Annotated in this window: 43 protein-coding genes and 1 pseudogene (1 of these 44 running past the window's edge); 21 read left to right on the top strand and 23 right to left on the bottom strand. The window is 66.9% G+C overall.

Annotated elements, in window-relative coordinates; translation table 11 throughout:
• Positions 1-1,093, top strand: partial view of a membrane protein insertase YidC gene (gene yidC / locus C6P61_RS03920; RefSeq protein WP_105728620.1) — the 3' portion only. Its footprint begins 587 nt before the window's first position; the window shows 1,093 of its 1,680 coding nt (coding positions 588-1,680); the start codon falls outside the window, past its left edge; it ends in the stop codon at positions 1,091-1,093.
• A 108-nt stretch (positions 1,094-1,201) separates the two neighbouring features.
• Positions 1,202-2,655: pseudogene (mnmE, locus tag C6P61_RS03915) on the top strand (tRNA uridine-5-carboxymethylaminomethyl(34) synthesis GTPase MnmE).
• Here mnmE and C6P61_RS03910 read toward each other — a convergent pair.
• From C6P61_RS03910 to C6P61_RS03900, 3 genes are all read right to left on the bottom strand, one after another.
• Entirely contained in the window at positions 2,600-3,838 is a 1,239-nt protein-coding gene (locus tag C6P61_RS03910) for a Stealth CR1 domain-containing protein (RefSeq protein WP_244908763.1), read from the bottom strand. The pseudogene mnmE and the gene C6P61_RS03910 sit on opposite strands and share 56 nt — an antisense overlap.
• Positions 3,839-3,886: 48 nt before the next feature.
• Positions 3,887-4,510, bottom strand: coding sequence for a heme-binding beta-barrel domain-containing protein (locus C6P61_RS03905; RefSeq protein WP_105728618.1), 624 nt, complete (start codon positions 4,508-4,510; stop codon positions 3,887-3,889).
• A 312-nt stretch (positions 4,511-4,822) separates the two neighbouring features.
• Positions 4,823-5,977, bottom strand: coding sequence for a GGDEF domain-containing protein (locus C6P61_RS03900; RefSeq protein WP_105728617.1), 1,155 nt, complete (start codon positions 5,975-5,977; stop codon positions 4,823-4,825).
• 249 nt (positions 5,978-6,226) lie between these two features.
• Between C6P61_RS03900 and C6P61_RS18270 the strand changes: the two genes are divergently transcribed.
• Positions 6,227-8,215, top strand: a complete 1,989-nt coding sequence (locus C6P61_RS18270; RefSeq protein ID WP_105728616.1) for a methyl-accepting chemotaxis protein — start codon at positions 6,227-6,229, stop codon at positions 8,213-8,215.
• Between the two features lie 9 nt (positions 8,216-8,224).
• On the opposite strand, the gene recX is transcribed toward C6P61_RS18270, so the two are convergent.
• Entirely contained in the window at positions 8,225-8,809 is a 585-nt protein-coding gene (gene recX / locus C6P61_RS03890; RefSeq protein ID WP_105728615.1) for a recombination regulator RecX, read from the bottom strand.
• Positions 8,806-9,894 (bottom strand): recombinase RecA, encoded by a 1,089-nt coding sequence (recA, locus tag C6P61_RS03885; RefSeq protein WP_105728614.1) that lies wholly within the window; start codon positions 9,892-9,894, stop codon positions 8,806-8,808. The genes recX and recA overlap by 4 nt, the downstream gene beginning before the upstream one ends.
• A gap of 140 nt (positions 9,895-10,034) precedes the next feature.
• Here recA and C6P61_RS03880 point away from each other — a divergent pair, with 140 nt between their 5' ends.
• From C6P61_RS03880 to C6P61_RS03870, 3 genes are all read left to right on the top strand, one after another.
• Positions 10,035-10,583 carry a MarR family winged helix-turn-helix transcriptional regulator gene (locus C6P61_RS03880; RefSeq protein ID WP_105728694.1) on the top strand — a complete coding sequence of 183 codons (549 nt, stop codon included), beginning with the start codon at positions 10,035-10,037 and terminating at the stop codon, positions 10,581-10,583.
• A 23-nt stretch (positions 10,584-10,606) separates the two neighbouring features.
• Entirely contained in the window at positions 10,607-11,281 is a 675-nt protein-coding gene (locus C6P61_RS03875) for a response regulator (RefSeq protein WP_105728613.1), read from the top strand.
• 91 nt (positions 11,282-11,372) lie between these two features.
• The gene (locus C6P61_RS03870; protein ID WP_105728693.1) at positions 11,373-12,752 is read left to right on the top strand and encodes a sensor histidine kinase; all 1,380 of its coding nucleotides are present in this window, start codon (positions 11,373-11,375) and stop codon (positions 12,750-12,752) included.
• A gap of 77 nt (positions 12,753-12,829) precedes the next feature.
• On the opposite strand, the gene C6P61_RS03865 is transcribed toward C6P61_RS03870, so the two are convergent.
• Positions 12,830-15,544, bottom strand: coding sequence for a DNA topoisomerase III (locus tag C6P61_RS03865; protein ID WP_105728612.1), 2,715 nt, complete (start codon positions 15,542-15,544; stop codon positions 12,830-12,832).
• Positions 15,545-15,634: 90 nt separating this feature from the next.
• On the opposite strand from C6P61_RS03865, the gene C6P61_RS03860 reads away from it, so the two are divergent.
• The 4 genes from C6P61_RS03860 to C6P61_RS18265 all read left to right on the top strand — a co-directional run bounded on the left by C6P61_RS03860 (position 15,635) and on the right by C6P61_RS18265 (position 19,406).
• A complete protein-coding gene (locus C6P61_RS03860) occupies positions 15,635-16,162 on the top strand; it encodes an SET domain-containing protein (protein ID WP_105728611.1) in 528 nt (175 codons plus the stop codon).
• Positions 16,159-16,995: a biotin--[acetyl-CoA-carboxylase] ligase gene (locus tag C6P61_RS03855; protein WP_105728610.1), complete on the top strand. Its 837-nt coding sequence runs from the start codon at positions 16,159-16,161 to the stop codon at positions 16,993-16,995. Before C6P61_RS03860 ends, C6P61_RS03855 begins: the two co-directional genes overlap by 4 nt.
• Positions 16,996-17,079: 84 nt before the next feature.
• Complete coding sequence (locus C6P61_RS03850; protein ID WP_105728609.1) at positions 17,080-17,556, top strand: FKBP-type peptidyl-prolyl cis-trans isomerase; 477 nt, start codon at positions 17,080-17,082, stop codon at positions 17,554-17,556.
• Between the two features lie 224 nt (positions 17,557-17,780).
• Entirely contained in the window at positions 17,781-19,406 is a 1,626-nt protein-coding gene (locus tag C6P61_RS18265; protein ID WP_146114963.1) for a methyl-accepting chemotaxis protein, read from the top strand.
• Here C6P61_RS18265 and C6P61_RS03840 read toward each other — a convergent pair.
• From C6P61_RS03840 to C6P61_RS03825, 4 genes are all read right to left on the bottom strand, one after another.
• Complete coding sequence (locus C6P61_RS03840; RefSeq protein WP_146114962.1) at positions 19,384-19,971, bottom strand: hypothetical protein; 588 nt, start codon at positions 19,969-19,971, stop codon at positions 19,384-19,386. The two genes, C6P61_RS18265 and C6P61_RS03840, sit on opposite strands and share 23 nt — an antisense overlap.
• Before the next feature lie 222 nt (positions 19,972-20,193).
• Positions 20,194-21,192, bottom strand: coding sequence for a type I glyceraldehyde-3-phosphate dehydrogenase (gene gap, locus C6P61_RS03835; RefSeq protein WP_105728607.1), 999 nt, complete (start codon positions 21,190-21,192; stop codon positions 20,194-20,196).
• A gap of 116 nt (positions 21,193-21,308) precedes the next feature.
• Complete coding sequence (gene tkt / locus C6P61_RS03830) at positions 21,309-23,384, bottom strand: transketolase (RefSeq protein ID WP_105728606.1); 2,076 nt, start codon at positions 23,382-23,384, stop codon at positions 21,309-21,311.
• Between the two features lie 67 nt (positions 23,385-23,451).
• On the bottom strand, positions 23,452-25,068 hold the full coding sequence (locus tag C6P61_RS03825; protein ID WP_105728605.1) for a M48 family metalloprotease: 1,617 nt from the start codon (positions 25,066-25,068) through the stop codon (positions 23,452-23,454).
• A gap of 54 nt (positions 25,069-25,122) precedes the next feature.
• Here C6P61_RS03825 and moaC point away from each other — a divergent pair, with 54 nt between their 5' ends.
• Complete coding sequence (gene moaC / locus C6P61_RS03820) at positions 25,123-25,605, top strand: cyclic pyranopterin monophosphate synthase MoaC (protein ID WP_105728604.1); 483 nt, start codon at positions 25,123-25,125, stop codon at positions 25,603-25,605.
• A 90-nt stretch (positions 25,606-25,695) separates the two neighbouring features.
• Here the strand turns inward: moaC and C6P61_RS03815 are convergent, their stop codons facing one another.
• Positions 25,696-26,046: a MarR family winged helix-turn-helix transcriptional regulator gene (locus C6P61_RS03815; RefSeq protein ID WP_105728603.1), complete on the bottom strand. Its 351-nt coding sequence runs from the start codon at positions 26,044-26,046 to the stop codon at positions 25,696-25,698.
• A gap of 276 nt (positions 26,047-26,322) precedes the next feature.
• Here C6P61_RS03815 and C6P61_RS03810 point away from each other — a divergent pair, with 276 nt between their 5' ends.
• The gene (locus C6P61_RS03810) at positions 26,323-26,793 is read left to right on the top strand and encodes a universal stress protein (RefSeq protein ID WP_105728602.1); all 471 of its coding nucleotides are present in this window, start codon (positions 26,323-26,325) and stop codon (positions 26,791-26,793) included.
• Positions 26,794-26,811: 18 nt separating this feature from the next.
• Here C6P61_RS03810 and C6P61_RS03805 read toward each other — a convergent pair whose 3' ends face one another.
• Entirely contained in the window at positions 26,812-27,432 is a 621-nt protein-coding gene (locus C6P61_RS03805; protein WP_105728601.1) for a MarC family protein, read from the bottom strand.
• Positions 27,433-27,509: 77 nt separating this feature from the next.
• Between C6P61_RS03805 and C6P61_RS03800 the strand changes: the two genes are divergently transcribed.
• Positions 27,510-28,199 carry a dienelactone hydrolase family protein gene (locus C6P61_RS03800; RefSeq protein WP_105728600.1) on the top strand — a complete coding sequence of 230 codons (690 nt, stop codon included), beginning with the start codon at positions 27,510-27,512 and terminating at the stop codon, positions 28,197-28,199.
• A 122-nt stretch (positions 28,200-28,321) separates the two neighbouring features.
• Here C6P61_RS03800 and C6P61_RS03795 read toward each other — a convergent pair whose 3' ends face one another.
• Together C6P61_RS03795 and C6P61_RS03790 are read right to left on the bottom strand one after the other, a co-directional pair.
• Positions 28,322-30,502, bottom strand: a complete 2,181-nt coding sequence (locus C6P61_RS03795) for a PhoX family protein (RefSeq protein ID WP_105728599.1) — start codon at positions 30,500-30,502, stop codon at positions 28,322-28,324.
• A gap of 1 nt (position 30,503) precedes the next feature.
• Positions 30,504-32,468 carry a PhoX family protein gene (locus C6P61_RS03790; RefSeq protein ID WP_105728598.1) on the bottom strand — a complete coding sequence of 655 codons (1,965 nt, stop codon included), beginning with the start codon at positions 32,466-32,468 and terminating at the stop codon, positions 30,504-30,506.
• A 203-nt stretch (positions 32,469-32,671) separates the two neighbouring features.
• On the opposite strand from C6P61_RS03790, the gene C6P61_RS03785 reads away from it, so the two are divergent.
• The 5 genes from C6P61_RS03785 to secF all read left to right on the top strand — a co-directional run bounded on the left by C6P61_RS03785 (position 32,672) and on the right by secF (position 40,063).
• Entirely contained in the window at positions 32,672-36,286 is a 3,615-nt protein-coding gene (locus tag C6P61_RS03785; RefSeq protein ID WP_105728691.1) for an indolepyruvate ferredoxin oxidoreductase family protein, read from the top strand.
• A gap of 73 nt (positions 36,287-36,359) precedes the next feature.
• The gene (locus tag C6P61_RS03780; RefSeq protein WP_105728597.1) at positions 36,360-36,740 is read left to right on the top strand and encodes a hypothetical protein; all 381 of its coding nucleotides are present in this window, start codon (positions 36,360-36,362) and stop codon (positions 36,738-36,740) included.
• 62 nt (positions 36,741-36,802) lie between these two features.
• Positions 36,803-37,123, top strand: a complete 321-nt coding sequence (gene yajC, locus C6P61_RS03775; RefSeq protein ID WP_105728596.1) for a preprotein translocase subunit YajC — start codon at positions 36,803-36,805, stop codon at positions 37,121-37,123.
• A 69-nt stretch (positions 37,124-37,192) separates the two neighbouring features.
• Positions 37,193-39,097 (top strand): protein translocase subunit SecD, encoded by a 1,905-nt coding sequence (secD, locus tag C6P61_RS03770; RefSeq protein WP_105728595.1) that lies wholly within the window; start codon positions 37,193-37,195, stop codon positions 39,095-39,097.
• A gap of 12 nt (positions 39,098-39,109) precedes the next feature.
• Positions 39,110-40,063, top strand: a complete 954-nt coding sequence (gene secF / locus C6P61_RS03765) for a protein translocase subunit SecF (RefSeq protein WP_105728594.1) — start codon at positions 39,110-39,112, stop codon at positions 40,061-40,063.
• Between the two features lie 60 nt (positions 40,064-40,123).
• Here the strand turns inward: secF and dprA are convergent, their stop codons facing one another.
• On the bottom strand, positions 40,124-41,275 hold the full coding sequence (gene dprA, locus C6P61_RS03760; protein ID WP_425319731.1) for a DNA-processing protein DprA: 1,152 nt from the start codon (positions 41,273-41,275) through the stop codon (positions 40,124-40,126).
• A gap of 11 nt (positions 41,276-41,286) precedes the next feature.
• A complete protein-coding gene (locus C6P61_RS03755; protein ID WP_105728689.1) occupies positions 41,287-42,519 on the bottom strand; it encodes a LysM peptidoglycan-binding domain-containing protein in 1,233 nt (410 codons plus the stop codon).
• 223 nt (positions 42,520-42,742) lie between these two features.
• On the opposite strand from C6P61_RS03755, the gene def reads away from it, so the two are divergent.
• On the top strand, positions 42,743-43,261 hold the full coding sequence (def, locus tag C6P61_RS03750; RefSeq protein ID WP_105728593.1) for a peptide deformylase: 519 nt from the start codon (positions 42,743-42,745) through the stop codon (positions 43,259-43,261).
• A gap of 10 nt (positions 43,262-43,271) precedes the next feature.
• The gene (gene fmt / locus C6P61_RS03745; RefSeq protein ID WP_105728688.1) at positions 43,272-44,246 is read left to right on the top strand and encodes a methionyl-tRNA formyltransferase; all 975 of its coding nucleotides are present in this window, start codon (positions 43,272-43,274) and stop codon (positions 44,244-44,246) included.
• 35 nt (positions 44,247-44,281) lie between these two features.
• On the opposite strand, the gene C6P61_RS03740 is transcribed toward fmt, so the two are convergent.
• The 6 genes from C6P61_RS03740 to C6P61_RS03715 form a co-directional block, all read right to left on the bottom strand.
• On the bottom strand, positions 44,282-46,141 hold the full coding sequence (locus tag C6P61_RS03740) for a response regulator (RefSeq protein WP_146114960.1): 1,860 nt from the start codon (positions 46,139-46,141) through the stop codon (positions 44,282-44,284).
• A complete protein-coding gene (locus C6P61_RS03735; protein ID WP_105728687.1) occupies positions 46,134-46,655 on the bottom strand; it encodes a putative pterin-binding protein in 522 nt (173 codons plus the stop codon). Before C6P61_RS03735 ends, C6P61_RS03740 begins: the two co-directional genes overlap by 8 nt.
• A 43-nt stretch (positions 46,656-46,698) precedes the next feature.
• Positions 46,699-48,744 (bottom strand): ATP-dependent helicase, encoded by a 2,046-nt coding sequence (locus C6P61_RS03730; RefSeq protein WP_105728591.1) that lies wholly within the window; start codon positions 48,742-48,744, stop codon positions 46,699-46,701.
• A gap of 117 nt (positions 48,745-48,861) precedes the next feature.
• Positions 48,862-51,054, bottom strand: coding sequence for a replication restart helicase PriA (priA, locus tag C6P61_RS03725; RefSeq protein ID WP_211296918.1), 2,193 nt, complete (start codon positions 51,052-51,054; stop codon positions 48,862-48,864).
• A gap of 280 nt (positions 51,055-51,334) precedes the next feature.
• Entirely contained in the window at positions 51,335-52,468 is a 1,134-nt protein-coding gene (gene hemE, locus C6P61_RS03720) for a uroporphyrinogen decarboxylase (protein ID WP_105728590.1), read from the bottom strand.
• A gap of 82 nt (positions 52,469-52,550) precedes the next feature.
• The gene (locus tag C6P61_RS03715) at positions 52,551-54,728 is read right to left on the bottom strand and encodes a protein-disulfide reductase DsbD family protein (protein ID WP_105728589.1); all 2,178 of its coding nucleotides are present in this window, start codon (positions 54,726-54,728) and stop codon (positions 52,551-52,553) included.
• Positions 54,729-54,833: 105 nt separating this feature from the next.
• Between C6P61_RS03715 and C6P61_RS03710 the strand changes: the two genes are divergently transcribed.
• Positions 54,834-55,685 carry a creatininase family protein gene (locus C6P61_RS03710; RefSeq protein ID WP_105728588.1) on the top strand — a complete coding sequence of 284 codons (852 nt, stop codon included), beginning with the start codon at positions 54,834-54,836 and terminating at the stop codon, positions 55,683-55,685.
• Positions 55,686-55,689: 4 nt separating this feature from the next.
• Here C6P61_RS03710 and C6P61_RS03705 read toward each other — a convergent pair whose 3' ends face one another.
• Positions 55,690-57,630 carry an ATP-binding cassette domain-containing protein gene (locus C6P61_RS03705; RefSeq protein WP_105728587.1) on the bottom strand — a complete coding sequence of 647 codons (1,941 nt, stop codon included), beginning with the start codon at positions 57,628-57,630 and terminating at the stop codon, positions 55,690-55,692.
• Between the last annotated feature and the right edge of the window lie 41 nt (positions 57,631-57,671).

The following is a 57,671-nucleotide window of genomic DNA, read 5'->3' as shown; positions in this document are numbered from 1 at the left end:
CGCGGCCCCGGTCTCGCCGCAGCTGTATCTGCAGCTGGTGCGTGACGGCCGCGAGGCTGGCAGCGACGTGCCGTTCGCCTCGACCTTCACCGGTCCGGCGGTCTACAGCGACGCGGCCAAGTTCCAGAAGATCGCCTTCGAGGACATCGACAAGAACAAGGCCGACTTCAGCAAGAGTGCCAATGACGGCTATGTCGCGATGGTGCAACACCATTTCGCCAGCGCCTGGCTGCTCGACGCCGGCGTCGCGCGCGAGAACTATGCCGAGAAGGTGCCGGGCGGCACCCTGTATCGTGCCGGCCAGAAGATCGAGCTCGGCGCGATTGCGCCCGGCCAGAGCAAGGCGGTCGAGGCACGCCTGTTCGTCGGTCCGCAGGAAGAGAAGGTGCTTGAGCAGCTGGCCCCGGGCCTGGAGCTGGTCAAGGACTATGGCTGGACGACCATCGTCGCCAAGCCGCTCTACTGGCTGCTCGAGAAGATCCATGCCTTCGTCGGCAACTGGGGCTGGGCAATCGTGCTGCTGGTGGTCGTGATCAAGGCCGCTTTCTACTGGCTCAACGCCAACGCCTACCGCAGCATGGCCAAGATGAAGGCGGTCAACCCGCGCATCCAGGAGATGCGCGAGCGTCTGAAGGACAAGCCGCAGCAGATGCAGCAGGAGATGATGCGCATCTACCGCGAGGAAAAGGTCAACCCGCTGGGCGGCTGCCTGCCGATCCTGATCCAGATCCCGGTCTTCATCGCGCTCTACACCGTGCTGCTGGCCAGCGTTGAGATGCGCGACGCGCCCTGGCTGGGCTGGATCACCGATCTGTCGTCCAAGGACCCGTTCTACATCCTGCCGGTGGTGCTGACGCTGACCACCATTGTCCAGACTGCGCTCAACCCGCTGCCGCCGGACCCGATGCAGGCCAAGATGATGTGGATCATGCCGCTGGTGTTCTCGGTCATGTTCTTCAGCTTCCCGGCCGGACTGGTGCTGTACTGGATCACCAACAACACGCTGACCATCCTGCAGCAGGCGCATATCAACAGCCGCATGGGTGTGCCGCTCAAGATCACGCTGCCGACCCAGCTGTTCAAGAAGGCCTGACAGGCCGATTCCCCGAGGGGCCGCGACAGCGGCCCTTTTTCATTGGCGGCGGGCGCTGTCCTGCCGTGCCGCCTTCTCCTCGTCCATTTTTTGTCCGAAACTCCTCACATGCTGTCGCGCCACCAGGACCCCATCGTCGCCATTGCCACCGCCCCAGGGCGCGGAGCCGTCGGCATCGTCCGCGTCTCTGGCCGCGGCCTGGACCGTCTGATACAGGCGCTTTGCGGCAAGCTGCTCAAACCGCGCGAGGCGACATACGGCCCGCTGCGCGATGCTGACGGCGGCGTGATCGACCACGGACTCGCGCTGCATTTCCCGGCGCCGCATTCCTATACCGGCGAGGACGTGCTCGAGCTGCAGGCGCATGGCGGGCCGGTGGTGCTGCAACTGCTGCTGGCGCGCTGCCTGGCCGCCGCGGCCGAGATCGACCCGGCGACGCAGCAGCCGCGCCTGGCCGGCCTGCGGCTGGCGCAACCCGGCGAGTTCACCGAGCGCGCCTTCCTGAACGACAAGATCGACCTGGCGCAGGCCGAGGCGATTGCCGACCTGATCGACGCCAGCACCGAGGCGGCTGCGCGCAGCGCCAGCCGTTCGCTTGCGGGCGAGTTCTCGCGCGAGGTCGGCCAGTTGCGCGAGGCCCTGGTCCATCTGCGCATGCTGGTCGAGGCCACGCTCGACTTCCCCGAGGAGGAGATCGATTTCCTGCAGAAGGCCGATGCGCAGGGCCAGCTCGACCGGCTGCAGGCGCGGCTGGGCCAGGTGATGCAGCGCACGCGCCAGGGCGCGCTGCTGCGCGAGGGCATCAAGGTGGTGATCGCGGGTCAGCCGAATGCGGGCAAGAGCTCGCTGCTCAACGCGCTGGCCGGCGCCGAGCTGGCGATCGTGACGCCGATCGCCGGCACCACGCGCGACGTGGTGCAGCAGACGATCCAGATCGAGGGCGTGCCGCTGCACGTGATCGACACCGCCGGCCTGCGCGAGGGCGAGGGCATCGACGAGGTCGAGCGCATCGGCATTGCGCGCGCCTGGGGCCAGATCGAGGGCGCCGACGCCGTGCTGCTGCTGCACGACCTGACCCGGATCGGCCAGCCCGAGTACGACGCGGCCGAGCGTGAGATCGCCGCCACGCTCGAATCCCGGCTGCCGGCGCGGGTGCCGGTGTCGATGTCTGGAACAAGGCCGATGCCGGCCTGGCGCTGGCCCCGCTGGCGGCAGCAGGCCTGGAACCCGTGGCCGGACACGCGCCGCATGAGCAGCTGCGCCTGTCGGCGAAAACCGGCGCCGGCCTCGACGCGCTCAGGAAGCGCCTGCTCGAACTCGCTGGCTGGCAGGGCGGCGGCGAGGGCCTCTACATTGCGCGTGAGCGCCATGTCCAGGCGCTGCGCCAGGTCGGCGAGCATCTGGAAGTGGCCAACCTGCTGCTGGCCCAGCAGGCGCAGGCGCTCGACCTGCTGGCCGAGGAACTGCGGCTGGCGCAGAACGCCCTGAACCAGATCACGGGTGCCTTCAGCTCGGACGATCTGCTGGGTGTGATCTTCTCGTCGTTCTGTATTGGCAAATAGCCTGCGCTTCGCTGCCCTGCAGCCTGTCGGGGCATTCCAGGGTCATTGCGCGCTCAAAGCCTGACGGATTGGGCAGGATGGACTGCAGCACCGTCAGCACGTTCTGCAAGCGCGGGTCGCTGGTCTGCGCATCGTCAGTGGTGTCGTTGATGCAGAAGAAATCCAGTGCGCCGAATTCGGCCAGCAGGGCCTGCAGCTGCTCGTGCTGGTCCGCTGCGCCGGTCGAGACATAGCGATGGCGATAAGGCCGCAGGCTGGCCAGCCCATGCGCCAAGGCCCAGCGCAGCACGAAGTCCGAAATGATGGTCGGCTTGTCCCAGCTGCGAAACACGGTCGACCTGACGCTGGCGAACAGCTCGGGGGCGGTGTGCTCCAGCTCCAGCAAGACTGATTTCAGCATCGGCCGCGGCGAATGGGCAAAGGTGCGAAAGGTGTTCCGGTACAGCGGATCTGGCTCGCGCCCCGCAGCCGTGCCGCTGCTGGCCCTGTCGGTCAGCCACTGGATCGACAGCCGGCAGGCATTTTCCAGCGAGGTGGCGTCCATGCGCATGGCTTCGTCACTGACCTCCGGCTCGTCGGACCAGGTGACATGAAAGCCATCCGGACTGAACCAGTCGTCCGGGCGCACCGGGGCGCCAAAGAACACGTCGTCGTTGAAGTAGAAATAGCGTTCCGACAGGCCGGGGATATGGTGAATCCAGGACTCGATATGCCCCGAGTCAAAGGTCGGCAACGACGCCGCGGGTATCAGGTCACGGTGGTCGACCAGGGTCAGGCGCTCCGAGGGGCGCAACCAGTCGGGCCGCTGGCCGTCGGTGACGAGGTAGACATGACCATGCTGCGGGAAGAACTTCTCGAGCGCACGCAGGCTGTAGCGCAGCTCATGGTTGTCACGAAACCGGCCCTCCACATTGCTGTAGCGCGCCATGGCGGCGCTGGAGTCACTGCCGAGCTGCTGCAGGGCTGCCTGGCGTTTGGCGCGCCAGGTCGCATCGTTCCCGTCAACCCATAAATAAACGATATCGATGGGCGAACCGTGCGGCATGTCTGTGTCAGATTTTTTAAAGCTGCCGAGTCTAGCAGCGCCTCTGTGCTGCCGCTGCGCAATGACCCCCGGGCGGCGAGGGCCTCTGCCGCGCAGCAAAAAAGCAATGGGGCCGGCATCAAAATGATGCGGCCCCATGCAGCGGTCGTGATCCCAGGCACAACACCCTGGTCTCACCGCCTTGGCTTATTGGGCGGGCTTGTCAGCAACTTTTCGCAAGACATTCGAGTCGGCATGGCTGAACTTATTGCCGTAGATGTTCAACGCCGTGATTTGTGAATAACTCAGGGTATTGTCCGGGTTGATGTTCATGCCAATCGAGAAGCCTTCGGTCTTGGCATTCTTGCGCATGAATTCGGTTTCGGCAAAAGCGGTCTTGGTGCTGGCGCTGAATTCATCCTTCTTGTTCAGCTCCCCTTCGGCAGAGACGCACACCCCACGCGGTACGCAGAAGGAGTAGATGACCTTGGCGTTCTTCTTGTCCCAAATCAGGTAGCCCAGCTGGTCATGGAACTGTTGCTGGTCTGACTTGCGGAAAACCTGCTGGCGAACGGTGAGGGCCTCCAGATCTTGCTCGCTGGCATTGGTGGCCGCCGGGCCGGCCAGGATTTCAATGCGCTCGAAGAACGGACTGACGGCAGCCGAGCCAGGCGCACGGGTTTTTTTCTGTGCCGGTGACACATCCACCCCTTGATCGCCTTCCCAGACACCAATGAAGCGGCTCAGGGGATTGACATCTTGCGCATGAGCTTGGGTGACCAAACCTGCGCCAGTCACGGTCAATACTATCAATAAGTTTTTGATTTTCATATTTCCCTTTTAATATAGCGATTTTATCGATTGCCAGGCAAGAATTTGCTTGCAATTTTTCGCCAATTGACATCGGGTTGAACAACAAGAAAGTTCAATCAATGACAGTCAGGCATCTATCAACTGTAAAGATGAACATTAAGCTCAGATTAAGCTGAGGCAATCTGAATTCCGTGGGCGCCTGCATGAGCCGGGCCGCACTGCGGTTGGATACGGCTTTGTCTTTCAGGTACAGGCATGGCTGCAAAAGAGCTAGCAAATCCCTATGTCTTCTCCATGAAAACATAGGGATTGCAAGCTTCCTATCGACGGCTAGGCCAGCTCGACCCGGTTGCGCCCCTTGGCCTTGGCCCGGTACATCGCCTCGTCCACCCGCTGCAGGGCGGCTTCCTGCGTTTCGCCCTTGGCGATCAGCGTCACGCCTATGCTCACGGTCAAGGCGATCGGGCCATGCGGGCCGGCGACCGGTTGTGATTCGATCAGCGCGCGCAGTCGTTCGGCGACGCATGCCGCCGCCTCGAGTCCGGTATTGGGCAGGAAGATGACGAATTCCTCCCCGCCGACGCGGCCGATCACATCCTCGTTGCGCAGATGTTCGGTGGTCAGCTGGACGAAGTGGCGCAAGGCCTGGTCTCCGCTGCCGTGACCCCAGGTATCGTTGATGCGCTTGAAATGGTCCAGGTCCAGCCCCAGCAGCGACAAGGGTGAGTTCATGCGCTGCATCAGGTTGACTGACTTGTCGAGCAGGGTCATGAACGAGCGGCGGTTGTAGATGCTGGTCAGCGGGTCGCGCTCGGCGAAATGCCGCAGCTCGGCCGTGATATGGGCATTGGCCAGCATCACGACCCCGAAGGCACGCATGACCAGCACGACGATGGATTCGATCAGCACGAACTGCGCGACGAAATCCAGCCGCTCCAGGTCGGTCGGGTGGGTCTGGATCAGCAGCAGGCTCAGGCTGGTCGCCAGCAGCGCCAGCCCATGGGTGCCGCAGGCCAGGGTGAACAGGTAGCGTTCCGGCTGCCTTCTGATCTCTGCCGACAGCATCGCCAGCGCGCTCAGCAGCATCAGCGTGCCGCCGGCTCCCAGGATCAGCGCCAGGCGCAGCCGGGGCTCGGGCTGCTGCCAGGTCAGGTAGCTCGCCAGACCCAGCACGATGAGCAGTGCCCAGCCGAAGCAGGTCCGCGTCCAGGGTCGTCGGCCGGTATAGATCTGGGTCGCTACCAGGTTCAGCCAGGCCGAGGTGAAGAGCAGGACTTGCGAGACGATGACCGCCGGCCCCTCGGGGACATGGGGCCTGAGCAGGAAGCTGACACAGAGCAGCAGGCCACAGAGGTAGGAATAGGCCCAGGCGCGCAAGCCGGGAATCTCCCGGTTCGCCTGCTGCACGGCAAACAGCACGACGGTCATGATCACGACCAGGATCACTGTCAGGAGCATCAGGATCTGGAAGGTCGGGCTGTTCATGTCTGGGTTTTCGTGTCGATGCCTGTCACTGTGCCACAGGGATGCCGGTCCATGGCCTGTGCCAGGGCTCGGCCGCCCGGTAGCGGCCCATGTTTAGCGAGGACGACCTGGGCGGACCGCCCAAGTCTTTGGCTTGAGAATGGGTAATTCACAGGTAAATCTTGATTTATATCAAATTAATTTAAGCAAATTAAACAATTAATGTCTTATCTTTAATAAAATTGAATGTTTTACGGAATATAACGCAATATGAGCAAAGGAAAGTGGAACTGGCATCAGCTCGGACTGGGTGCCAAGATAGCGGGTGGTAATTTCTTGCTGGTGACCACGGTCCTGGTGGTGTTGGTGACCCTGATCAGCGTGGTGGTGTCGCGCGAGATGGAACACCAGGCCGAGCAGGAACTGGCTGGCAGGACCAGGATGCTCGCGGAGTTCGTGGAGGCCAGTGACACCGACTTGCAGCGCCGCATTGCCGCGTTGGCGCAGGTGTTGGTCGATAATCTGCCGGGCAATCTGGAGCTCGATACCGCTACCGTCCAGATCAAGGAGATCGCGACGCCGGTCCTCAAGCTCGACGGCCGCCCGCTGAATCTGAATTTCCAGACCGTCGATCACTTCACGGCCATGACGGGCAGCGTGGCCACGATCTTCGCCAAGACGGGCGACGATTTCGTGCGCATCAGCACCTCGCTGAAGAATGAACAGGGCGAGCGGGTCGTCGGCACCTTGCTCGATCGGAATCACCCGGCTTACACACAGGTGCGGGCCGGCAAGCGTTATGTGGGCCAGGCGACCCTGTTCGGTCGCCGCTACATCACCCAGTACGACCCGATTCAGAATCAAAATGGGCAGGTGATCGGCCTGACCTTTGTCGGCCTCGATTTCTCGGAAATCTTCAGCAGCCTCAAGCAGGCGATCAAGCAACTCAAGGCCGGCAGTTCGGGCTACTACTATGTGCTCGACGCGCAGCCGGGCCCGAACTACGGCACCCTGCTGGTGCATCCGGCGCAAGAAGGGAAAAATGTGCTGGAGGCCAAGGACTCCAGCGGTCGCCCGTTCATCAAGCAGATGCTGGAGCAGAAGAACGGCCTCGTGCGCTACCCCTGGATCAATGCGACGCTGGGCGAGACTCGGGTGCGTGAAAAAGTGGCGGCCTATGCGTTCTACCCGAACTGGAACTGGGTGATCGCCGGTGGCACCTATGTCGAGGAATACACGACCAAGACCCAGCGCTTGTTGGGTTATGTGGTCTGGCTGGGCCTGGCGGCGGTGCTGGCGCTGTCGGGGATTGGTTTCGTGTTGATGCGCCGCATGGTGGTTCGGCCGCTGGCGCAGGTCAGCGCGGTGGCCGATACCCTGGCCAAGGGCGATTTGACGGCCCGACTGGTCACGACCCGCCAGGATGAGATCGGCACCCTGATGCAAGCGATCAACCACATGGGCCATGGGCTGAGCCAGGTGGTGCAAACGGTGCGCGACCGAGCCGAGGGTGTGGCGAGCGCCGCCGCCCAGATCGCCCAGGGCAATCTGGACCTGAGCCAGCGCACCGAACGCCAGGCCAGCGCGCTGGAGCAGACCGCCGCCTCGATGGAGGAGTTGGGCTCGACCGTGCGGCGCAATACCGACAGCGCCCGCAACGCCAACCAGTTGGCCTTGAGTGCCCGTGACGTGGTGACCGAGGGCGGCCAGGCGGTGATCCAGGTGGTCGATACCATGAAGGGCATCAATGCCGCCAGCCAGCGCATCTCCGACATCATCGGCGTGATCGACGGCATTGCCTTCCAGACCAACATCCTGGCCTTGAACGCGGCGGTCGAGGCGGCGCGTGCTGGTGAGAATGGCCGGGGTTTCGCGGTGGTCGCGTCCGAGGTCCGTTCGCTCGCCGGTCGTTCGGCCGAGGCCGCCCGAGAGATCAGGGACCTGATCACGGCCAGTGTCAAGCGGGTCGAACAGGGCGATGTGTTGGTGGACCACGCCGGCCACACCATGCAGGACGCCGTCGACAGCATCCAGCGCGTGACAGCGATCATGGCTGAAATCAGCGTCGCCAGCCTGGAGCAAAGCTCAGGCGTGATCCAGGCGGGCGAGGCGCTTTCCCACATGGACCAGGCGACCCAGCAGAATGCTGCCCTGGTGGAGGAAGTGGCCGCCGCCGCCGCCAGCCTGCGCAGCCAAGCGGATGAACTGGTGCATGCGGTCGCGGTGTTCCGCCTGGAGTCGGATCAGGCCGGCGGCTGATCCGCGACCTCAGTCTTCGTCCGCGCCCTCGATCGCCTTCCTGATCGTTTCGCCCGAGAAGCCGCGCGCGGCCAGGAAGCGCATCTGCCTGGCGCGCTCGGCGGCATCGGCCGGGGGTTGGCCGAACTTGCGGCGCCAGACTTCGCGCGCGCGTTCCAGCTCGGTCGCGCGCAGCGATTCGACCGCCTCGCGCACCACCGCGTCGTCCAGGCCCTTGGCCTGCAGTTCGGCCTTGACGCGGCTGGCGCCGAGCTTGGCCGATCTGCGGTGCAGCAGGCTGTCGGCCACGCGTTCGTCGCTGATGAAGCCGCGCGCGGTCAGCGCGTCGAGCGCCTCGGCCAGCTCGCCTTCGCGCGTCTCGTGCGAGCTGAGCTTGCGCTCGAGTTCGAGGCGCGAATGCTCGCGCATCGACAGCAGCCGCAGCGCCCGGCCCTTGAGCGAGAGCTCGGGCCGGCTGCGTCTGGCCGGGGCTTCTTCAGCCGCCCCAGCCGCCCCAGCCGCCTCGGCCGTCTCGTCGGCGGGCGCCTGGGCGCTGTCGGCGTCGGACCGCTCAGGCCGGCGGCGGGCCGGGTCGGGGCGGCGCCAGCCTGTCATGCGGCGTCGGACGGATCGATTTCGTCGCTGGCCGCACCGCGCTTGACGCTGGCCGGATCGAAGGCGGGCAGGGCCGGCACGCCGAGCGCGACGCGGATCTTGTTCTCGATCTCGTGTGCGAGCTGCGGGTTTTCGCGCAGGAACTCGCGCGAGTTCTCGCGGCCCTGGCCGATCTTCTCGCCCTGGTAGGCGTACCAGGCTCCCGACTTGTCGACCACCTTCTGTGCCACGCCGAGGTCGATGATCTCGCCCTCGCGGCTGATGCCCTCGCCGTAGAGGATGTCGAACTCGGCGGTCTTGAATGGCGACGCGACCTTGTTCTTGACCACCTTGACCTTGGTCTCGCTGCCGACGACTTCCTCGCCCTTCTTGATCGAGCCGATGCGGCGGATGTCGATCCGCACCGAGGCGTAGAACTTGAGCGCGTTGCCGCCGGTGGTGGTCTCGGGGCTGCCGAACATGACGCCGATCTTCATGCGGATCTGGTTGATGAAGATGACCATGCAGTTGGTCTTCTTGATCGTCGCGGTCAGCTTGCGCAGCGCCTGGCTCATCAGGCGGGCCTGCAGGCCGGGCAGGCTGTCGCCCATGTCGCCCTCGATCTCGGCCTTCGGCGTCAGCGCGGCGACCGAGTCGATCACGATCAGGTCGACCGCGCCCGAGCGCACCAGGCTGTCGACGATCTCGAGCGCCTGCTCGCCGGTGTCGGGCTGGCTGATCAGCAGGTCGTGCGGGTTGACGCCGAGCTTCTGCGCGTACTGGACGTCGAGCGCGTGCTCGGCATCGACGAAGGCGCATTGGCCGCCGACCTTCTGCATCTCGGCGATGACCTGCAGCGTCAGCGTGGTCTTGCCCGAGGATTCCGGGCCGTAGATCTCGATCACCCGGCCGCGCGGCAGGCCGCCGACGCCGAGTGCGACATCGAGGCCGAGCGAGCCGGTCGAGACGACCTGGATGTCCTCGACTTTCTCGCCTTCGCCCAGGCGCATGATGGCGCCCTTGCCGAATTGTTTCTCGATCTGTGCCAGTGCGGCTTGCAGTGCCTTGGCCTTTTCGGTGTTCAGGGTCTTGTTCGGTGCGTCCATGGCGGGCTCCTTGAAAAAACAATGGGTTGCAGCACCCTGGAGCGGATTTTCCGGATCGCCTGGAGTGCTTGGGATGCAGTGTAGCGAGTAATTGAAAATAAAAAACCTGTTTTTTAGTCAGTTTGCATTACCATTTGACCATGGAAAAAAGCCTGGATTCCGCTGCCCTGGACGAGGGCTGGCGGCTGACCCACATGGGCCGCTTGCTGGGCCACGCCCTGCGCCGTTTCGACGAACGGGTGCTCGAACTGATGGCGCATGCGCTCGATGTGCCGCTGGCGCTGTCCAACCTGGCCGCGCGCGGCCAGGTCGGTGCGGCGCATGTGCACATCACGCGCCATCTGCCGCTGGCCGGCGCGCGCCTGACCGAACTCGCGCAGAGCGCGGGCATGAGCAAGCAGGCGATGGCCGATCTGGTCGATCAGTGCGAGGCCTGGGGCCTGGTGCGGCGCGAGCCCGACTTGCTCGACGCGCGTGCGCGCCGCATCCGCTTCACGCCGGTCGGGCTCGAGTGGCTGCAGGCGTTCCGGCTCGCGGTGCAGCAGGCCGAGGCCGAGTTCCGCGACCAGGTCGGCGCACCGGTCGCCACCGTGGTCGCGATCGGCCTGGAGGCCTACGCCAACGGCTACCAGGCCGATCGCCGGCCGTCGCGCACGCGCGGGCAGGCCGCGGGCCGAGGCCTAAAATAGTGTGCATAACAAGAGGAGATTCCATGCGCATCCTGATTGCAGAAGACGACCAGGTCCTGGCCGATGGCCTGTTGCGCACCTTGCGCGCAGCCGGTGCCGCGGTCGATCACGTCGCCAGTGGCAGCGAAGCCGATGCGGCGCTGATGACCAACCACGAGTTCGATCTGCTGATCCTCGACCTCGGATTGCCCAAGATGCACGGGCTCGAAGTGCTCAAGCGCCTGCGCTCGCGCGGCTCGACGCTGCCGGTACTGATCCTGACCGCCGCCGACAGCGTCGAGGACCGGGTCAAGGGCCTGGACTATGGCGCCGACGACTACATGGCCAAGCCTTTCGCGCTGCAGGAGCTCGAGGCGTGCGTGCGCGCGCTGACGCGTCGCGGCCTGGGCGGCGCCACCAGCCAGATCAAGCATGGACCGCTGCTCTATGACCAGGCCGGCCGTGTCGCCAGCATCGACGGCAAGATGATCGACCTGTCGGCGCGCGAGCTCGGGCTGCTCGAGGTGCTGCTGCAGCGCGCGGGCCGCCTGGTCAGCAAGGACCAGCTGGTCGAGCGCCTGTGCGAATGGGGCGAGGAGGTCAGCAACAACGCGATCGAGGTCTATATCCACCGCCTGCGCAAGAAGATCGAGAAGGGACCGATCCGGATCGCGACCGTGCGCGGGCTGGGCTATTGCCTTGAAAAAATTCCTGGCTGATTCCGACCGTCCGGCCCGTCAGCGCGGTACGACCGCGTTCGGGCTGTTCCAGCGCGAGCAGCGCAGCCTGTTCGGCGAGATCCTGGACTGGATGCTGACGCCCTTGCTGCTGCTGTGGCCGCTGTCGCTGGCGCTGACCTGGTTCGTGGCCCAGGGCATTGCCAACAAGCCGTTTGACCGCGCGCTCGAGTTCAACCTGCAGGCGCTGACCCAGTTCGTCGTGCTGCGCAGCGAGCAGCCGCAGTTCAACCTGACCCCGCAGGCGCGCGACCTGCTGCGCGCCGACGACACCGATCAGATCTTCTACGCGGTGCGCAAGGCCGATGGCCAGTTCATCAGCGGCGATCCCGAGTTCCCGGCGCCGCCCAACTATGTGCTGCCCGATGCCGGCCATGTGCGCCTGCGCGACGACCAGATCCGCGGCGAGGAGGTGCGGGTGGCCTACACCTGGATCGCGCGCGGCGAGCGCGAGGAGCAGCTGGTGCTGCTGCAGGTCGCCGAGACGCTGGGCAAGCGCTCGCGGCTGGCGACCGAGATCATCAAGGGCGTGATGGTGCCGCAGTTCGTCACCTTGCCGCTGGCGGTGCTGCTGGTCTGGATGGCGCTGGTGCGCGGCATCCGGCCGCTCAACGAGCTCGAGCAGCGCATCCGCGCGCGCAAGCCCGACGACCTGAGCCCGCTCGAGCAGGAGTCGATCCCGCAGGAGGTGACGCCGCTGGTGGGTTCGATCAACGACCTGCTGGAGCGCCTGGCGGTGTCGCTGACGACGCAGCGGCGCTTCCTGGCCGATGCCGCGCACCAGCTGCGCACGCCGCTGGCGGGCCTGCGCATGCAGGCCGACATGGCGCTGCGCGCGCAGGATACCGAGGAAGTCAGGCGCTGCCTGCAGCAGATCACGCGCTCGAGCGTGCGCGCGACCCATACCGTCAACCAGCTGCTGTCGCTGGCGCGTGCCGAGACCACCGGGCGCGCGCTGCCAAGCGAGCCGGTTGACCTCGGCGACCTGGCGACCGAGGTGATCGCCGATTCCTTCCCGCTGGCGCAGGACAAGCGGATCGACCTCGGCTACGAGGGGCCGGACCGCATACCCGAGTCCTGCCGGCTCGATGGCAACCCGACCCTGCTGCAGGAACTGGTGCGCAATCTGGTCGACAACGCGATCCACTACACGCCAGCCGGCGGCGTGGTGACGGTGCGAGTGCTGCTCGATGGCGACAGCGGGGGCCAGCAGCTCGAGGTCGAGGACAACGGCCCCGGCATCCCGGAGGCCGAGCGCGAGCTGGTGTTCCAGCCCTTCTACCGCGTGCTGGGCAGCAACGTCGATGGCTCGGGCCTGGGGCTGGCCATCGTCAGCGAGGTCGCGCAGCAGTACCGCGCCCAGGTCGAGCTGGCCGATGCGCGCCCGGAGCAGGCCACGCGCCGCGGACTCAAGGTCACGGTGCGCTTTCCGCCGCGTCAGCGGGCTGAGTGAGCGTCAGGTCGCTCTGGCGCAGGCACGAGGTCAGGCACCGCCGCGCCTGACCCGTCCACCTGGCGCTGGCGTCAGGCTCAGGCGACGGTTTTGGCCGTCTTCTTCGCCGCCGCCTTTTTCGCCGGGGCTTTCTTGGCGGCTGCCTTCTTCGCTGGCGCCTTCTTGGCGGCGGTCTTGCGCGGCGGGTACTTGCTCTCGCGCGGCTCGAACTCGAAGCCGACCTTGCCGGCCTCGGCATCCCAGGCCAGGAAGGCCTTGAAGGCGCGCTTGGTCTTGTTCGAGACGAACTTCTCGAGCAGGTCGGTCTTGCCGGTCGCCAGCAGCTTGCTCATCTGCTCGGGCGCGATCTCCTGCTGCAGGATGGTGGTGCCGCTCTTGAAGTCGCAGCTCGGCGCGGCCTGCTCGAGTGTCGGCACCGCTCGTGCGCAGACATAGTTGCTGCCATGCACATGGACCGGGCTGCCGCAGCGGGGGCAGGCGCCAAGCGACTCGCGGCCGCTGAAGTCGGCCAGCTCGCCGGTTTCCTCGTCCTTCTTGTCGCCGAAGTCGAACTCGAGCTTCCAGTTCTGGTCCTCGTCGCTGAACTTGAGCGCCAGCTCGGCCACGAACGGCCAGCCGGCCTTGGAGCGGAAGCCTTCGAGCGGGCCGATATGCTTGTCGGCCAGGAAGGCGTCGGCCTCCTCGATCTCGAAGGTGCGCCCGGCCGGCGACTTGCCGAACGAGAAGCCGCAGCCGTCGGACTTGCCGTCGGCGCCGCAACAGGCGTAGCGGCGGTAGTTTTCCTTCACCACGCCGCCGCAGTTCGGGCAGGGCGTCTGCAGCGTGGCGTAGTTGCCCGGCACGCTGTCGCGGTCGTATTCCTTGGCCTTCTTGACCATGCGCTCGGTCATGGTCGCGATCTCGCGCATGAAGGCTTCGCGGCTGAGCTGGCCCTGTTCCATCAGTGACAGCTTGTGCTCCCACTCGCCGGTCAGCGCCGGCTTGGACAGTTCCTCGACCCCGAGCCCGCGCAGCAGCGTCATGAGCTGGAACGCCTTGGCGGTCGGGATCAGCTCGCGGCCTTCGCGCAGCATGTATTTCTCGGTCAGCAGGCCTTCGATGATGGCGGCGCGCGTGGCCGGCGTGCCCAGGCCCTTGTCCTGCATCGCGCTGCGCAGCTCGTCGTCGTCGATCAGCTTGCCGGCGCCTTCCATCGCGCCCAGCAGCGTGGCTTCGCTGTAGCGCGCCGGCGGGCGGGTCTTGAGGGCCTTCGGCGCCGCCTCGCGCGTCGCGACCGTCTCGCCCGGCTGTACCGGCACCAGGTTCTGGCCCTTGTCGCCAGCGGCGGCATCGGCCACGTCCTCGGCCGCTTCCTTGCCGTAGACCGCCATCCAGCCCGGCTTGACCAGCACCTTGCCCTCGGTCTTGAAATGGTGGGTCGTGCCCGCAGCCTCGACCTTGCTGATGCGGGTCGTGACCATGAATTCGGCCACCGGGAAGAACACCGCCAGGAAGCGGCGCACCACCAGGTCGTACAGCTTCTGTTCGGCCTCGGACAGGCCGCTCGGGGCCTGCAGCGTCGGGATGATCGCGAAGTGGTCGCTGACCTTGCTGTTGTCGAACACGCGCTTGCTCGGCTTGACATAGCCGTTGTTGAGCGCCACCAGCGCGTGCGGCGCCAGGTGGTTCAGCTGGCTGGCGGCGATCATCTCGAAGGTCTCCTTGACCGTCGGCAGATAGTCTTCCGGCAGCGCACGCGAGTCGGTACGCGGGTAGGTCAGCGCCTTGTGCTTTTCGTACAGGCTTTGCGCCAGCGCCAGCGTGGTCTTGGCCGAGAAGCCGAAGCGGCCGTTGGCCTCGCGCTGCAGGCTGGTCAGGTCGTAGAGCAGGCCGCTGGCCTGGGTGGTCGGCTTGGACTCCTCGCTCACGCTGGCGGGCTGGCCGCGCACGGCGTCGGCGATCTGCTGCGCCTGTTGCCCGTTCCAGACCCGGTCGGCCCTGAGCTCAGGGTCGGCGCCTTCGTCACCGCTCTTGGCCGAGGGCTTCTTGAACGCCGGGTCGAACCACTTGCCCGGGTAGTCGCCGGCCTGGGCGCCAAAGGTGGCGTGGATTTCCCAATAGTCGCGGCTGCGGAAGGCGCGGATCTTTTCCTCGCGCTCGACCACCACTGCCAGCGTCGGCGTCTGGACCCGACCGACGGTGGTCAGGAAGAAGCCGCCGTCGCGCGAGTTGAACGCCGTCATGGCGCGGGTGCCGTTGATGCCGACCAGCCAGTCCGCTTCCGAGCGGCTGCGCGCGGCGTCAGCCAGCGGACGCATCTGCTCGTCGCTGCGCAGCTGCTGGAAGCCGTCGCGGATCGCCTGCGGCGTCATCGACTGCAGCCACAGTCGCTGCACCGGCTTGCCCAGCGGCTTGGCGCCGCCGGCGTATTGCTCGATCAGGCGGAAGATCAGTTCGCCCTCGCGCCCGGCGTCGCAGGCGTTGATCAGCGCGCCGACGTCCTTGCGCTTGGCTAATCGGACCACTGCCGACAGGCGCGACTTGCTCTTGTCGATCGGTTTCAGGTCGAAATGCGGCGGGATCACCGGCAGGTGGGCAAAGCTCCACTTGCCGCGCTTGACGTCGTAGGCCTCGGGCGCGGCGATCTCGACCAGATGGCCGACCGCCGAGCTGACGACATAGTGCTCGCTCTCGAAATGGTCCTCGTGCTTCTCGAACTTGCCCGCCAGGGGCGTGAGCGCACGGACGATGTCCTGGGCGACTGAAGGTTTCTCGGCAATGACCAAGGTTTTGGTAAGACCAGCGGTTTTCATCTCTAGAATAGGCTCCCGTGCGCGCAACGCGCGCCTGTGTGTGTGCGCACACGCGCACCTGCATGAATTCACCTTACCAAATTTTGGCGCATGGCTGACGCTCCTGACGTTTCTTCCTCCGCCAGCACCGCCCAACCGCGCCGCCGCCTGCAGGTGCGCCGCTCCGGCGTCCATGGCAAGGGCGTGTTTGCCGTCGTCGATCTGGCGGCCGGTGAAGCGCTGATCGAGTACACCGGCGAGGTCATCAGCTGGAACGAGGCGCTGCGCCGTCACCCGCACGACCCGGCCCAGCCGAATCACACCTTCTACTTCCACATCGACGACGGCCATGTGATCGACGGCGGCCAGGGCGGCAATTCCTCGCGCTGGATCAACCACAGCTGCGCGCCCAACTGCGAGGCCGAGGAGGACGCGCGCAAGCGGGTCTTCATCCATGCGCTGCGCGACATCGCGGCCGGCGAGGAGCTGTTCTTCGACTATGGCCTGGTGGTCGACGGGCGCTACACGGCCAAGCTCAAGGCCGAGTACGCCTGCCACTGCGGTAGCCCGAACTGCCGTGGCACCATGCTGGCACCCAAGCTGCCAGCCAAGAAGGCGTCCCGGGGTCGGGCGGCATGAGCGGGCCGAGCCCTGCCAGCAGCTCGCAGGCTGCGCTGCACGCCCTGACGCGCCAGGCCGAGGGGCTGTGGCAGGCGGTCTATCCGCTGTGGCCCGACTTCTCGGTCGAGGTGCTGCCGAGCATCGACTCGACCAATACCGCGCTGATGCAGCGTGCCCGTGCCGGTGACCGTGCGCCGACCCTGCTGGTCGCGCTCGAGCAGAGCGCCGGGCGCGGCCGGCGCGGCAAGTCCTGGCACAGCCAGCCCGGCGCCTCGCTGACCTTCTCGCTCGGGCTGCCCTATCAGCCGGCGGACTGGTCCGGCCTGTCGCTGGCGGTCGGTGTCAGCCTGGCCGAAAGCCTGCATCCCGAGATCCGGCTCAAATGGCCGAACGACCTCTGGTGGCGCGGGCGCAAGCTCGGCGGCATCCTGATCGAGGCCGCCACGCTGGGCGCGCAGCGCTATGCGGTGATCGGCGTCGGCCTCAACGTGTGGTTGCCCGAGCTGCCGGCCTGGTCGCCGGTCCCGCTCGATGAGGCGGCCACCCAGGCCCTGCCACCGGTGCCGCCGGCCGCTTTATGCGAACTGGACCCCGGCCGCGATGCCGGTCAATGGCTGGCCGCGCTGGTGCCGGCCCTGGTGCAGGATCTGCAGGCCTTCGAGCGCGCGGGCTTTGCCGCCTTTGCTGCCCGCTTCGCCGCGCGCGATGCGCTGGCCGGCCTGGAGTTGCGCCTGTCCGACGGCCAGGAGGGCCAGGCCGCCGGCGTCGGACCGGACGGCGCGCTGCGCCTGCGCACCGGGACCGGCCTGATCGACATCACGAGCGCCGAAGTCAGCGTGCGTCCGCGCTGACGGCGCCTGCCCTGGCGCTCGGCAGGGTGGCTGCCAAGCCGGCACAATCACGTTCTTCTTTTCAACGCTGCCCCGAAAGTCCCCATGCAAATCACCAAAGACACCGTCGTCACGATCAGCTACCAGGTCGCCGATGCCCAGGGCAAGCTGCTCGAAGCCAGCCCCGAACCGATGGCCTACCTGCACGGCGGCTACGGCAACACCTTCGAGAAGATCGAGGCCGCGCTCGAAGGCCAGCAGGCCGGCTTTGCCACCACCGTGGTGCTGGAACCGTCCGATGCCTTCGGCGAGCGCGACGAGAGCCTGGTGCAGACCATCTCGAAGGCCGATTTTCCGCCCGGCGTCAAGGTCGGCGGCACCCTGCGTGGCGTGGCCGATGACGGCGGCGAGCGCATCTTCACCGTGGTCAAGATCAAGGGCCCGCAGGTGATTCTGGACGGCAACCACCCGCATGCCGGCAAGACGCTGCGCTTCAGCCTCAAGGTCGAGGGGGTGCAGGCCGCCTCCGCCGAGGAAGTCGCGCACGGCCACGCGCATGGCGCGCACGGCCATCACCACTGAAGCCGGTGGTCAGGGGCGCAAGCCATGTGTCCCTGCAGAAGTCAATCCTCAAATACCCTTGGAATCTGCTAAGTCTTCATTGACTAATTAAGCATTGTGATTAGAATAATACTGTTTCTAATGAAAATAATTAGCTAGATTGCTCATCGAACATTCGGGTGAATGATCGGTCCGATGGGCAGCCCCATCCGGGCCGGGTAGCGCCTGAAGAAGAGATGACGATGATGAACTTGCGTGATATGGCGGTTCGGCTCAAGCTGAGCCTGGCCTTCGGTGGTTTGGCGGCCTTGGTGTTGCTGGTCGCCGGCCTGTCCCTGCTGGCGCTCGATGCCGCCAACCAGCGTTTCATGGACTATGTCGACGGACTCAATGCGCGTTCCACCGTGGCCGAGCATGTCCAGACTGCTGTCGACCACCGGGCCATCGCGGCGCGCAACCTGGTCCTGACCAGCAAGCCCGAGGATGTTGCGCTTGAAAAGGCCAATGTCGAGCAGGCGCATCAGGAGGTCCAGTCCAGCCTGGCCCAGCTCAAGCAGCTGATCGCCAGCGCCACTGACACCACCGCGCAGGCCCGTCAGCTGGTAGCGGACGTCGACCGCGTCGAGCAGCGCTATGGCCCGGTGGCGCTGTCCATCGTCGAGCTGGCGCTGCAGGGCAAGCAGGCAGAAGCCATCGCCAAGATCAATGACGAGTGCCGCCCGCTGCTGGCCGAGCTGCGCCAGGCCACCCAGGCCTATTCGGAACTGGCTGAAGCTCGGACTGCCGAGTTGAAGCAGGACGCGGAAGACGCCTACCTGGCACAGAAGATCCAGCTGATCGTCGTCTGTCTGCTGGCGATTGCCGCGGCCGTCGTGACCAGCTGGTTGATTGCGCGCAGCATCACCGTGCCGCTGGGCCAGGCGGTGGCGGTAGCGAACCGGATCGCCGAAGGGGATCTGAGCAACCGGATTGAAGCCAACTCCCAGGATGAAACCGGACGGTTGCTGCACTCGCTCGAGCTGATGCAAAGCGGTCTGGTCAAGACGGTGCAGTCAGTGCTGGCCAATGCCGATGGCGTGGCCAGCGCCAGCAGCCAGATTGCCCAGGGCAACCTGGACCTGTCCTCCCGCACCGAGCACCAGGCTAGCGCGCTGGAGGAAACCTCGGCCTCGATGGAGCAGCTGGGCTCGACCGTGCGCCAGAACTCGGACAACGCGCGCCAGGCCAACCAGCTGGCCCAGAGCGCCAGCGAGATCGCGATCAAGGGCGGCGGGGTGGTGGCCCAGGTGGTCGACACCATGAAGGGCATCAATGACAGTTCGCGCCGCATTGCCGACATCATCGGCGTGATCGACGGCATCGCCTTCCAGACCAATATCCTGGCGCTGAACGCCTCGGTCGAGGCGGCGCGCGCCGGCGAGCAGGGGCGTGGCTTTGCCGTGGTGGCGGCCGAAGTGCGCAACCTGGCGGTGCGCAGCGCCGAGGCGGCCAAGGAGATCAAGGGCCTGATCACGACCAGCGTCGAGCGGGTCGAGCAGGGCTCGGTGCAGGTGGACCAGGCCGGCGCGACCATGAACGAGGTGGTGGCGGGCATCAAGCGCGTGACCGACATCATGGGCGAGATCAGCGCGGCGAGCACCGAGCAGAGCGCGGGCGTGGGCCAGGTCGGCGAGGCCGTGATGCAGATGGACCAGGCCACGCAGCAGAACGCCGCGCTGGTCGAGCAGATGGCCGCTGCCGCGACCAGCCTGAGGGATCAGGCGCAGGAACTGGTGCAGACCGTGTCGGTCTTCAAGCTGGGCCAGCATGCGGCCGGCACGGGCCGTGCTCCCGGGCGCCGGGCTGGACTCAAGTCCGTACTGGCGCAATGAGGCGCGCCACCAGCAATACCAGCAGCATGATGACGCCGGCACCCAGGAAGTCGCCCAGCGTCATCGCCAGCGCCGCCGACCAGAAGGACTCGCTGCTGCGCAGGCCCAGTGACCAGAAATAGCCGTTGACCACGATGCCGTGCAGCAAGGTGTTGAGCATGTCGATCTGCACCAGTTCCCAGAAGCTCAACCCTTCGAGCGTCGGCCCCAGTGCCATGCGCCTGAGCATGACGCCGACCACCAGCCAGGTCATGCCGACCGACAGCGTCGAGTAGAGCAGCAGCCAGACCGGCTCCAGATCCGGCCAGAAGCGGGTGGACAGGCTCAGCAAGGACAGGCCGCAGCCCAATGCGCCGCGCCAGCCCGCCACCATGATCAGGACCAGCTTGACGCCCGCCGGCAGGAACAGCAGATCCACGCCCTGCGTGTAGGCCACATAGGGCGTCAGCAGCTCGTGCAGTTCGTAGGTCAGCCGGGACAGCGTGAAGCTCAGCGCGATCAGGCCAAGGTGTGGCGCCATCAGTTGCCAGAGGGACGACGACGGAGTGTTGGGGGAGGTGGACATGTGCGGCGGCAGCCTGGAGGCATTGCCGTCCTGTTGGGGCTTTTTTATTAAAGCTGTTGCAGTTGATGGTCAGGGTTAACCCCGCATTGTCTCACTCGTTACAAATTCTTGCATCTAAGGTCTGGAAATTTCACTCTTTTAGCATTAAGACCAGTCATGAAAAAACCCGCCACTGGGGCGGGTCTTTGCTGGCTGGCCACCTGGGTGGCTGGCTGGAATCGATTACTTCGATACCACGCGCACCATCTCCAGGCACTTGGCGGCGTAGCCCCATTCGTTGTCATACCAGGCCACGATCTTGACGAAGCTCTTGTCGAGCGCCAGGCCGGCGCCGGCATCGAACACGCTGGTGCAGGATTCGCCGCGGAAGTCGGTCGAGACCACCTTCTCGTCGGTGTAGCCCAGGATGCCCTTGAGCGCGCCTTCAGACTGCGCTTTCATTTCGGCGCAGATTTCCTCGTAGCTGGCTTCGTTCTCGAGCTCGACCGTCAGGTCGACCACCGACACGTCCGAGGTCGGGACGCGGAAGCTCATGCCGGTCAGCTTCTTGTTGAGCTCGGGGATCACCTTGCCGACGGCCTTGGCGGCGCCAGTGCTCGACGGGATGATGTTCTCGAGGATGCCGCGGCCGCCGCGCCAGTCCTTGCGCGAGGTGCCGTCGACGGTCTTCTGGCTGGCGGTGGCGGCGTGCACGGTGGTCATCAGGCCGCGCTTGATGCCCCATTTGTCGTTGAGCACCTTGGCGACCGGGCCCAGCGCGTTGGTGGTGCAGGACGCGTTCGAGATCACGGCCTCGCCGGCGTACTTGGCGTGGTTGACGCCGTAGACGAACATCGGCACGTCATCCTTGGACGGGGCCGAGATCACGACCTTCTTGGCACCCGCGTCGAGGTGAGCCTGGTTGCCTTCGGCGGTCAGGAACTGGCCGGTGCACTCGAGCACCACGTCCACGCCCATCTTGCCCCATTGCAGCAGCTCGGGATCGCGCTCATGCGTCAGCGGGATCGCCTTGCCGTTGACGATCAGGTGGCTGTCGTCGAAGCTGACTTCGCCCTGGAAGCGGCCGTGCACGCTGTCGTACTTCAGCATGTAGGCCAGGTAGTCGGCCGGCTTGGGGTCGTTGATGCCGACGACCTCGATGTCGTCGAAGCCCAGCACGGCAGCGCGCAGCGCCAGACGGCCGATACGGCCGAAGCCGTTGATGCCCAGTTTGATGGTCATGATTTGCTTTTTCAGGAAGTTACAAAATCGTTACGTACCCCAAGCATGGATCAGAGCGCTGACGGCGCCCTGTCGATCAGGGTGGCGGCGGGACCGGCCCGCCGCCTGAATCAGTCTCAGATCTTCTCGCCGACGACAGCCAGCACGGTGGCCGCGACGTTCTCGGGCGTGAAGCCGAAATGCTTGAACAGCACCGGCGCCGGTGCCGACTCGCCGTAGCAGTCGATGCCGACCACGGCGTCGCAGCCGTATTTCCACCAGCCCTCGCTCACGCCCATCTCGACCGCGATGCGCGGCAGCTCGGCCGGCAGCACGCTGTACTTGTAGTCGCCGTCCTGGCGGTCGAAGGTGGTGTTGCTCGGCATCGAGACCACGCGCACGGCCACCTTCTGCTCGGCCAGCAGCTGCTGCGCGGCCAGCGCGAGCTGGACTTCGGAGCCGGTCGCGATGATCACGGCCTTGGCCTTCTTGTTCTTCTTGAAGCCGACATCGGACGGCTCGCTCAGCACATAGGCGCCCTTGGCGATGTCGTCGAGCGAAGCCTTGGGCGCGTAGGGCAGGTTCTGGCGGCTCAGCAGCAGCGCAGTCGGGCGGTCGGCGTTGCGCAGCGCGACGGTCCAGGCGACCGCGGTTTCGGCGGTGTCGCCCGGACGCCAGACGTCCAGGTTCGGGATCAGGCGCAGGCTGGCGGCGTGCTCGATCGACTGGTGGGTCGGACCGTCCTCGCCCAGGCCGATCGAGTCGTGGGTGAACACATGGACCACGCGCTGCTTCATCAGCGCGGCCATGCGGATCGCGTTGCGGCTGTAGTCGCTGAAGGTCAGGAAGGTACCGCCGTAGGGGATGAAGCCGCCGTGCAGCGCCACGCCGTTCATGATCGCGGCCATGCCGAATTCGCGCACGCCGTAGTTGATGTGGCGACCGCCCTGGCCGGCCTCGTTCTTGACCACGGCACCGCTGGCGTCGAAGCGCAGGTTGGGCGTCGACTTGGTGTTGGTCAGGTTGGAGCCGGTCAGGTCGGCCGAGCCGCCGAGCAGTTCGGGCAGTGCGGCGGTGAAGGCTTCCAGCGCCAGCTGGCTGGCCTTGCGGCTGGCAACGGTCTCGGCCTTGGCATGGGCCGCAGCCAGGGTGTCGGCAGCGATCTGCTCGAAGTTCTTCGGCAGCTCGCCCTTCATGCGGCGCTCGAATTCCTTGGCTTCAGTCGGGAACGCCTTCTTGTAGGCCGCGAAGCGGTCCTTCCAGGCCTTCTCGGCGGCCTTGCCGGCGTCCTTGGCGTCCCAGGCTGAATAGACTTCCTTCGGGATCTCGAACGGGCCGTGCGCCCAGCCCAGCGCTTCGCGCGTGAGCTTGATTTCCTCGGCGCCGAGCGGCTCGCCGTGCGCCTTCGAGGTGTTGGCGCGGTTCGGGCTGCCCTTGCCGATATGGGTCTTGCAGCAGATCAGGGTCGGCTTGTCGGCATTGAGCTTGGCCTGGGCAATCGCGGCGTCGACCGCGTCGGCGTCATGGCCGTCGACGGCGCGGATCACGTTCCAGCCGCAGGCCTCGAAGCGCTTCGGGGTGTCGTCGATGAACCAGGGCGTGACCTGGCCGTCGATCGAGATGCCGTTGTCGTCGTAGAGCGCGATCAGCTTGCCGAGCTTCCAGGCGCCGGCCAGTGCGATCGCTTCGTGGCTGATGCCTTCCATCAGGCAGCCGTCGCCCAGGAAGACATAGGTGCGGTGGTCGACGATCTCGTGGCCGTCACGGTTGAACTCGGCGGCCATCAGCTTTTCAGCCAGCGCGAAGCCGACCGCGTTGGTGATGCCCTGGCCCAGCGGGCCGGTGGTGGTCTCGACGCCCGGGGTGTGGCCGACTTCCGGGTGGCCGGCGGTCTTGGAGCCGAGCTGGCGGAAGTTCTTCAGCTCGCTCATCGGCAGCTTGTAGCCGCTCAGGTGCAGCAGCGCGTAGATCAGCATTGAGCCGTGACCGTTCGACAGCACGAAGCGGTCGCGGTCGAACCAGCCCGGATTGGCCGGGCTGTGCTTGAGGTGGCGGCCCCACAGCGCGACTGCCATGTCAGCCATGCCCATGGGCGCACCCGGGTGGCCCGAGTTGGCTTGCTGCACGGCGTCCATCGCCAGCGCGCGGATGGCATTGGCCATGGTTTGCGCGTTGACGGTGGAGGCTTGGGATGGGGTCTTGGCGTCGGTCATGGGAGCCTCAAAAATCTAAACCCTGGATTTTATCTGTGCCCCTCCGGCAGCCGCAAGAAATGCGGTTTCAGCGTGGTTTCTGGCAGACGGAGTCGCGCTGTTCGCGCTCTTCGCAGAACTGTTCCTGCAGCAGGCGCTCGAACTCGCGCGTGCGCGCATCGATGATCGACAGTTCGGCGTGATCGCTGTGGCCTTGCTGGCGCGCCAGCGTCTGGGCCGACTTCATGCGGCTCAGCGCACCCGCCAGGTCGAGCTGGGCGCGCTGGGCCTCGGCCATCGCGCGTGCGGCGCGCACCGGCTGGCCCTGCTGCTGCGCCACCGTGGCCAGGGCCTGCCAGGCCGGGATGTCGTCGGGGTGCAGCGCCAGCCAGGTCTGCAGCCGCTGGCTGGCGCTGTCGAGCGCGCGTGCCTCCGGCGGTGCGCTGGCCGCGCGCGCGCCCAGCAGCAGCGCGGCGCGCTCAGGGGCAGCCAGTGCCTGTTCGCGCAGCGTGGTCCGCTCCAGGCCGGCCAGGCGTTCGCTTTGCGTCAGCTGCATGGCTTCAAGTGCGAGCAGATGGATCGCCTGACGCGCGGCGGCGTCGTCGGGCAGGGCCGCGAGCAGGCGTCCGAGCTGTTCCTGCGCCGTGCCGGCGTCGCGCAGCTGGGCTGCGGCCAGGGTTGCGGCATAGCGCAGCGACAGCGTGGCCGGGTCGTGCCGCGGCGCCGCGTTCGAGCGCCCGGCCTGTGCCAGCGCCTGCAGCCGCTCGATCCGGGTCTCGCCCAGCACGCGGGCGCGCGCCGACATCAGGGCGTGCAGGGCCGGGCTCGGGCCCGTACCGTCGCGCGTGGCGGGCTGGTTCAGCGCCAGCCGCGCGCGCATGTCGGCCATGCGCTCGGTGCTCAGCGGGTGGCTGCGCAGGTAGGGGAAGGCGCCGTCATCGTTCAGGCGCGAGGCCTGCTGCAGCTTGTCGAACAGGGTCGCGAAGCCGGCGCCGTCGAAGCCGGCTCCGGTCATGATGCCGTAGCCGACCCGGTCGGCCTCGCGCTCCATGTCGCGCGAGAAGTTGAGCTGGGTCTGCATGGCCAGCGCCTGTCCGCCCACGATGGCGGCGTTGCCGATGTCGGCGTTCTTCGACTTGCTGGCCGCCAGCACGCCGAGCAGCATCGACGCGATCATCCAGGGCGCCTGCCGGCTCTGCTGCGTCAGCAGGCGCGCGATATGGCGTTGCGAGACATGGCTGAGCTCATGCGCGAGCACCGAGGCCAGCTCGTCGGCGCTGGCCACGGTCGCCAGCAGGCCCATGTGCACGCCGAGGTAGCCGCCCGGCAGCGCGAAGGCGTTGACCGAGGGCTCGCGCAGCAGCAGCAGGCGCCAGGCGTAGCGCTGGTCGGCATCGGCTGGCAGTTCGCCGCGCGCCAGCGCCGAATCGAGCAGCGGCCGCCAGACCTGCTGCAAATAGTCGGCCAGCAGCGGGTCGTCCAGGTAGTCGGGGTCGCGGTAGATCGAGCGGGCGATCTGGTCGCCGATGCGGCGCTCCTCGCCCAGCGTCATCTCGCCGCCGTCGCCCAGGCTGGGCAGGGCGCGCATGGGTGGCAGGGCCGGCAGATCGGCCGGCGCCTGGGCCTGCGACCAGGCCTGGGGCGTCAGCAGCAACAGGGCGGCAGCCAGCCAGGGCCGCCAGCGGGAACGGAAGGGAGCGCACATCGCCGTATCATGCCCGTTCCGGCACCGGATCACATTTCGTAGGTAAATCTGAGCATGAGCGATTCCCCCCTCACCCATTTCGACGCCAGCGGCCAGGCCCATATGGTCGATGTCGGCGCCAAGGCGCAGACCCACCGCGTGGCGCTGGCGCAGGGCCGCATCAGCATGTTGCCCGCCACCTTCGAGCTGGTCCGGCATGGCAGCCCGAAGAAGGGCGATGTGCTGGGCGTGGCGCGGCTGGCCGGCATCATGGGCGCCAAGCGCACCGCCGACCTGATCCCGCTCTGCCACCCGATCGCGCTGACCCGCGTGACGGTCGAGTTCGAGCTGCTCGAGGCCGAGCCGGCCGTGGTCTGCCGCGCCAGCGCCGAGACCGTCGGCCCGACCGGGGTCGAGATGGAGGCGCTGACCGCCGTCAACTGCGCGCTGCTCACCATCTACGACATGTGCAAGGCGGCCGACCGCGGCATGGTGATCTCGGACATCCGGTTGCTCGAGAAGCATGGCGGCAAGTCGGGGAGTTTTGTGGCCGTCTGACCCTGTCCGGATGGCGTGCTCAGGCGTAAAAAAGCCGCCTTGCTCTTGCGAGCAGGGCGGCTAAGCCTTGATCTGAAACCGGGTCGGCGTTCAGGCTTGGTTGGCAGCGTCCATGCACTGGCCGAGCTGGTCGAAGCACTGGTTGGCCAGTGCAGTAGGCATCACATACTTGGTGCGGCTGTCGATCTGGTCGTTGACCAGGGTGATCATGCCCTTGGCGCGCAGCGTCTTGAGGCGACGATGCACGGTGCTGGGCGAAATCTCTTTCGACATGTGCATGGCTTCGAGCACGGTGATCTGCTTGCCGGTGTGCCAGACGGCTGCGAAGCTGTCGAGCAGCGACTGTTCGACGGCATCCAGCATCGGGAAGGTCGGCAGATCACGGATCGCTTTGACCAGGTTCAGGAATTTCAGATAGGCTTGGGAGTGGTGTGTAGTCATTTGCATGTTGCTAAGTATGTCGTGTCAATCTTGCGGAAGTCAAGAGAGCTTCGGTGCAAAAATGGGGGGAATTATCGCCCGTGATGGCAGATCGCGAACGATCTTGCGGGTAAACCCTGTTGGCGACTCTACCTCCTGCACGGGTTCGGCCCCGTTTGACCCTCTGGTTTGCGACGGGTCACGGTCCTGGCTGGCGCCTGCCGCTGCCCTGGTCCGAGCGGGCCTATGATAGCCATGACCGAGCCGCCATCCGCGCGGCCGCATTGGAGGCTGGATATGAAGTTGCTTGTTCCGATTGACGGTTCCGAACTGGCGCTGCAGGCGCTGCAGCATGCGATTGCCCTGGCGAGCGCCGGGCTCGAGGTCGAGCTGGTGCTCGTCAACGTGCAGGAGCCGGCTTCGGCCTACGAAATGCTGACGCTGCATGACGCCGAGGCGCTGGCCGAAGTCGCGGTCGGCGCCGGGCGTGACCTGATGGCGCCCGCTGTCGAGCTGGTCGAGGCCGCCTACCTGCCTTATTCCGAGACCGTGGTGGTCGGCGACGTGGTGCCGGCCTTGCTCGAACTGCTTGAGGAGGAGGGCTGTGACGCGGTGGTCATGGGCAGCCATGGCATGGGCCTGGTGCGCAGCGCGCTGGGTTCGGTCTCGCGCGGCATGCTCGAGCATGCGCCGGTGCCGGTGACCTTCGTCAAGGCACCGCCGGAATCCGAGTCCGAGCCAGAAGCCGACGCCGACGCCGACGAGTGAGCCGGCGCGCGGCCGATTTCAGCCGCCCAGCACCGGGAAGATCTTGACCAGCCCGGCCGCCATCACCTCGACCGCGATCGCGGCCAGGATCAGGCCCATGATCCGGGTCATGACGTTGATGCCGGTCTTGCCGAGCGCGCGCTCGATCGGCACCGCCAGCGTGAAGCAGATGGCGGTGGCCAGCGCGATCACCACGCCGTAGCCGACCAGCGCGGCGTGCTGCAGCAGCGTCTTGGCCTGGTCGGCGTAGATCACGACGGTCGACATCGAGGCCGGGCCGGTCAGCAGCGGAATGGTCAGCGGCACCACGGCGATCGAGGTCCGGGCCGACGCATCGTCGACCTCGTCCTGGGTCGTGCGTGCCTCGGCCGGCTGGGCGTTGAGCATCGACAGCGCCGAGTTCAGCAGCAGCATGCCGCCGCCGACCTGGAAGCTCGCCAGCGAGATGCCGAAGAAGTCCAGGATCTGCAGACCCAGCAGCGCGCAGGCCGCGATCACGGCAAAGGCGCTGAACGAGGCGATCAGCACCGTGCGTCGGCGCTGCTCATCGGAAAAGCCCTGGGTGTAATGGATGAAGAAGGGCACGATCGCCAGCGGGTTGACGATCGCCAGCAGGGTGATCAGCGGCTTGAGTTCCATCGTCGCATTGTCGGGCATGCCGCTGCGTCGAAGTCCGCTAACCTATGGGTTTTTGACCGTTCAGGAGGACTGTTTTCATGGGCCAACTCATCGCCATCACCGCCGCCGACGGCAGCACCTGTTCCGCTTACCTGGCCGAGCCGGCCGGCCAGCCGCGCGGCGCCGTCGTGGTGCTGCAAGAGATCTTCGGCGTCAACTCGCATATTCGTGCCGTGGCCGATGGCTATGCGGCCGAGGGCTATCTGGCGCTCGCGCCTGCGACCTTCGACCGCGTCAAGTCGGGCGTCGAGCTCGGCTACACCGACGCCGACATGCAGGCCGGCTTCGCGCTCAAGCTGGCGGTCGAGGCGCTGCCGGCGCCCGGCGTGCTGGCTGACATCCAGGCCGCGATCGACGAGGCGGCGCGTCGCAGCGGCGGCAAGGTCGGCATCGTCGGCTACTGCTGGGGCGGTCTGCTGACCTGGCGCAGCGCCTGCGAGCTGCAGGGCCTGGCCGCCGCCGTGCCCTACTACGGTGGCGGCATGACCACGCCCGACGAGGCCGCGCGCCGTCCGCAATGCCCGGTGCTGGCGCATTTCGCCGAGCAGGACCACTGGATTCCGATGGATACGGTCGAGGCCTTCCGTGCCGCCCAGCCCAGCGTCGAGCTGCACAGCTACGACGCCCACCATGGCTTCAACTGCGACCAGCGCGGCGCCTCGCACCCGCCTTCGGCTGCACTGGCACGCGAGCGCACGCTGGCCTTCTTCGCCCGCCATCTGGGCTGATTCCAGCCTGATCTCTGGCGCCGCTGCTGGCGCATTGACATGAAAAAACCCCTGCGCGCCTTGCGGCGGCAGGGGTTTTGCGCTGTGGCCTGGGCCGGCCCATCAGGCCGGCGCAGTTGTCATCAGAGGCCGATCGGGCCGCCGTCGGTGCGGGTGATCACCATCGTGGCCGAGCGCGGGCGCTTGGTCGAGCCCGGGTTGGTCTGGCTGTCCGGCCAGTGGCTGGACAGGGCGTCGAGCTTGCTGTCCTCGCCCGGGTGCTGGATGTTGCAGAACATGGTGCGGCCGTCCGGGGTGATCGCGATGCCGGTGATCTCGCAATCCTTCGGTCCGACCAGGAAGCGGCGCACGCTGTCGGGCGTCGCCTTGGCGCCGACCCGGGTCTCGGTACCGCCAGCAGCCGTCACCTTGCCGCCGTCGCCGACCTTGCCAGGCACTGCGGCCAGCATCATGCAGTTGGTCTCGTCGGTGTAGGCGTTGTCGTCGGTCTGGATCCAGAGCAGGCCGCGCGGGTCGAAGTACAGGCCGTCCGGGCTCGAGAAGTCGTTGACCGCGGTCAGGCCCGACAGGTTGACGTCGGCAGCGGCATCGTCCTCGGCGCCGAACAGGTAGATGTCCCAGCTGAAGCGGGTGGCCGCCTGGGCGCCGGCTTCCTTCCAGCGGATGATGTGGCCGTTCGGGTTGCCCTTGTTGACCTTGGTCTTGCCGTTGGCGTTGTGGCTGTCGCTGTAGTAACGCGGGTTGGCCGCGTCGGGCTTGAGCTGGCTGCCGGTCGGGGTGGCGTTCGGGTCGACCCGGTTGCTGTTGTTGGTCAAGGTCATGTAGACCTCGTGGTTCAGCGGGTTGACCGCGCCCCATTCCGGGCGGTCCATCTTGGTTGCGCCGACGGCATCGGCGGCCAGGCGGGCGTGGATCAGCACATCGGCCTGATCGGCGAAGGCATAGAGCTTGTTGCTGGCGTCGAGGCCGTTCTTGCCATGGGCCAGTTCGAGCCATTCGCCGCTGCCGTCGGCGTTGAACCTGGCCACATACAGCTGGCCTTCGTCGAGGTACTTGGCGCCGGCGGCCAGGCCACCGTTGACGTCGGCCTCATCCCACAGCGCCTTCGAGACGAACTTGTAGATGTACTCGTTGCGCGAGTCGTCGCCGCTGTAGATCACGACCGGCTGGCCCTTGACGGCCGGCACCGGCCAGGCGCCTTCGTGGTTGAAGCGGCCCAGCGTGCTGCGCTTGACCGGGGTGCTGTCGGGGTTGAACGGGTCGATCTCGACCACCCAGCCGAAGGTGTTGAAGATGTTGCGGTAGTCGTCGCCGGCGGTCGCGCCGGTGACGGCGCTGTTCCAGCGTGCGAACAGGTCGTCGCTGCCAGCGGTATCCCAGAGATAGGGGCTCTTGCGGCCGTCGGTCATACCGTAGCGCTTGAGGCCGGTGATCTCCTTGGCGCTGCGCTTGGCGTCATCGCCGGCGGCACGGCTGATCACGTTGGTGTAGTTTTCCTCGCAGGTCAGGTAGGTGCCCCAGGGGGTGTAGCCGTTGGCGCAGTTGTTGTTGGTGCCGCGGGTCTTCATGCCATCGGGCGAGAAGCGGGTCTGGACCAGTTCGCTGCCCTTGACCGGGCCGGCGAAGGCCATGGTGGTGGCCGATGTGATGCGGCGGTTGAAGCGCGAGCCACGCACCATGCCCATGCCGGTGCCCTTGGCGTCGCGCTTGACCTCGACCACGCTGACGCCGTGGGCGTAGATTTCCTTCTCGACCTCGCTGGCGACGCGAGCGGCACCGCTGGTCTTGCCGTTCGGGTGCAGGGCATAGGGGGCGACCACGTATTCGTGGTTGACGCAGAGCAGGCCGCGGTCCGAGCGCTTGGCGTCGAACTTGCCGGCTTCGCCCAGGCCGAAGAAGTACATGCCGTCATGGCCGTCGCCGATGCGGCGGTTGTAGGAGTCGGCGCTTTCGCTGCCGTCGCCCTTCCAGGACTCGTCACCCCAGTGCATCGGGTCGCCCAGGGCGTGCAGGATGCTCATCTGGTAGCCGGCCGGCAGGCTGACCTTGTCGTCGCGGTGCTTGGCCACCGAGCCGAAGCCCAGCTTGAGGGCGGCTTTCTTCGCGCGCGCTGCGCCGCTGGCCTGGCCCTGTGCGGCCATTGCCGAGCCGCCCAGCAGCAGGCCGGTGGTCACGCCGATGCCGCCCTGGAGTGCCAGACGGCGGCTCAGACGAGCTGCCAGCAGGTCATCCATGTGGGCGTTGTCGGAAAAGTTGACGTTTTCGCCGTCGTTGAATTCGTCTTTGGGGCTGTGGTAGTTCATATCAAGCCTTGTTCAGGGAGATTTCGGTCAGTTCGCCCGTCAGATAGCCGACGGCGGCGCCAGACTTGTAGTTGGCCTTGATCAGCGGGTCCAACTGGCCCTTGACGATGCTGTGGATGCTGCCCCAGTCGCCAGCGTGCTGGAAGTTGCTCATGATGTAGGTCCAGCCGTTGAGCTCGTCGACCGCGTGCAGACCGGTCGATTCGCCGCCAGCCGGGATCGACATGATGCGCGACAGCACCTTGGTGTCGATGTTGTAGGCCCACAGGAAGTTGTTGACATGCTGGCCGCTGTCCTCGCCGATGAACAGGGTGCGCATCTTCTCGGAGAACTTCAGGTTGTCCGGGTTGGCGATCTTGTTCGGGTTGGCGGTGTTGCCAAGCGCGTCGCCCTGGAGCGTCTTGCCATCGGCGGCGAGCAGGTCCTCGCCAACCAGCAGTGCCTTGGTGTCAGCAGGCATCCATTCGCTGGCGATGGTGGCGCCCAGATCGTCCTTGAGGCCGCCCTTGAGGTTGAGCACCATCACGGCGCCGGCCACCAGCTGCTTCGGCAGGGAAATGCCGTTGCCCGGGACGTTGGCAGCATTGCCCGCCACCATCGAGCTCTGGATGTTCTGCAGCGCCGAATAGGCGACCTTGTCCTTGATGTTGACGGTGGTGCCTTCCATCTTGGTGAAGCCCAGGCTGCCGCCGACATAGGCAGCATAGCGGTGGGTCTCGAGGAAGGCTGCTGCCTTCTCCATGCCGGCCTTGACCTTGATCCATTCGGTCTTGCCGTTGGCGACGGTCTTCTTGAACGAGGCGTCAGCCGGATCAGCGCTCCTGATGTCCAGGATGTCGGTCGGCTTGAGCGTGTTGGCCAGTTGCTCGATTTCGGCGCTGGTCGCCGAGCCCAGCTTGATCCAGCTCAGCGGTGCGGCGGCTGCAGCCGGATCGATCGAGAAGCCGGCGCCGACCTTGGCGACGTACAGCGTACCGGCCGACAGGTCCTTTTCCTTGTCGGCCACGAACACGAAGTAGCCGCTGTTGGTCGCGTCATCGCCCATCAGCACGGTGCGATTGTCAGGCATCACCTGCACCAGCTCGTGCGAGATGCGGCCCATGCAGTAATGCTTCTTGATCGAACCCGTGCCGTCGGCATTGACGGTCACCTCGGGCATATGGCCGTAGTGGTAGGGATTGGCCTTGGTGGCGTCACCATACAGGTTCAGGCTGAAGTCGTTCATGAAGTTCTTGTCACGAGCGGCGAATGCATCGGGCTCGTACTCTTCACTCGACAGGTGGGTGCCCCAGGGCGACAGGCTGGCACCGCAGGTGATCCACAGGCCATGCACGCCCGCGGTGTTCACGTTGTGGTACTTGACCAGCGACAGCTTGCCGGTCTGGGGATTCTGGTCCAGCGTCAGCACGGCGATCGGCGACGGCAGCTTGCCGTACATGCCGGTCTTGCCGTCCTGGGCCAGCGAGCTGTACTCGAACTGCACGACCGCGAACACGGCGTTGCCCTTCACGCCGTCGACCTTGGCGCCGGGCACGCTCAGCAGCGAGGTGCCGTCCGGCCCATCGGAGAAGAACTGGCGCTCGCTGCCGACGACGGTCTTGTCGATGATCGGCTGGTTGTTGATGTCGAAATAGCCACCCGCGAGGATCTGGCCGCCCTTGCCGTCGCTGACCTTGTTGCCGGTGATGAAGAACGGTGCATAGGACAGCTTGAAGTCGGCCTTGGTGCCGTCGTCGAAGCTGGCGCTCATCACCGAACCGACGGTGGTGGTGGCCATGGCAGCCGGGTTGGCCAGCGTCGGTGCCGCCATCGAGCTGAACGTGACACCGATGAGTCTGGCGTCGTCGCCACCCCCGCAGCCGGCCAGCAGTGCGGAACCGGCAAAGCCGGTGGTCAGCGGCAGCATGGGTGCCGCCGACAGCATTTTCAGGATATTGCGGCGCGAGGTGGCGTTAGGGTTGTGCATGACTAAGTCGGATTGATGTGATCAAGGAACGATTAGTCTGCGGCACCAGTGTTTCAAATTCATGAATGCCGCGCGGCAGCTGCGGCGCGACGGGGGGCGACAGCTGTGCAGCGGATCAAGCCCCGCATACACTTTGATCGGATTCATCCTGTCGATGGGGTGCCGGCCTGTGGGTCGTCACCCTGGCCAAAAGGAGGTTGATGATGACCGTCCCCCAGTCTGCCCTGGTCGGCGCTGTTCCTGGCGCCGTCACGCTCGACGACAAATACGCGCTGGCGCGCGGCCATGTCTTCATGAGCGGCATTCAGGCCCTGGTGCGGCTGCCGATGCTGCAGCAGCAGCGCGACGCGCTGCAGGGCAAGAGCACCGCCGGCATGGTCAGCGGCTACCGCGGCTCGCCGCTGGGCGGCTACGACCTCGCGCTCTGGAAGGCGAAGCAGCATCTCGACGCGCACCAGATCGTGTTCCAGCCTGGCGTCAACGAGGAGCTGGCCGCGACCGCGCTCTGGGGCACGCAGATGCTGGGCTATGCGCCGCCTGGCACGCAGAAGTTTGATGGCGTGTTCGGCCTCTGGTATGGCAAGGGACCGGGCGTGGACCGCTGCTCCGACGTCTTCAAGCATGCCAACCTGGCCGGCACCACGCCCTGGGGCGGCGTGATCGCGGTCGCCGGCGACGACCACGCAGCCAAGAGCTCGAGCGCACCGCACCAGAGCGACCATGTGTTCAAGGCCTGCGGCCTGCCGGTGTTCTTCCCGTCCAGCGTGCAAGAGATCCTCGATCTGGGCATCCATGCCTTCGCCATGAGCCGCTACGCCGGCCTGTGGGCCGGCATGAAGACGATCCAGGAGGTGGTCGAGTCGGGCGCCGGGGTCGAGGTCGATCCGCAGCGGGTGCAGATCGTACTGCCCGATTTCCCGATGCCGGCGGGCGGGTTGCATATCCGCTGGCCCGACACCCCGCTGGCGCAGGAAGACCGGCTCATGAACCACAAGTGGTATGCCGCGCTGGCCTATGTGCGGGCCAACCGGCTCAACCACGATGTCTGGTCCGGGCCCGATGACCGCTACGGCATCATCGCCAGCGGCAAGGCCTACAGCGATACGCGGCAGGCACTGGCCGACCTCGGGCTGGATCAGGCCGCCTGCCGCGCGCTCGGCATCCGTCTGCACAAGGTCGCGGTGGTCTGGCCGCTGGAAGCGCAGACGGTGCGCGAGTTTGCCACCGGCCTGCAGGAGATCCTGGTGGTGGAGGAAAAGCGCCAGGTCATCGAGTACCAGCTCAAGGAGGAGCTCTACAACTGGCGCCCTGATGTGCGCCCCGATGTGCTCGGCAAGTTCGACGAGTCCGGGACCGACCACAGCGGCGGCGAGTGGAGCCTGCCCGACCCGAGCGGCCAGACCTTGCTGCGCGCCACCGCCGACCTGACGCCAGCCTTGATCGCGCGCGCGATCGGACGCCGGCTGCAGCGGCGCGGCCTGCTGGCACCGGGCAGTGCTGTTGCACAGCGGGTCCAGTCGCAGCTGGATCTGCTCGACGCGCGCGCGCAATCGCTGCAGACACTCTATGCGGGCGGCGCGGCACCCGAGCGCCCGCCCTGGTACTGCTCGGGCTGTCCGCACAACCGCTCGACCGTGGTGCCGGAAGGCTCGCGCGCGATCGCCGGCATCGGCTGCCACTACATGGTGACCTGGATGGACCGCCATACCGAGGGCTTCACCCAGATGGGCGGCGAGGGCGTGCCCTGGGTCGGCCAGCAGCCCTTCAGCCGCGAGCCCCACCTGTTCGCCAACCTCGGCGACGGCACCTATTTCCACAGCGGCCTGCTGGCGATCCGCCAGACCATCGCCGCCGGCGTCAACATCACCTACAAGATCCTCTACAACGACGCGGTCGCGATGACCGGCGGCCAGCCGGTGGGCGAACGCCCCGAGGGCTGTTCGGTGCTGCAGATCGTGCACAGCCTGCGCGCCGAAGGCGTGCGCCGGATCGTGATCGTGACCGACGAGCCGCTCAAGTACGTCAACGCCGAGCAGCAGCTGCCCGGCGGCATCACGCTGCGCCTGCCCGCCGAGGTGCCGGTCGAGCACCGCGACGAGCTCGATCGCCTGCAGCGCGAGTTCCGCGAGGTGGCGGGCACGACTGCCATCATCTACGACCAGACCTGCGCCACCGAGAAGCGGCGCCGGCGCAAGCGCGGCCTGCTGGTCGAGCCGGCGCGGCGCGTCCATATCAACGCCGCCGTCTGCGAAGGCTGCGGCGACTGTGGCGAGAAAAGCAACTGCCTGAGCGTCGAGCCGCTCGAGACCGAACTCGGCCGCAAGCGCCAGATCAACCAGAGCAGCTGCAACCTCGACTATTCCTGCCTGGACGGTTTCTGTCCCAGTTTCGTCACGGTCGAAGGTGGGCGGCTGCGGCGCGCAGCGCTCAAGGGTCTGCCCGACCCGGCCGAGCTGGGCGACTTGCCCGAGCCCGAGCTGCCAGCGACGGCTCATCCCTACGGCATCCTGATTGCCGGCGTGGGCGGCACCGGCGTCATCACGCTCGGTCAGCTGATCGGCGAGGCCGCCTTCCTGGACGGGCGCGGCGTCGTGACGCAGGACGCCGCCGGCCTGGCGCAGAAGGGTGGTGCCACCTGGAGCCATGTCCAGATTGCCGACCGGCAGCCCGACATCCTGACCACCCGCGTCAGCCTGGCCGAGGCCGACCTGCTGCTGGGCTGCGACCCGATCGTTGCCGCGCAAGCCGAGTCGGTGTCACGCCTGCGTGCCGGCCGCAGCCGTGTCGCGCTCAATTCCCATGTTGCGCCGACGGCGGCCTTCGTGCACCAGGGCGGCTGGAAGAGTCCCGGCGCGCAATGCCAGGCCATCCTGGGCCAGACGGTGGGCGAGCCCGCGCTGTCGGTGCTCGACGCCGAGGCCCTGGCGCGCCAGCTGGTCGGCGACGCGATCTACGCCAACCCGCTGCTGCTCGGCTATGCCTGGCAGCGCGGCTGGGTGCCGCTGCGGCGCGAGTCGCTGCAGCGCGCGATCGAACTCAATGCCACGGCGGTGGCACAGAACCTGGCCGCCTTCGAATGGGGCCGGCTGGCGGCGCATGACGGCGCGCGCGTGCAGGCCTTGCTGACACCGCCAGCCCAGGTGATCCGCTTCCAGCCCAGGCCCGGGCTGGACGGGCTGGTGTGGGACCGCGTCGAACGGCTGACCGCCTACCAGGATGCGGCCTACGCGCGCCGCTACCAGGACGCGGTGCGCCGCGTCCAGCAAGCCGAAGCTGCCCAAGTGCCCGGCAAGACCGCGCTGGCTGAGGCCGTCGCGCGCCACCTGCATGACCTGATGGCCTACAAGGACGAGTACGAGGTGGCGCGCCTCTACACCGATGGCAGCTTCGAGCGCGAGGTGGCCGAACGCTTCGAGGGCGACTACCAGCTGCATTTCCATCTGGCGCCGCCGTTCTGGGCCAAGCGCAACCCGCAGGGCGAGCTCAGGAAGAATGCCTATGGCCCCTGGATGCTGGGCCTGATGCGTGGGTTGGCGCGGCTCAAATTCCTGCGCGGCACCGCCTTCGATCCGTTCGGTCGCAGCGCCGAGCGCCGCACTGAGCGGGCCTTGCCCAGCGAATACCTGGCGCTGGTCGACGAGCTGCTGGCGACGCTGTCGCCCGACAACCACGCGCTGGCGCTGCAGCTCGCCCATCTGCCGGGCCAGATCAAGGGCTTCGGCCATGTCAAGGCGCGCCATCTGGCGGCAGCGCGCGAGCGCTGGAGCCAGCTGCTGGCGCAGTGGCGCGCCCAGTCCCCAGCCGGCGACAGGGCCTGAAGGGATTCAAGCCGCGCGCAGTCAACGCACAAAGTCCAAGCACAATCGGGCCGACCTGAAAGGACCCCCCCTCATGAGCCAGACCTTGCGTTTTCTCCAATTTGACTGCAGCGAAGACAGCGGCGGTCTTGCCAGCTTCGAGGCCATGGCCAGTGTCGGCGCCGCGCAATGGCCGGCGTTGCAGGCCGAGGTTGCCGCCGTGCTGGACTGGGCGCACCACGGCTTTGCCGGCGTGCGCGGCCCGCTCGAGGACGACGGCGACTGGGACTACGACCTGCATGCCAGCCTTGAGACCGTCGCCGCGCTCGAGCTCGACTACGACCCGGCCGCGCGCCGGCTGGCCTGCCAGGCAACAAGCGACGGCCTGCCGCGCTACACGCTGACCTTGACCCTGGGAGGTACACCCGGTTTCGCCCTGGCCTTGCGCGAGCGCTTTGACCTGGGCGACGATTAGAATGACCGCAGGCTGGCCCTCAGGGTCGGCCGCCTCTGAATTCTTTTCTGACAGGACCCCAAGTGTTCATTTCTCCCGCTTTCGCCCAGGCCGCCGCTGGCGGCGATACCCAATCGACCCTGATGAGCATGCTGCCGCTGGTGCTGATGTTCGGCGTGCTGTATTTCGTCATGATCCGGCCCCAGATGCGCAAGCAAAAGGAACACAAGGCCATGATCGAGGCGCTGGCCAAGGGTGACGAAGTCGTTACCGCTGGCGGCCTGCTCGGCAAGGTCAGCAAGATCGGCGACAGCCACATCGGCGTCGAGATCGCCACTGGCGTCGAAGTCCAGCTGCAACGCTCTGCCGTGGTGCAGGTGCTGCCCAAGGGCAGCCTCAAGTAATTCCCTCGCGATTGAGTTCGGCCGGACCTGGGTCCGGCCGTTCGGCTTTTTGAACGGAGCGCCAGGCTCATGAATCGATATCCCCTGTGGAAATACGTGACCATCGTGGTCGCGTTGCTGATTGCCACCCTCTACACCCTGCCCAACTTCTTTGGCGAGGCACCAGCGGTCCAGGTTTCCTCGGGCAAGGCCACCATCAAGGTCGACCTGTCCATGGTCAGCCGCGTCGAGCAGGTGCTGGCGCAGCAGGGGCTGGCAGCCGAAGCGATCCAGTTCGATGGCAATTCGGTCAAGGCGCGTTTTGCCAGCACCGATCTGCAGATCAAGGCGCGTGACGCGATCGATCACGCACTCAACACCGATCCGACCAATCCCGGCCATGTCGTGGCGCTGAACCTGCTGCCGCGCACTCCGGCCTGGCTGCAGTCCTTCGGTGCGGCGCCGATGTACCTGGGCCTGGACCTGCGCGGTGGCGTGCACTTCATGCTGCAGGTCGACATGCCGGGCGCGCTGGTCAAGCGGGCCGAGGCCATGGCCGGCGATGTCCGCAGCGCCTTGCGCGAGAAGAACCTGCGCGCGATCGTGCGCCGCGAAGGCCAGGCGCTCGACATCCGGCTGCGCGATGCCGAATCGCTGGCGGCCTCCAGCCAGCTGCTCCAGACCCAGTTCAACGACTGGGTCTTCACCGAATCCGCCGCCGAAGGCGAGTTCCGCCTGACGGCCCGCCTCAAGCCCGAAGGTGCGCGCGCGATCCAGGAGCAGGCGCTCAAGCAGAACATCAACACCCTGAACAACCGGATCAATGAGCTCGGCGTGGCCGAGCCGGTGATCCAGCAGCAGGGCCAGGACCGGATCGTGGTCCAGCTGCCGGGCGTGCAGGACACGGCCAAGGCCAAGGACATCCTGGGCCGCACCGCGACGCTGGAAGTCCGCATGGTCGAGGCCCATGGCCAGCCGGGCGCGCGCGACTACAACCCGGCCCGCCTGCAGGAAGCCGAGCAGGGCCTGGTGCCGCCCGGCACCGAGCTGATCTACTCGACCCGCGACGGCCGCAAGGAGCCGTTGCTGCTGTCGCGCGAAGTGGTCTTCAGCGGCGAGAACCTGACCGGCGCCGACGCCTCGATCGACCAGCAGAACTCGAGCTCGGTCGTCAGCGTGACGCTCGACGGCAAGGGCGGCGCCGCGATGCGCGCCGTCACCCGCGACGGCATCAAGCGCCGCATGGCGGTGGTGCTGATCGAGAAGGGCCGGCTCGAGGTGCTGACCGCGCCGACCATCCAGTCCGAGCTCAGCAACCGCTTCCAGATCACTGGCATGAACAGCCCGCAGGAGGCGACCGACCTCGCGCTGCTGATGCGCGCCGGCAGCCTGGCGGCACCGATGGAGATCATCGAGGAGCGCACCATCGGCCCGAGCCTGGGCGCCGAGAACATCGCCAAGGGCTTCAACAGCGTGATCGGCGGCTTCATCGTGATTGCCATCTTCATGTGCGTCTACTACATGCTGTTTGGCGTGTTCTCGAGCATCGCGCTGTCGGTCAACCTGCTGCTGCTGGTGGCCGTGCTGTCGATGCTGCAAGCCACGCTGACCCTGCCTGGCATTGCCGCGATGGCGCTGGCGCTCGGCATGGCGATCGACTCCAACGTGCTGATCAACGAGCGCATCCGCGAGGAACTGCGCAACGGCGCCGCGCCGCAATCGGCTATCGCTGCCGGCTATGACCATGCCTGGGACACGATCCTGGACTCCAACATCACGACGCTGATCGCGGGCGTGGCGCTGCTGGCCTTCGGTACCGGCCCGGTGCGCGGCTTTGCGGTCGTGCACTGCATCGGCATCCTGACCAGCATGTTCTCGGCCGTGTTCTTCTCGCGCGGCCTGGTCAACCTCTGGTATGGCCGCCAGAAGAAGCTCAAGTCCGTGTCGATCGGCACGGTGTGGAAACCGGCCGCCAGCCCGTCCCAGGCCGACTGACAGGAAAACGCGATGGAACTGTTTCGAATCAAGAAGGACATCCCCTTCATGCGCCACGCGCTGGTGCTCAACGCGGTGTCGTTGATCACCTTCCTGGCGGCGGTCTTCTTCCTGTTCTCGCGCGGGCTCAACCTGTCGGTCGAGTTCACCGGCGGCACCGTGATGGAGGTCGCCTACGAGCAGCCGGCCGACCTCGAGTCGGTGCGCAAGGTCGTGACCCAGCTCGGCTATGCCGACGTGCCGGTGCAGAACTTCGGCACCTCGCGCGATGTGCTGATGCGGCTGCCGGTGCTGCAGGGCCAGAGCTCGGGCCAGCAGAGCGAGGCCATGATGGCGGCGCTCAAGGCACAGAACCCCGCGGTGTCGCTGCGCCGTACCGAGTTCGTCGGCCCGCAGGTCGGCAAGGAACTGCTGGCCGACGGCCTCAAGGCGCTGGCCTTCGTGATCGCCGGCATCATGCTCTACCTCGCGGTCCGCTTCGAGTGGAAATACGCGGTCTCGGGCATCATCGCCAACCTGCACGACATCATCATCATCCTGGGCTTCTTTGCCTTCTTCCAGTGGGAGTTTTCGCTGGCAGTGCTGGCGGCGGTGCTGGCGGTGCTGGGCTATTCGGTCAACGAGTCGGTCGTGATCTTCGACCGCATCCGCGAGACCTTCCGGCGCCAGCGCAAGATGGACCCGGTGCAGGTGATCGACCACGCCATCACCTCGACCATCAGCCGCACCATCATCACCCACGGCTCGACCCAGATCATGGTGCTGTCGATGCTGCTGTTCGGCGGCCAGACCCTGCACCATTTCGCGCTGGCGCTGACCATCGGCATCCTGTTCGGCATCTATTCGTCGGTGTTCGTCGCGGCGGCGATCGCGATGTGGCTCGGCATCAAGCGCGAGGACCTGGTCAAGACGTCGGGCAAGAAGGCCGGCGATCCGGACGACCCGCATTCCGGCGCCGTGGTCTGAGCACCGATCTTCGACTTCCGATCTGCAAGCCCCCCAGTCTGACGACCGGGGGGCTTTTTTTCAGCTGCGTGCGCGCCGCTGGTAGATCCCGCCCGGCAGGCGGGCCACCCAGCCGTCGAACTCGAGCTCGAGGAGCCTGGCCTGCAGGGTCGGCAGGTCCAGGCCGCAACGGGCCTGCAAGGCATCGAGTCCGCACGGCTCGAAGCCCAGCACCCGCAGCAGCGCATCGTCCGGCAGCGGGTCCTTGCCTTGCACTGTGCCCTGTTGATCAGCCGTTCCGTTTGGCTCCGACTCCTGACCCGTCGCAGCGGACGGGAGCTGGTCACGCAGTTCCTCCAGGATGTCCGCTGCCGACTCGACCAGCTTGGCACCCTGGCGTATCAGCGCATGGCAGCCGCGCGACTGCGGCGAGTGGATCGAGCCGGGAATCGCGAACACCTCGCGTCCCTGCTCGGCGGCCTGGCGTGCCGTGATCAGCGAGCCCGACTGCAGCGCGGCTTCCACCACCAGCACGCCCTGGCTCAGGCCCGAGATGATGCGGTTGCGTTTCGGGAAGTTGGCTGCCAGCGGTGGCGTGCCGAGCAGGTATTCGCTGATCAGCGCGCCCTGGGCGGCAATGCGCTGCGCCAGCGCCTGGTGTTTTTTCGGGTAGATCTGGTCCAGCCCGGTGCCGACCACCGCCAGCGTGCAGCCGCCAGCCTCCAGCGCGCCCTCGTGCGCGGCGCCGTCGATGCCGAGCGCCAGCCCCGAGACGATGCAGGCGCCGGCTTCGGCCAGTGCGCGGGCGAACTGGCGCGCATGGTCGGCGCCCTGGGCGGTCGGGTTGCGACTGCCGACCATGGCCAGCCGCAGCGGATGGCGCAGTGCGGCCGGGTTGCCCTCCAGGTGCAGCAGCAGCGGCGGGTCCTCGATCTGCAGCAGCTCGGCCGGATAGTCCGGGTCGCCCAGCGTCAGCAACTGGCGCCGCGTAGCGCCTGCCAGCCAGCGGCGGGTCTGCTCGCACAGTTCGCGCCAGCCCTCGGGCTCGGTCAGCAGCCGCTCGGCCAGGGTCGGGCCGACCACGGCGGCCAGCGCCGCGCGCGGTTGGGCGAATATCGCTGGCGGCAGGCCGAAGGCTGCCAGCAGCTTGCGCGCGCTGGCATCACCGACACCGGGCGTGAGCTTCAGGCGCAGCCAGGCCTCAAGTTCGGCGTCTGGCAGCGCGCGCGTCATGACAGCAGGCGTCAAGGGGTGATGAAGCGGTCGCCGATCTTGACGCCGTCGGTGATCTGCAGCAGCAGCGCGTACGACACCCGTTCGAAGACCCGGAACACGATCATCAGGCCGTTGCGCTCGCCTGGCAGGCGCAACTCGGGCTTGCCCGGGTCGGTCTTGTCGGGCAGCACGCCGCTCTCCTTGAGCAGCGTCAGCACCTGGCCGGGTTCGACGCCGTCGCGCGCGCCGCGGTTGATCGTCACGACCTGGCTCTGGCCGGCGTAGCGCACCGCATTGCCATAGACCGACACCACCTGTCCTTGCTGTTCCGGCTCGGGGGCGTGCGGCACGAATACCGGCCACTCGGGCGGTGGCGCGGGCAGCAGTCGGTCACCGATGCGGACCTCTTCCTTGGCCAGCGTGATGTCCACGGTCGCCGGAACGATCTGCTGCGTTGGCTTGCCGTCCGCTCCGGTGCCGACGATGATGTCCTCGGAGCGCACCAGCTCGGCCTGGCCGACATACTGGGCCTCGTAGCCCAGGATCTCGCCGCTGGCCGGGTCCTTGAGCGCCACCGCGTTGCGGAAGATGCGCAACCGGCGCGGCGAGCCCGCCTCGAGCTGCAGCGGCTGACCGAGCTGGCGGCCGCTGTCGCCATACTGGCCGCGCGCATAGGCCCGGTCGCCCTGGCTCAGCAGCACGCGGTTTTCCGGCGTGGCGACCAGCCGGGCCGCACCGGCCAGGGTGTTTTCGTCGACTATCAGCGCCTCGTTCAGGAACGGCGCGATCACGTCGAGCGGAATCGGCGGGATTGCCGCTTCGGCCAGGTTCTCGCTCCGGACGCGAGGCGACAGCCTGACCGTGGGCATCTCCCCCTGCTCCAGGCTGAGCCAGGCGCGGCCGTTGGCCTTGTGCAGCACCAGCCGCTGGCCCGGGAAGATCAGGTGCGGGTTGCGGATCTGCTGCAGGTTCATGCCCCAGAGCTCGGGCCAGCGCCAGGGCCGCCTGAGGTAGAGCCCCGAGATGTCCCACAGGGTGTCGCCGCGCTTGACGGTATAGCGGTCCGGCGCATTCGGGCTGAGCTCGGACAGCGGCACGCCGGCCTGCGCCACCTTTTGCGCGGTCCCGCGCTGGCCGGGCGTGACCGGGTAATCCGGGAAGGCCCGCGCCGGGCCTGCCGCCCACAGCAGCGTGATGCTGGCGGCGCCGGCCAGCAGGCCACGGCGTCCGCTCGCCAATTGGCTCGCTCCGATGGCTGGCATTGCGGTGTCTCGGGTCTCGGCCCCTTGGCCCGACCCGGGCTTGCTCGTGGCTGCCATTGCTTCCTCCCTGGAGTGGTTTCTGTACAGATATTGCCTCCTGTCCCCCCTTGTGGCAAGCGTAAAACCCGCATCGCCAGACGCAGCGCTGAAAAGTCGCGAAAATATGCACCTTTGCGCTGCGCCCCTGGCGGCGGTTTTGCGCCTCCTACCGATATAGCTCCCCATGTCCGATACCGAACTGCTGACCATCCTGCGTTACCCCGACCCGCGCCTGCACACCGTGGCCAAGCCCGTGGCGGCGGTCGATGACGCCATCCGCGCCATGATCGAGCGCATGCTGGCGACCATGTACGAGGCGCAGGGCATCGGCCTGGCCGCGACCCAGGTCGATTTCCACCAGCGCCTGGTCGTGATCGACGTCAGCGAGGAGCGCAATCAGCCGCTGGTGCTGATCAACCCCGAGATCGAATGGGCCAGCCCGACCCAGCGCCGCGGCGAGGAGGGTTGCCTGTCGGTGCCCGGCATCTACGACGGCGTCGAGCGTTCGATCGCGGTCAAGGTGCGCGCGCTCGATGAAAAGGGCGAAAGCCGGCTGATCGAAGCCGACGGCCTGCTGGCGGTCTGCATTCAGCACGAGATCGACCACCTCAACGGCAAGGTGTTCGTGCAGCATCTGTCGCAGCTCAAGCGCGACCGCATCAAGGCCAAGCTGGTCAAGGCCGAACGCGAGGCCAGGCGCTGAGATGGCGGGCCTGAAGGTCGTCTTCGCGGGCACGCCCGAATTCGCCGCAGTGGCGCTGCAGGCGCTGCTGGCCGCCGGCTTCGAGGTGCCGCTGGTGCTGACCCAGCCCGACCGCCCGGCCGGGCGCGGCATGAAGCTGCAGGCCTCGCCGGTCAAGCAGTTGGCGCTGCAGCATGGCATCCCGGTGTCGCAGCCGCTGAGCCTCAGGCTCGACGGCAAGTACCCGGCCGATGCCGCCGCCGCGCGCGAGGCCCTGCTGGCGGCTGGCGCCGACATCATGGTGGTGGCGGCCTATGGCCTGATCCTGCCGCAGTGGACGCTGGAGCTGCCGCGCCTGGGCTGCCTGAACATCCACGCCTCGCTGCTACCGCGCTGGCGCGGTGCGGCGCCGATCCATCGCGCGATCGAGGCCGGTGATCTGGAAACCGGCATCACCATCATGCAGATGGACTTGGGGCTCGATACCGGCGACATGCTGCTGGAGGAAAAGCTGGCGATCCGTCCTGATGACAGCACCGGCGTGCTGCATGACCGGTTGGCGCTGCTGGGCGGACGCCTGATCGTCGAGGCGCTCGAACTGGCGGCCTGTGGCGGCCTGCGCGCTACGCCCCAGCCGGCCGAAGGCGTCAACTACGCGCACAAGATCGAGAAGGCCGAGGCGCTGATCGACTGGTCGCTCGACGCACAGACCCTGGCGCGCCGGGTGCGTGCCTTCAACCCGTTTCCGGGTGCAGTCACGAGCTGGCAGGGTGAGTCGCTCAAGGTCTGGGGTGCTGTGGCCGAGGGCGATCAGCCCGCCAGCGCCGACTTTCCCGCCGGCAGCGTGCGCAGCGCCGATGCCGAGGGCGTGCGGGTGCAGGCCGGCGCTGGCGTGCTGCGTCTGACCGAACTGCAGCGCGCGGGCGGCAAGCGCCTGCCGGTGGCCGATTTCCTGCGCGGGGTCGCACTGGCGCCCGGCGCCCGTCTGGGCCAGCTGCTGGCCTGAGTCGGCCGCACCTCGCGGTCCTGCCGGGCCGCGGCTCAGTGGCGCTGCCGGCTCCAGCGCAGCAGCGCCTGTTGCAGCTGCTGCTTTTGCACCGGCTTGGACAGGAATTCGTCGATCCCGGCTGCCAGCGCCCGCTCCTGCGCCTCGTTCATCACATCGGCGCTCAGGGCAATGACGGGGATATGCCGCTTGTCATCGCTGCGCGCGCGCAGCGCCTGGGTCGCTTCGAGCCCGTCCATCTCGGGCATGTGGATATCCATCAGGATCAGGTCGAAGTCCTGCTGCTCGATCTGTTCGAGCGCCTCGCGGCCATTGACGGCGAAGCTGGCCCGGTGGCCCAGCCGTTCGAGCAGGGTGCCGATGAAGCTGCGGTTGACCGGGTGGTCCTCGGCCACCAGGATCTCGAGTGGTGGCGGGGTCGGTTCGCTCGGCCCGGCAGCAGGCGGCTGCTCCGGCTGCGCCGACTGCGGGTCTGTCTGGGGCGCGGCGCAGGCCGGTGTCTCCAGCGTCAGCGTGAAGGTCGAGCCCTGTCCGGATTGACTCTCCACCGTGATGTCGCCGCCGATCAGGCGGGCCAGCGTGCGCGAGATTTCCAGTCCCAGCCCGCTGCCACCGAAGCGGCGGTTCGCGCCCGCATCGATCTGGTGGAAGCGCTGGAACAGCTGAGCCAGCGTGGCCGGGTCCATCCCGATGCCGGTGTCGCTGACCGCGAAGGTCCAGTGCAGCGCTTCATCTGGCCCGGGCTCGCAGTGCACGCTCAGCGTGACGCGGCCCTTGTCGGTGAACTTGATCGCATTGTTCAGCAGGTTGTAGAGGATCTGGCGCACGCGCGTGGGGTCGGTCTCGACCCAGTCCGGCCATTGTGCCGGCGCTTCGAACACGAACTCCAGCCCCTTATGCTGGGCCTGGCTGCCCATCAGCTGCTGGACATCCCCGATCAGCCGGCGCATGTTGACCGGCTCGGGCTGGATCAAGATCCGGCCCGACTCGAGTGCCGACATGTCGAGGATGTCATTGAGCAGGCGCAGCAGATGCTGCGCCGAATCCCTGGCGGTCTGCATGTGCTCGCGTTGCAGTGGTGCGAGGGGGCTGTCGCCGAGCATGTCGAGCATGCCCAGCATGCCGTTGAAGGGCGTGCGCAGCTCGTGGCTCATGTTGGCCAGAAACAGGCTCTTGCTGCGGTTCGCTTCTTCGGCCAGGTCGCGCGCCGCGGCGAGCTCGGCGTTGAGTGCCTGCAGCGCGGCCTGTTCCTGCTCCTGGCGGCGCTGACGCAGCAGCAAGCCGGTGGCCGCCAGCATCAGCAGCAGCATCTGGGCGCCGATCAGCCATCGGATCTGGGCATTCTGTACGTTCAGCACCACGACATGCTCCTCGATCAGGCCCGCGACCACCAGGGTGGAGGCGACCGAGAGCGCCTGCACGTCCGGGCCCAGCTGGTACAGGCGCTCAAGCAGCGTTTCGAGCGCCGCGCCATCTGGCGCCGGCGTGCTCAACAAGGGCGTGGCATCGGCGATCAGCTGTTCCAGGTGCGGCATCAGTTCCTGGTATTCCGATCGTGTGCGCAGCTTGAAGGTGCTCGGGTTGTCGCGCAGCAGCTCGACCCGGCTCAGGAAAATCTCGTAGCGCAGCGTGACCGCCTCCCAGTCGGGCTGGCTGCGGCCACGGCTACGCAGCGTCAAGGCCAGGTCCGAGCGCAGGCGCAGGAATTCGCGTTCGAGCTGGAAGGTCAGCGAGGTGATCGAGTCGCCCTGGAGCCGGGTGGCTTCCTCGACGGTGCGGTTCTGGCGCATCAGCACCGCCAGCATGATCGCAAACGCCACCGCCAGCAGCGCTGCCGTCAGCGATAGCCCGAGCAGGAAGCGGCGCTGGCTGGGCAGGCGCATCGACTTATTCAACCTCGATCGCCTTGAGCTGCCAGATCGAGCGGCTGTAGTAGAGCGTGTTGCGCAGTTCCTCGTCGCTGTCGTAAGGGTAGACCACGAACAGCGGGCCCTTGTGGCGCACCGGGATCAGTTCGCCATTGATGCGCAGCGCCAGCACCACATCGAAGCGCAGGCTGTCCGAGACCGGAATGCTGACCTTGTAATCGTTGAGCGCAATCGCCTTGAGCTGGCTACCCTGGGCCTTCACCGAAGCCAGTACATCGCGCAGCAGCGGGCCGCTGAACTGGACCGGCTTGTCCTGCCAAGGCGTCTGGGTCGTGAAGCTGCGCTGCGGCAGCGACTCCAGCCGGCTCAGGTCGAACGCGACCTTGGCACCCGCTTGTCCGGCGCCAATCTTGCCGCTGATCGTCAGGATTTTCTTGCCGGTCGGCGCGGCATCCTGTGCCAGTCCGGGCCTGGCCAGCAGCAGCGCTGAACCGGTCAGCAACAGGCCCAGTACCAGTCGACGCCGTCCGGCTTTACGCATCATTTTCTCCATAAACTTATTGATTTTTTCGTTATGGTAACGCTCACTGGCCGGGTGGTGCCTGCGCGGCTCTGGCCGCGAACTCGGCGCGCAGCGCGCGCAGCTTCTCGCGCGGGTCCTCCTTGACCGTGGCCTGGTCCAGCGCCATCTCCTCGATGAAGCGGCTGGGCTGGCCCGGCACCATCTCGCGGCCCTTCTTGCGCCGCTTGAGCCAGCTCACGACCAGGGTCTGCTGCGCGCGTGTGATGCCGACATACATCAGGCGCCGTTCCTCCTGGATGCGCAAGGCCAGCGCCGCGCCGTCGCCCGCATCGTCAGGCTTGAACGGCAGCAGCCCTTCGTTGACACCGGCCAGGATCACATGCGGCCATTCCAGTCCCTTGGAGGCATGCAGTGTCGACAGCGTGACCTGGTCGGCATCCTGCTCGCGTTCCGAGATGGTCGAGATCAGCGCGATGGTCTGCGCGACTTCGAGCATCGACTTGACCTCGCGCTCGGTCGTGACGCCACCGCTGTCGTCGATCTGGCCGCCGCAGCGCGCCGCCACCCAGTCGCAGAAGTCGATCACGTTGCCCCAGCGTGCGGCGGCGGCCTTCTCGCTGTCCTCGCTGTCGTAGAGGTATTGCTCGTAGCCGATGTCCTTCAGCCAATCGCTCAGGAAGACCTTGGCTGCCTCGGCACCGCGGGTGTGGCGCGCACGGTGCTCGAGGTCGTTGAGGTAGCGGCCGAATTCGTGCAGGCCCGCCAGTGCGCGCGCATTGACTGCCGCCGCCAGCGAATGCGAGAACAGCGACTCGAACAGGCTGAGCTTGTACTGGGTCGCGAAGCTGCCGAGCTGGGCCAGGGTCTGGTGGCCGATGCCGCGCTTCGGGGTCGTGATCGTGCGCAGGAAGGCCGGGTCGTCGTTGTTGTTGACCAGCAGTCGCAGCCAGGCGCAGAGGTCCTTGATCTCGGCCCGGTCGAAGAAGCTCTGGCCCCCTGACACCTTGTACGGAATCTGCGCCCGGCGCAGCGCGGTTTCCAGCGGTCGCGCCTGGTGGTTGGCGCGGTACAGGATCGCGAAGTCCTTGAACGCCTTGTGCTTGTGGTTGGCGCGCAGACCCTGGATGCGTGCCACCGCGCGTTCGGCTTCGTGTTCCTCCTGGTCGCAGGCGCTCACGCGCACCGGCTCGCCCTCGCCGAGCTCGCTCCAGAGCGTCTTCGGGAACAGCTTGGGGTTCGGGCCGATCACGTTGTTGGCCGCACGCAGGATGGCGCTGGTCGAGCGATAGTTCTGCTCGAGCTTGATCACGCGCAGCTCGGGGTAGTCCTGCGGCAGTTTCTTCAGGTTGTCCAGCGTCGCGCCACGCCAGCCGTAGATCGACTGGTCGTCGTCGCCCACCGCGGTGAAGCGTCCGCGCTCGCCGACCAGCAATTTCAGCAGCTCGTACTGGGTCGCGTTGGTGTCCTGGTACTCGTCGACCAGCACATGGCCGAGCTTTTTCTGCCATTTCTCCCGTACCTCGGGAAACTCGCGCAGCAATTTCAGTGGCAGCGCGATCAGGTCGTCGAAGTCCACGCTCTGGTAGGCCGTCAGCCGTTCCTGGTAGCGCGCCATCACGAGCGCGATCACGCGTTCGTTCTCGTCCTTGGCCTGGGCCAGCGCCTGCTCGGCGTTCAGGCCGGCACCCTTCCAGCCGCTGATGGTCCATTGCCATTGGCGCGCGGTCGCTGTGTCGGTGCTGCCGCCACAGTCCTTCAGGATGCCGGTGATGTCGTCGGTGTCGAGGATCGAGAACTGGCTCTTGAGCCCGAGTGCCTTGCCGTCCTCGCGCAGCAGCCGCACCCCGAGCGAGTGGAAGGTGCAGATCAGCACGTCCTTGGCGGCCTTGCCGACCAGCTGGCGCGCGCGCTCGCGCATCTCGGCCGCCGCCTTGTTGGTGAAGGTGATGGCCGCGATCCGGTTCGCCGCCAGCCCGGCCTGGATCAGGCGTCCGATCTTGTGCGTGATCACCCGCGTCTTGCCCGAGCCGGCACCGGCCAGCACCAGGCAGGGGCCGCCGAGGTGATTGACGGCATCGAGTTGGGCGATGTTCAGACCGGCTGACATGGGGTAGCGCGCATGGAAAAGCTTTCAATGATAAAGGTAGAACAGTTTTTTCGCTTGTGGCTGCCGGTTCCTGTTTCAGTCCGGCCCCTGATCCCACCTATTCTCGGCAGAAGCGCTTCAGATCGCCAGCGGGTCGACGTCGATGGCCCAGCGCAGCACGCCCTTGGCCTCGGGCTGGCTGCGTGCCAGTTGCAGCTGCTCCTGCCAGGCGGCCAGGAAGGCCTGCAGCGCCGGGCGCGAATCGCTCTCGATCAGCATCTGCGCGCGTTCGACATTGGCCACGCGCTGGATCGCCATCGGCACCGCGGGGTAGAGCGTCAGGTGCTCGCGCCCGGGCAGCGGCTCGCCAGCCTGCGCCGCCAGATTCAGCAGCGCCTGCGCCGCTTCCTGGGTGCGGGCCTCGGCGCGCACCAGCGCCTGGAAGGAGTAGGGCGGCATCAGCGCGGCCTCGCGTTCCTCGAGTTGCTGCGTCGCGAAGGCCGGGTAGTCGTGCTGGACCAGGGCCGCGAACAGCGGATGCTCGGGGTACCAGGTCTGGACCCAGAGCTCGACCGCCGCGCCCTGGCTGGCGACGAAGTCGGCATCGCGCCCGGCGCGCCCGGCCGCCTGCAGCAGCAGTGCGAACAGCCGTTCGGGCGCCCGGTAGTCGCTCGCGAACAGGCCGCCGTCGGCGTTGACGCTCGCGACCAGCGTGATGCGGCGGAAGTCGTGGCCCTTGGCGATCATCTGGGTGCCGACCAGCACATCGAATTCACCCTCGTGCATGCCGGCGAGCTGCTGCTCCAGGCTGCCCTTGGCGCGCGTGCTGTCGGCGTCCAGCCGCAACACGCGGATCGGTTCGCCATCGGCGCGTCTGGCATGGGCCAGCAGCCCGACCAGCTGCTCCTCGAGCTGTTCGGTGCCGCGTCCGACCGGCGCGATGTCGAGGTTGCCGCAACCCGGGCAGGCATAGGGCACGCGCGAACTGTAGCCGCAGTGGTGGCAACGCAGCGTGCGGTCGATCTTGTGGAACACTGCATGCGCGCTGCAATGTGGACAGTCGCTTTTCCAGCCGCAGGCGTGACAGGCCAGCACCGGGGCGTAGCCGCGCCGGTTCAGCAGCAGCATGCTCTGCTCGCCGCGGGCGGCGCGCTCGGCGATCGATTCCAGCAGCGCAGGGGCCAGCACGCATTGCTTGGGCTGGTGGTTCATGTTGACCAGTCGCAGCCTGGGCAGTGCGCCGCCACCGATGCGCTGCGGCATCTCGAGCTTGAGGTAGCGGCCGATCTCCGCTGCGCGCCAGCTCTCGAGCGAGGGCGTGGCCGATCCCAGCAGCACGCGGCAATGCGCGGGCGACCGGCCCTGGCTTTCGCGCTTGGCCCGATAGACCGCGAGGTCGCGTGCCGAGTAGCGCGCGCCTTCCTGGCTCTTGTAGCTCGGGTCGTGTTCCTCGTCGACCACGATCAGGCGCAACTGCGGCAGGCTGGCGAAAATCGCCATCCGGGTGCCGAGCACGATGCGCGCCCGGCCCTGGTGTGCCGCCAGCCAATGGTCGAGTCGCTGCGCCGGCGTCAGCCCGCTGTGCAGCGAAACCACGCCCCAGCGCGCAAAGCGTTCCATGAAGCGGGCCTCGAGCTGAGGCGTCAGGTTGATCTCAGGCACCATGATCAGGGCCTGCGCCTGCGGGTCCTGCTCGAGCAACTCCTGCACCGCGCGCAGATAGATCTCGGTCTTGCCGCTGCCGGTGGTACCGAACAGCAACGCCGGCCGGTCTGCGGCCTGGAAGCGCTGCAGCGCGATGGCCTGTTCCGGGCTGAGTTCGGGCCCAGCCTTGGTGTCACCCACGGACAAGGATTCCGGCATCTGTGGTTCGGAGTCTGCGGCCTGGTTGACTTGCCGACCCTGGGTCTTCGGGTTGCCGGCCGCCGCCTTGGCCAGGCGCTTGAGCTTGCGCGCGAGCTGCTCGGCTTGCAGATCGCGCAACTGCGGCGGCAGCGCGGCCAGCGCTACCTCGCCCAGGCTGCGCTGGTAATAGCGGGCGGCAAAGCTCGCCAGTCCGCGCCAGGCGGCGTTGAGTGGCGGTATCGCATCGAACACCTGCAGCACCGCGCGCGCCTGTCCGGGCTCCAGTCCTTCCAGGCTCAGTCCTGGCGCCTCCCAGACCAGGCCCAGCAGCTCGCGCTTGCCCAGTGGCACCCGCACCAGGGTTCCGGGCTCCAGCGGGCGGTCGTGCACATAGGTCAGCGCCGGGCCCAGGCCGCTGTAGGCGGGCGTGGTCACGACCACCGCCAGCGGGGTCAGCGACAGGTTCAGGTCGCCAGCATCAGCCATTCATCGGAACCGGAAATTGGCTGCCGCTTTGCTCTGGTAGCGGTGCCAGATTTCTGTGGATAACTTTGTTGGCAACCGGTGCGGGTGAGTTGGACATTGGCCCCGGCCTTGTCGCTCACGCGATCGAGGCCAGTCCAGGGAGGCAGGAAAAAGATCAATTGCAACAATGGCTTGAAAAATTTTCTGCGCCGGATCTTGCCAGCTGGCGCGCACCGGACTTATCCCCTTGTGCTGCGACCAAACTGTGCAAAAGCCAATCTTCCACATCTGGTTTTCCGCTTCAATCGCGCGTGCGCATCAGGCGCGAATGCGCATGCACGGTGTCGACCAGCACCTTCACGATCTCGGGCGGCGTGTGCTGGCTGATGCCATGGCCCAGGTTGAAAATATGGGTCGGCCCCGTCTGGTCGCGGTCGGTGTGCGGCGTGCCGAAGCTCTCGAGCACGCGACGCACCTCGGCTGCCACCTGATCGGGATTGGCGAACAGCACATTTGGGTCGAGATTGCCCTGCAAGGCCTTGCCCGGACCGCCGACATGACCGCCGACCCGAGCGCGCGCCTGCGCCAGGTTCACCGTCCAGTCCAGGCCCAGCACATCGCAGTCCAGGCTGTTCATGTCGTCCAGCCACAGGCCGCCGCCCTTGGTAAAGACGATGCGCGGGATGCGTGATCCGTTGAACTCCCTGGGCAGCTGGTCCAGCACCCGCTTGGTGTAGGCCAGGCTGAACTGCTGGAAGTTGCCGTCGGCCAGCACGCCGCCCCAGCTGTCGAAGATCATCACGGCTTGCGCGCCAGCCTCGATCTGCGTGCGCAGATAGAGTGCGACCGCGTCGGCGTTGATCTCGAGCATGCGCCGCATCAGGTCGGGGCGCTGATACATCAGCGTCTTGACCTGGCGGTAGTCGTCCGAGCCACCGCCCTCGACCATGTAGCAGGCCAGCGTCCAGGGGCTGCCCGAGAAGCCGATCAGCGGCACGCGGCCATTGAGCGCCCGGCGGATCGAGGTCACCGCATCGAACACATAGCGCAACTTGTCCATGTCGGGCACGGCCAGCGCGGCGACATCGGCCTCGGTGCGTACCGTCTTGGCGAACTTGGGACCTTCGCCGAGCGCAAAGCTCAGGCCCAGTCCCATCGCGTCGGGCACGGTCAGGATGTCGCTGAACAGGATGGCCGCGTCGAGGTCATAGCGCTCGAGCGGCTGCAGCGTGACTTCGGTGGCGTAGTCGACATTGGTCGCCAGCCCCATGAAGCTGCCGGCCTGGGCCCGCGTGGCGCGGTACTCGGGTAGATAGCGTCCCGCCTGGCGCATCAGCCAGACCGGAGTGTGATCGGTGGCCTGGCGCAGACAGGCGCGCAGGAAGCTGTCGTTTTGCAGCGGGGCAAAGCTGCCGGAGGTGACGTTCGTGCTCATCCCGCCATTGTCGCAGCAGCGTTGCCAGCCGGCCGGCAGTTTGATCCGGAGATCGTCCAGGTCTTGATCGATCGCAAACCGTTCAGCGTCGGCTCAACGCCTCGATCACCTCGGCGCTGCTGGGCAGTTCCGACAGCAGCCGGGGTTCCTTGCCGGGCAGGTAAAGCGCGTAAGTCGGCACCCCATTGCGCCCCACCGCCGCCAGTGCCTGGGTCACTGCCGGGTCGCGCCGGGTCCAGTCGGCGCGCAATAGCACCACGCCGTCGGCCGCGAAGCGGTCTAGCAGTCCGGGGTCCGACAGCACTGTACCCTTGTTGTACTGGCAGGTGACGCACCAGGCTGCCGTGTAATCGACGAAGACCGGTGTGCCGGCCGCCTGCAGCTGTGCCATGCGCTCGGGCGTCCAGGCGTGCCAGCTCCGGTCGGCAGTCGGCAGGGCGGATGTTGTCGTCACCTGTGCCGGCTCGTTCACCGGGGTCCAGATCCGTCCCCCCGCTTGCCAGAGCCAGCCCAGCAGTCCTGCCAGCAGCAGCAGCGCCAGCAGCGTGCGCACTTTGCCGCGCCGGTTCACTGCCCAGGACAGCCAGGCCAGCAGCAGCAGTGCCAGCAGCAACGTCGCTGCGCCATTGATGCCGGTCTGCTGACCCAGCACCCAGAGCAGCCAGACCACGGTCGCGAGCATCGGAAACGCCATGAACTGGCGCAACGTCTCCATCCAGGCGCCCGGCCTCGGCAGCGCATGGGCGACCCAGGGGAAGAAGCTGGCCGCCAGATAGGGCAGCGCCATGCCGATGCCGATCGCCACGAAGACCGCCAACGCCTGTGCCGTCGGCAGGCCGATCGCCAGTCCCAGCGAGGCCCCCATGAAGGGCGCCGTGCAGGGCGATGCCACCGCCACCGCCAGCACGCCGGTCAGGAAGGCATCCGCCAGCGGGTGGCGCAGCTGCAGCCCGGCCAGCGAGGCCGGCAGCACGCGGCCGAAATCGAACAGGCCGGCCAGATTCAGGCCGATCACAGTGAACAGCAGCGCCAGCCCGGCCACCACCGCCGGATTCTGCAGCTGGAAGCCCCAGCCCAGCTGTTCGCCCGCCGCCCGCAGCGCCAGCAGCAGTCCGCCCAGCGCCAGGAAGGACAGCAGCACGCCAGCGGTGTAGGCCAGCCCGGCCCGACGGTGCGCGCGCCGGTCATCGGCATGGCGCGCGAAGGCCATCACCTTGATCGCCAGCACGGGAAACACGCAGGGCATCAGGTTCAGGATCAACCCGCCCGCCAGCGCGCCGAGCAGCGCAGCCCACAGCCCGATATCGCCCGCCGTGCCGGAACTGCTGGCTCCGCTGGTGCCTGTGCCTTGAGGGGCTTGCGCCAGCGCCTGCTGCAAGGCTGGCGGGATTTCGCTGCGCTGTGCCGCGGCAGGCCATTCGCCTTCCACCGGCACTTCCATCCGCACCCCGGCCTGCTGTTCGCCCGCGCCAGCCAGTGCCAGCACGAGCGCGACCAGGCTCGGGCCCTCAACGCGGTCCGGTGACAAGGGCAGGCTCGCGCTCCATTGCGTGCCATTCCAGCCCTGGGTCCAGGCCGCGCCCGGAGCGATCAGCCCGGCGCTTTCCGGGAAGATCTCCAGTGACTTGCCACGCCAGCCCGCCGGCAATCCGTCCAGGCTGACTCGCAGGGTCTTTGCATCGGGGCGCAGCCGGCTGGCCGCCGCTGCCTGGGTGCGCGGAGCCGCGTCCCAAGCCTGCTGGAACAGGCCTGCATGCTGGGCCGTCGAGCCCTGGGCAGCAATCCGGACCTGGAAGCTGCCCTGCTCGGGAATGCATTCCTGGCGGCAGACCAGCCAGCTCGCCTGCAGATTCACGACCAGCGCATCGCCCTGGAACCCGGGGCTGACTTGCAACGGCACCGGCAGCAGCACCGTACCGTCATAGCCGTAGTTGGCCAGCTCGCCGAGCGGGAACTTGCGCGGTGTCGGCCAGGCGATCTCGCCCGCTGTCACGCCAGCCGGCAAGGTCCAGCGCAGCTCGGTCGGCAGCCCCGAGTCGCCCGCATTCTTCCAGTAGCTGTGCCAGTGCGGCGCATGCTGCAGCTGCAGGCCTAGCCAGAGCGGCTTGCCCACCGCCACCCCCTCCGGGGCATGGACCAGCAACTCGGCCCGTACCTGCGCGGTCTTGACGACACCGTCCCCCGTCAGGTCCAGCGCCCAGGTGGGCCAGGACAGGGTAGACAGCAGGGCGAACAGCAGTCGGACGATCCAGTGACGCATCGTGAAGCAACAAGGTAAAGGTGGATCAGGGGGAGGCCTAGGCAGCAGCCCCGGCACCGCATTGTGCAGGACCGCCCCAACCCTTGTCCGGCTTAAGATCTCGCCATGCCCGATTCACTTCCTGTCCTGCGCCGTTGGGCCGACCTCTGCACCACCGACTTTTCAAGCCTCGATCCCGAGCGCACCGTTGCCGTGTTGCCGGTTGCCGCGATCGAACAGCACGGCCCGCATCTGCCGCTGTCGGTCGATGCCGATCTGGTCGAGGGGATCTTGACGGCAGCCGGGCCGCATCTGCCGGCAGCTTGTCCGGCCTACGTCCTGCCGACCCAGTCGGTCGGGCTGAGCCCCGAGCACCAGCGCTTTCCCGGCACGCTCACTCTGCGGCCCGAAACCGTGCTGCGGCTCTGGACCGACATCGGTGAATCGGTGGCGCGCGCCGGCGTGCGCAAGCTGCTGATCTTCAACAGCCACGGCGGCCATGCCGGCATCATGGATCTGGTCGCACGCGACCTGCGCACCCGCCTCGACCTGCTGGTCTACAGCGCCAGCTGGTTCAACCTGCCCTTGCTCGACGAACAGGGTCACGACCTCAACACCCGCATCAGCCCCGCCGAGCACCGCTTCGGCATCCACGCCGGCCAGGTCGAGACCTCGATGATGCTGGCGCTGAAACCCCATCTGGTGCGGATGGAGCATGCCCGCGACTTCGCGTCCACCTCGCAACAGCGCGCCGCGCAATACTCGATCCTGGGCAACGGCCGCAGCGCCAAGCTGGCCTGGCAGATGCAGGACTACCACCCGCAGGGCGCAGTCGGCAACGCCGCGCTGGCCGATGCCGCGACGGGACGGGCATTGGTCCAGGCTGCCGGGCGCTCATTGGCCCAGCTGCTGCAGGAGCTCAGCCAGCTGCCGCTTTCCACGCTGGTGGATCAGCCCGACCTCGACCTGCAACCCTGAGCTCTCAGACGCCGCCGAGCTGCTCCCAGCGCTCGAGCGCCGTCATCAGCGCCTCCTCGATCTCGCCATGGCGCGCCGACAGCAAGGCCGCCTGGGCCGGATCGTTCGCATACAGGTGGCCGTCGGCCAGTGCCCGGTCGATCTGCTGCTGTTCCTGCTCCAGCGCCTCCATCTGTGCTGGCAGCGCCTCGAGCTCGCGCTGCTCCTTGTAGCTCAGCTTGCGCTTGGCCGTCGGCGCGACGCTGGGCGACGGCACAGCCGCAGGCGCTGCCGCCGTTGCCTGTCCCTTGGCCGCCAGCGTCTTGTCGCCCAGCTTGCCGGAAGAGGTCTTGGCGCCCCAGGGCGATCCGGCCACCGCGCCCTGCGCCCGTGCCGCCTGTGTCAGCCAGTCCTGCACGCTGCCTTCGTATTCGCGCCACAGGCCGTCGCCCTCGAACACGATGGTGCTCGTGACCACGTTGTCGAGGAAGCGCCGGTCGTGGCTGACCAGGAACACCGTGCCCTCGTACTCGGCCAGCAAGCCTTCGAGCAACTCCAGCGTGTCGATGTCGAGGTCGTTGGTTGGCTCGTCGAGCACCAGCACGTTGGCCGGGCGTGCGAACAGGCGCGCCAGCAGCAGCCGGTTGCGCTCGCCGCCCGACAGAGTCCTGACCGGCGCATGCGCCCGCGCCGGCGAGAACAGGAAGTCACTCAGATAGCTCTTGACATGGGTGCGGCGGCCGTTGATCTCGACCCATTCGCTGCCCGGGCTGATGAAATCCTCCAGCGTCGCGTCCAGGTCGAGCTGGTCCCGCATCTGGTCGAAGTAGGCTACCTGCATCTGCGTGCCGCGCTTGACCGTACCCTCGTCGGGCTCCAGCTGACCCAGGATCAGCTTCAGCAACGTGGTCTTGCCGGCGCCGTTCGGGCCGATCAGGCCGACCTTGTCACCCCGCAGGATGGTGGCGGTGAAATTCTTGATGATGGTCTTGCGCGAGTCGCCGTCGCCGAACCACTTGCTCGCGTTCTCCAGCTCGGCCACCAGCTTGCCGCTCGGCGCGCCGCTGCTGACCTCCATCCGCACCCGGCCGACCGCATCGCGCCGCTGCGAACGCTGCGAGCGCAGCACCGACAGCCGCTCGATGCGTGCCTGTGCCCGTGTGCGCCGCGCCTCGACCCCCTTGCGGATCCAGATCTCCTCCTGGGCCAGCAGCTTGTCGGCCTTGGCGTTGATCACCGCCTCCTGCGCGAGCTGCTCTTCCTTCAGCACCTGATACTGGCTGAAGTTGCCGGCATAGCTCATCAGCCGGCCGCGGTCGAGCTCGACGGTCCGCGTCGTGACCCGGTCCAGGAAGGCGCGGTCGTGGCTGATCACCACTACGCTGCCCTTGAAGCCCAGCAGCAGCTCCTCCAGCCAGCCAATCGCATCGAGGTCGAGGTGGTTGGTCGGCTCGTCCAGCAACAGCACGTCGGGCTGGCTGACCAGGGCGCGCGCCAAGGCCACCCGCTTCTTGAGTCCGCCCGACAGCTCGCCGACCCGGGTCGCGCCATCGAGCTGCAGCTTGTCCAGCGTCTGTTCGACCCGCTGCTCCCAGTTCCAGGCATCGAGCGCCTCGATCTCGTTTTGCAGCGCGTCGAGGTCGACCCCCGGCGCATGCTCCAGATATAGATCGCGTACCAGTTTGGCGCGCGCCAGTCCTTCGCTCGTGACATCGAACACGCTGGCATCGCCATCCAGTACCGGCTCCTGCGGCACATAGGCCTGGCGCAAGCCGTTCTGCGTCTGGACCACGCCATCGTCGGGCCTCTCGAGGCCCGCCAATATCTTGAGCAGCGACGACTTGCCGGTGCCGTTGCGGCCCACGAGACCGACGCGCTCCTGCGTTTCGAGGGAGAAGTCTTGGTGATCCAGCAAGGGCACATGCCCGAACGCCAGCGATACCTGATTGAGAGTGATCAAAGCCATGCGAGCGATTATCCGCCTGACCCATCCCCATCCCCATCCCC

The organism is Malikia spinosa (assembly GCF_002980625.1).
GTDB lineage: Bacteria > Pseudomonadota > Gammaproteobacteria > Burkholderiales > Burkholderiaceae_C > Malikia > Malikia spinosa.
The sequence above is the reverse complement of the archived record's forward strand: the minus strand, read 5'-3'. Positions and strand labels throughout refer to the sequence as shown.

Bases quoted from the DNA above. Each gene is read 5' to 3' on its own strand.
- C6P61_RS03910 (WP_244908763.1), bottom strand. From the start codon at position 3,838: ATGGGGCCGCATCATTTTGATGCCGGCCCCATTGCTTTTTTGCTGCGC.
- C6P61_RS03905 (WP_105728618.1), bottom strand. From the start codon at position 4,510: ATGAAAATCAAAAACTTATTGATAGTATTGACCGTGACTGGCGCAGGT.
- C6P61_RS03900 (WP_105728617.1), bottom strand. From the start codon at position 5,977: ATGAACAGCCCGACCTTCCAGATCCTGATGCTCCTGACAGTGATCCTG.
- C6P61_RS18270 (WP_105728616.1), top strand. From the start codon at position 6,227: ATGAGCAAAGGAAAGTGGAACTGGCATCAGCTCGGACTGGGTGCCAAG.
- recX (WP_105728615.1), bottom strand. From the start codon at position 8,809: ATGACAGGCTGGCGCCGCCCCGACCCGGCCCGCCGCCGGCCTGAGCGG.
- recA (WP_105728614.1), bottom strand. From the start codon at position 9,894: ATGGACGCACCGAACAAGACCCTGAACACCGAAAAGGCCAAGGCACTG.
- C6P61_RS03880 (WP_105728694.1), top strand. From the start codon at position 10,035: ATGGAAAAAAGCCTGGATTCCGCTGCCCTGGACGAGGGCTGGCGGCTG.
- C6P61_RS03875 (WP_105728613.1), top strand. From the start codon at position 10,607: ATGCGCATCCTGATTGCAGAAGACGACCAGGTCCTGGCCGATGGCCTG.
- C6P61_RS03870 (WP_105728693.1), top strand. From the start codon at position 11,373: ATGCTGACGCCCTTGCTGCTGCTGTGGCCGCTGTCGCTGGCGCTGACC.
- C6P61_RS03865 (WP_105728612.1), bottom strand. From the start codon at position 15,544: ATGAAAACCGCTGGTCTTACCAAAACCTTGGTCATTGCCGAGAAACCT.
- C6P61_RS03860 (WP_105728611.1), top strand. From the start codon at position 15,635: ATGGCTGACGCTCCTGACGTTTCTTCCTCCGCCAGCACCGCCCAACCG.
- C6P61_RS03855 (WP_105728610.1), top strand. From the start codon at position 16,159: ATGAGCGGGCCGAGCCCTGCCAGCAGCTCGCAGGCTGCGCTGCACGCC.
- C6P61_RS03850 (WP_105728609.1), top strand. From the start codon at position 17,080: ATGCAAATCACCAAAGACACCGTCGTCACGATCAGCTACCAGGTCGCC.
- C6P61_RS18265 (WP_146114963.1), top strand. From the start codon at position 17,781: ATGAACTTGCGTGATATGGCGGTTCGGCTCAAGCTGAGCCTGGCCTTC.
- C6P61_RS03840 (WP_146114962.1), bottom strand. From the start codon at position 19,971: ATGTCCACCTCCCCCAACACTCCGTCGTCGTCCCTCTGGCAACTGATG.
- gap (WP_105728607.1), bottom strand. From the start codon at position 21,192: ATGACCATCAAACTGGGCATCAACGGCTTCGGCCGTATCGGCCGTCTG.
- tkt (WP_105728606.1), bottom strand. From the start codon at position 23,384: ATGACCGACGCCAAGACCCCATCCCAAGCCTCCACCGTCAACGCGCAA.
- C6P61_RS03825 (WP_105728605.1), bottom strand. From the start codon at position 25,068: ATGTGCGCTCCCTTCCGTTCCCGCTGGCGGCCCTGGCTGGCTGCCGCC.
- moaC (WP_105728604.1), top strand. From the start codon at position 25,123: ATGAGCGATTCCCCCCTCACCCATTTCGACGCCAGCGGCCAGGCCCAT.
- C6P61_RS03815 (WP_105728603.1), bottom strand. From the start codon at position 26,046: ATGACTACACACCACTCCCAAGCCTATCTGAAATTCCTGAACCTGGTC.
- C6P61_RS03810 (WP_105728602.1), top strand. From the start codon at position 26,323: ATGAAGTTGCTTGTTCCGATTGACGGTTCCGAACTGGCGCTGCAGGCG.
- C6P61_RS03805 (WP_105728601.1), bottom strand. From the start codon at position 27,432: ATGGAACTCAAGCCGCTGATCACCCTGCTGGCGATCGTCAACCCGCTG.
- C6P61_RS03800 (WP_105728600.1), top strand. From the start codon at position 27,510: ATGGGCCAACTCATCGCCATCACCGCCGCCGACGGCAGCACCTGTTCC.
- C6P61_RS03795 (WP_105728599.1), bottom strand. From the start codon at position 30,502: ATGAACTACCACAGCCCCAAAGACGAATTCAACGACGGCGAAAACGTC.
- C6P61_RS03790 (WP_105728598.1), bottom strand. From the start codon at position 32,468: ATGCACAACCCTAACGCCACCTCGCGCCGCAATATCCTGAAAATGCTG.
- C6P61_RS03785 (WP_105728691.1), top strand. From the start codon at position 32,672: ATGACCGTCCCCCAGTCTGCCCTGGTCGGCGCTGTTCCTGGCGCCGTC.
- C6P61_RS03780 (WP_105728597.1), top strand. From the start codon at position 36,360: ATGAGCCAGACCTTGCGTTTTCTCCAATTTGACTGCAGCGAAGACAGC.
- secD (WP_105728595.1), top strand. From the start codon at position 37,193: ATGAATCGATATCCCCTGTGGAAATACGTGACCATCGTGGTCGCGTTG.
- secF (WP_105728594.1), top strand. From the start codon at position 39,110: ATGGAACTGTTTCGAATCAAGAAGGACATCCCCTTCATGCGCCACGCG.
- dprA (WP_425319731.1), bottom strand. From the start codon at position 41,275: ATGACGCGCGCGCTGCCAGACGCCGAACTTGAGGCCTGGCTGCGCCTG.
- C6P61_RS03755 (WP_105728689.1), bottom strand. From the start codon at position 42,519: ATGCCAGCCATCGGAGCGAGCCAATTGGCGAGCGGACGCCGTGGCCTG.
- def (WP_105728593.1), top strand. From the start codon at position 42,743: ATGTCCGATACCGAACTGCTGACCATCCTGCGTTACCCCGACCCGCGC.
- C6P61_RS03735 (WP_105728687.1), bottom strand. From the start codon at position 46,655: ATGCGTAAAGCCGGACGGCGTCGACTGGTACTGGGCCTGTTGCTGACC.
- C6P61_RS03730 (WP_105728591.1), bottom strand. From the start codon at position 48,744: ATGTCAGCCGGTCTGAACATCGCCCAACTCGATGCCGTCAATCACCTC.
- priA (WP_211296918.1), bottom strand. From the start codon at position 51,054: ATGGCTGATGCTGGCGACCTGAACCTGTCGCTGACCCCGCTGGCGGTG.
- hemE (WP_105728590.1), bottom strand. From the start codon at position 52,468: ATGAGCACGAACGTCACCTCCGGCAGCTTTGCCCCGCTGCAAAACGAC.
- C6P61_RS03715 (WP_105728589.1), bottom strand. From the start codon at position 54,728: ATGCGTCACTGGATCGTCCGACTGCTGTTCGCCCTGCTGTCTACCCTG.
- C6P61_RS03710 (WP_105728588.1), top strand. From the start codon at position 54,834: ATGCCCGATTCACTTCCTGTCCTGCGCCGTTGGGCCGACCTCTGCACC.
- C6P61_RS03705 (WP_105728587.1), bottom strand. From the start codon at position 57,630: ATGGCTTTGATCACTCTCAATCAGGTATCGCTGGCGTTCGGGCATGTG.